This is a genomic window from Burkholderia sp. AU16741, assembly GCF_002223345.1.
GTDB classification, from domain to species: Bacteria; Pseudomonadota; Gammaproteobacteria; order Burkholderiales; family Burkholderiaceae; genus Burkholderia; species Burkholderia sola.
Genome location: NZ_NKEZ01000003.1, coordinates 281311 through 338981, shown reverse-complemented (window position 1 = coordinate 338981; position 57671 = coordinate 281311). Strand labels below are relative to the sequence as shown.

Below are 57671 nucleotides of genomic sequence, written 5' to 3'. Positions count from 1 at the left end.
GACAAACTTGACTTGCACGCCCTGCAATCGCAGATTTCGATAAAACGCTCGCTGCGCGGGGACGACCCGGGGTTGCAGATCCAGGCCGACAAACACGTCTCCTGCCGCATAGTCGATCGGCTCGTCCTGCAGATAGCCATCGTCGAATCCCATCAACCTCATCGTGAAACCACGCGCATAGCGATAGGAATCCTTGGTCGTGGCATACACCGGTTCCACCCGAAAGCCGTCGGGTGGAGAATCCAGCCATTCCCTCAGTAGATTGCGCACCACACGCTGGATCCCGCTCCTGGCATCCACCTGCACGAGCTCCGAGATATCTACCAGCAATTGCCGCTTGTTGTTGCGCGGAACGAAACTCTTCGCCACGCTCAGCGCCCATGTGCGCAACTCGTCGTCGCTTGCCGGGCCCACCCGACGCGCGATTGCGCGAGACAATACGGTCGGATTCGCGTCGGCCCGGAGATAGAATCGCTCGATGGCATCGCGATACTGCTCGGCACAGACGTCAGGTGCATGAGCGCTCAAGATAATGTCCCGTGCGCGCGCCCATTCGTTGTCGGCGCGACGGATCCGAACGCAACGTCTCCAGTGCGTCGATCAGTTGCTCGTCGGAGAACTCGTCCGGCAACATCCACACGGCCTCGAGATCCAGGTCCGCCATGCTTCCGTTTGCATTGACGATCGTTGCCTTGCCGTAATTCATGCAGTCCAGCACGGTTCCCGACGTCTCGCCACGTGACAGCGTCCGCAACTGGACGCCGACATCAACCGCCGCCAGATACCGACGGAACATCTGCGCATCGGCCCACCCGGTAATCCGGATTCTGCCTTTCTGGCCTGTTTGCCGGATGCTGCGCGCGAGTTCCTCGCCATATTCGGTCGGTTGATTCTCCCCGACAAAGACCAGATGACAAGCCGGATCACGCGCAGGGGACGATCGATTCCATGCGCGAAGCAACCGATGATTCAGCTTGGATGGCCCGAGCCCGCCGAACGCGCACACCAGGAAGTCGTTCCTGCCGATTCCCAGCGCATCGCGCGCATCGTCGCTGCTCAATACGGTAGTCGCATCGCGCATATGCGGAATGACGGTCCAGTCGACCGCATCCCCGCCGTACCAGTGGCGCGCCAATCGCAGCGAATTGGGCGAGTGAACAATCAGGCCCAAGCTCTTCTGAATCACGCCCAGGCTGCACGGATATTCCCAGACGACATCCGCGATGTCCTCTTTCAGATGCCGCGCCCTCAGACCGACATACCCGTGTGCGTCATACAGCGCCTTGGACCAGCAGTCGGAACGATTTCCGTGAACGGCCATGTGCGCGAGAATGCCCGACAGAAAGAAATCGTGCAGCACGACCACACCCGGGACGGTTTCCAGCAGCGGAAACATGTACTCGTGGAACGACGAGTTTCCGAAATGATAGAGGACACGATCGTAGGAATCCGCATGCTTGCGCAGCCACGCCGGTGTTTTCACCGAAACGTGCGCAAGCTGACCGGACGGAATTTGCCCCGCTTTATCCGTGTCAACGATGACATCGATATCGTAAAAGCGGGCCAACTCCGGCAGCAATTCCGCGCTGTAGTCGGCAATCCCCGTGCGGGCCGGCGGCAACGGCGACACGTAAGCCAGCCTGGGACGTTGCGCCTGAACCTCCGGCTCGTGCGATTCGGTCAGCCATGCCTCGCGCCTCCGCTCCATTGCATCGAGCGCGCAACGCCCGCTGCGATCCCACGAGAACTTCGCGGCCTGGCGCTTTCCCTGTTCGATCAGGGCCTGACGATAGTCCTCGTCGGTCAGACCGCGCTGCATGTGTTGCGCAATCGCTTCATCGGATCGGGGATCGAACAGCGCATCCTCCCATCCAATCACTTCCGGAACGCTCGATGTATTCGCGCCGATCACAGGCGCGCCGCAGCGCATCGCCTCCAGCACCGGCAAACCGAAACCCTCGTGCCATGAAGGAAAGACGAACAAACGGCACAAATTGTAAAGCGACAGCAGATCCTCGTCGGGCACGAACCCCGTGCACACGACATCGGCCGCGTCCAGTCCGACTTGCCGGGCCAGACGCGTCAGCGCGTCACGACTGGCCGGCTGAATCGAGCAAACGATCGCCAACTGGTACGACTTCCGCAACGCGGGTGGCAACAACGCGAATGCGCGAATCATGCCCTCGACGTTCTTGCGATGGTCGATACCGCCCGTATACAACACGAACGGCTTCGCCAGCCCGTACTTGCTCCGCAATGCCGCTTCACGCTCGGCAGCAATCTGCTCCGGACGAAACCACGCGTCGACGTCGGCGGACATGTTGACCGACCACTCGGCCGCAAGACCGAGATGTTCGATCCCCTCCGAACGCGACGATTCGGATATCGCGAGCCACAAATCTGCGCGTCGAAGATGTTCGATTTTCCCCAGGTACCAATCCTTGAATAGAGGATTCTCCAGATAAGGCTTGGCATAGAGGTATGGAATCAGGTCGTACAGCGTGACCGCGACCGGAACGCTGTTTTGAAGCGCATGAATGCTGGTAATCGAATCGTCGCCGAATCCTTCGAAGTGGCTGGCGATATAAATGAAATCCGGCCGCAGGCTCGTCAGAAACGCTTCATAGGTCAATTCGCTTGACTCGCGGCGCCAACGATTCGCTTTATCTGCATGGGCGACCGGAGCCACCGCATGCCAGACGTGAATGTCACGCTTCGGAAGTAATGCTTCAAATTCCTCACGCAGAATCCGGGCGGACTCCTCGAACGCGCCATTCAGGGCAAGTACGATTTCATGGTTACCACGATTCCGAATCATCGCCTTGACGATGGACTCAGTGTAACGGCCCACGCCGCGATTACGCGAATTGAGGCTCTGCGCCCCTTGCATGTCAACAACAATACGCATTATTCAATATCCCCAGTTTCGGGCGCGAGGACTGACTTCAAAGCCATGTACGCTTCGCGCGCGCGGGGCGTCAAACCATCATCATCGATCGGCTTCCTCTGCACCGACTGCGTAGGGGCCCCAACGACAATCCGAACGAGTCGCTGCTTCATTCCGGGCATCGCGCCCAACACTCGCACGGCCAATCGTCGCAGACGGGGATTGCGATTGACGTACGCGACGCTTCTGAACAGCACGCGCCTCATGCCGGATTTGCACACCCCTTTCGCGCTACGGGCGTACGTTACGGCACTTCGCATGGGCGCGGTGACACGCCATGACGTGCTGCCATAAACGGCCTGCAATTCCCCTGCAGTGTGCCGCGCCTCATCGGCCACCCGCTTCAAATCGCCGCTCACTTGATCCAGGTCGCCCCGGATCCGCCCCCAATCGCCCCGAATTCGCCCCAATTCATCGACGACTTGCATCAGCTCGCCGCGGGTGCGCGTCAATTCGTCATGGACCAGGCCCAGTTCGCCTTGAAGTCGCGCCACTTCGTCTTGGGTTCGTTGTGTCTGTTCGGCGATGGCTTTCTGCTCCCCGGCCCGTCCCTCCTCGAAACGAGCGGCAAGTTCGGCCAAGGACAGTCCGTAGTCGGCATCGAAGGCTTCGTCAAACAATCGAGCGTCTTCTTCACTGCAGGATGTCTGGGCAACAATGGCGTAATCCGGACTTACGCCGCCCAGCACATCAAGAAGATGAACCCGCACGCTCCCATCCTGCAACGAAGGGGGTTCCTGCAATCGAAGCCGCTTGACTCTGGCAAATCCGGCATGTTCGCCAAGGAAACTCAGCAGTTCGGAAGGAATCGGTTGTTTGTGGCTGGGGTCCAGATAGAAGTTGCAGCCTGCAACGACGATATTTTCCGGGTTCGGTGTTTCGAGAATCAACAGCCCGCCAGGCTTCAGTACGCGCAAAGCTTCGGTCACGATTCTTCGAACTTGCTCAAAGGACACGTGCTCAACGACGTGGAAAGCTGAAATAAGGGCGTGACTATTCGAATCGAGCGCGGCAAGGTACTCGATAGCGTCACCCAGAAATACTGGCAGACCGCGCCTCCGACACGCTTCGAGCATATCGGCATCGAGGTCCACACCTACCGGGGTGAACCCTGCTTCGACCATCAACTCCAACCATTCACCGCGGCCGCAACCCAGATCGAGTGTCTTCCCGCCCGGATGAAGCGTCGCCAAGGGCGCAATAAACGGCTGGTACTTCGCCAGTCGACTTTTGATCAGCCCCCTTGAGCCGCGATGCTGATCTTCGAACGCACGATAAAAGCTATCCACTACGGCAAACTCCTCACCGTCGCCTGCAGCCACGCCACACCGACGAATCTATCCATCACAGGCAAGCGGAGCCGGGGGAACCTCAGCTGCTTGACCAGGTTGACGCTATCGATGAGCGCATTCCGGGTGCGACTGACGATTTCCACGAACATGTTGCACGGCAACATGCGTGCATACAGGTGGATGCTGTACACGAAGCCGTTGTCGGCAACAAGCAACCGGGCACCCGTGCCCGCCGCGACGATCGTCGTCCGGCGAAGATGGCCCAGGCCGCGTCCGGCAGGGAATTCCAGTACCTGAGCCGGAATTCCCGCTTGACGCTTCCCACAACAAAGCCCTGAAGAATTCGAAGGACTGCCAGCCTGCCCGACGTTAAGCACGCCCGTACACATCTTCGAAGCGAACGATGTCGTCTTCTCCCAGATATTCGCCACTCTGCACCTCGATCATCACGAGGTCCAGCACGCCGGGGTTCTCGAGGCGGTGCTTGTGACCGGCAGGAATATAAGTGGATTCATTGGTGCGAACGAAGATTTCCCGATCGCCGTTGACGACCTTGGCCATCCCGCACACGACGATCCAGTGCTCGCTGCGATGATGGTGCATCTGCAGACTGAGGCTCGCGCCCGGCTTGACTTCGATGCGTTTGATCTTGAAGCGCGGCCCCTCCTCCAGCACCGTGTAGGTACCCCACGGGCGGCTCACGGTGCGATGCAGTTTGTACGCATCGTGATTCTGCTTTTTCAGGCGAGCGACAACCTGCTTCACGTCCTGCGCGCGATCGGGACTCGCGACCAGCAATGCGTCCGGCGTATCGATGATCATCAGATCGGCGACGCCGACCGCCGCCACGACACGATCCTGGCTCTGCACGTAGGTGTTCCGGCTATCGACGAAGATCGCTTCGCCAACGGCGCGGTTGCTGTCCTGATCCGGCACGGTCAGGTCTCGCACAGCGCCCCACGAGCCGATATCGCTCCAGCCGAAACTGGACGGCACCACCACAACCTTCGACGAACGCTCCATCACCGCATAGTCGATCGAGATGTCGGGCATCTTCTGGAACGACTCGGCAGGAATCTCGAGCATCTGCGCGGATTCCTTGTCCGATTGCAGCGAAGCCCAACATGCGTCGGCGGCTGTCGCGACGTCCGGAGCATGACGCGCCATCTCATCGAGAATGACGCCGGCCTTGAAGCAGAACATGCCCGAATTCCACAGATAGTTGCCCGCTGCAAGATATTCGGCAGCCTTCACCGCATCGGGTTTCTCGACGAAGCGCAGCGCAGCGCGGCCACTCCCGACCCTTTCTCCGGCCTCGATGTAGCCGAAGCCGGTATCCGGACTCGTCGGCACGATGCCGAACGTGACCACCTTGTCCTGCTTCGCCAGTTCGACCGCGCTCGCGACGGCGGCCGAGAAACCTTGCTGGTCTTGCACCAGATGATCGGCTGCGAGCACCAGCATCAGCGCATCGCGCCCGTACTTGCCAGCCACGTGATGCGCCGCCATCGCAATCGCAGGCGCGGTGTTGCGACCGGCCGGCTCGAGCATGAATACACCGGACTGCTGATTTCCGAGCGCGGCATAACCGAACTCATCCTTGCTCATGAAGTAGTAGTCGCGGTTCGTGACCGTCAACAGTTCTCCACGCTCCGATTCCGTGTTGTCACCAACTACCGCTGCTGCACGGCGGTAGGTTTTCACGAGCAGGCTCTCGCCGTCGGCAAGCTTCATGAACGGTTTGGGATGCCCTTCGCGGGAAACTGGCCAAAGTCGGGTGCCAGCACCACCGGACAGGATGACGGGGATTAACATCGCATTCACTCCAGAAATTTAGTATCCGTTGGCAAGGTCAAGGCCTTCGCCATTTGCATCAATACACCGCCGGCATCGGTGACAGCCGGGTCGCACCGGACCGGGCCGAAAGAGGAATTATAGCCGGCGAACCACCTTCCCCGGAAACGGTCGAGGCGCCCGGAACAACCTCCGGAGAGGGCCGGGACATTCGCGCGAGCGCCGACAACACGTCTCGGACGGTGTCGTGACCCCTCATTCGCTCAAGCACAGTTGCAATGCATCGCGCCAATCCGGCATCTGCAATCCGAATGCTGTCGTCAGCTTCCCCAACGCCATTCGCGAGTTGGCCGGCCGCCTTGCGGCCGTCGGATAGTCGTCCGAGGAAATCGGCACCACCCTCGGCGCACGTGAAGCCATCGCGATACCCAAGATCGCTTCGGCAAAGCCGCTCCAGGAGGTCGCTCCGGCAGACGTAAAGTGGTAGATACCGGACCGGCGCGCCCACCAGTCGGCGTCAACCGATGCAGCGCCCTGGGCGACGATGTGCGATGTCGCGGCGGCAATAGTCCTGGCCCAGGTCGGCGCGCCGATCTGATCCGCGACGACCCGCAACTCGGAGCGCTCGGCACCCAGCCGCAGCATCGTCAGCAGGAAGTTGCTGCCGCGCCGGCCATATACCCAGCTCGTTCGCAAGATCAAATGCGCACATCCGGTCGCGGCGATCGCCTGTTCCCCCTCGAGCTTCGTCGCTCCGTATACATTCAGGGGATTCGTCGGGTCGGTTTCTACATACGCTGCCGCTTTCGCACCGTCGAACACATAATCGGTCGAGTAGTGAATCAGGGCGCCGCCGCTACGCGCCGCCTCCTCGGCAAATACGCGCGGCACGTCGACATTCAAGCGTCGCGCGAGCTCGATTTCGGTCTCTGCCCTGTCCACCGCCGTATAAGCGGCCGGATTCACGATCAGGGACGGCTTCAGCTCCCGTACGAAAGCCCGCACACGATCGAGATCGGAAAGATCGAGCATTGACCGGTCACACGGCACCACTCGACCAAGCCCCTGGAGCGTCCGCAACAATTCGAAACCGATCTGGCCGGTTACCCCGGTCACGAGAATCGTCGACTGCTGCCTCGTATCCTGTCTCAAATGTAGACCTCGGCTTCGCTAAGTCGTGAGCCTGCGGCATCCTTGGCCGCCAGCAACGGTTCTACATCGACCGGCCATTCGATCCCGATCTCCGGATCGTTCCACACGATACAGCGCTCGTGCTCCGGGTACCAGTAATCGGTCGTCTTGTACAGGAATTGCGCTGCGTCGGACAGCACGACGAAGCCGTGCGCAAAACCGGGCGGAATCCATACCTGCCGATGATTCTCGGCCGACAGCACGACGCCGACCCACTTGCCGAAATTCGGTGAGTGCTTGCGGATGTCGACCGCGACGTCGAATACCTCGCCCTCCACGACGCGCACGAGCTTTCCCTGCGCGTGCCGAATCTGGTAGTGGAGGCCGCGCAGCACGCCTTTTGTCGAGCGTGAATGATTGTCCTGAGGGAATTCGACGCCCGCCGCCACGTGTTCCGCAAAGTCGCGCGCGTTGAAGCTTTCATAGAAATGGCCACGCGCATCGCCGAACACCTTCGGCTCGATAATCTTGACTTCCGGCAGCGCCGTCGCCGTTACTTGAATTGCCATGCAACCTGATCCAAAAGAACGTGTTCGAGATAGCGCCCGTAGCCGTTCTTCGCCAGCGGCACGGCAAGCTTGCGCAACTGCTCCGCGTCGATCCACTGTCTTCGATAGGCGATCTCTTCAGGACAGGCAACAACGAGCCCCTGACGCTTCTGCAACGTCGCGATGAACGTCGCTGCATCGATCAACGAATCGTGGGTGCCGGTATCGAGCCATGCATAGCCGCGCCCCATGATCTCGACGTCGAGCTTGCCGTCAGCGAGATAGCGCGAATTCACGTCAGTGATCTCGAGTTCACCGCGCGCGGATGGCTTGATATCCGCGGCGATGTCGCACACCTGATTGTCGTAGAAGTACAAGCCTGTCACCGCATAATTCGAGCGCGGCGCGGCCGGCTTTTCCTCGATCGACAGCGCATGGAATTGCTTGTCGAATTCGACGACGCCGTAGCGCTCGGGATCCTGCACGTGATACGCGAACACAGTCGCGCCCGACTCCTTCGCGTCCGCACGCTCCAGTTTTTTCGCCAGATCGTGCCCGTAGAAAATGTTGTCACCGAGAATCAGCGCCGACGGATCGTTGCCGACGAATTCCCTGCCGATGATGAACGCCTGCGCGAGCCCGTCCGGTGACGGCTGCACCGCGTAGCGGATATTCATCCCCCACTGACTACCATCGCCAAGCATCGCCTCGAAGCGCGGCGTGTCCTGCGGTGTCGAAATGATGAGTACGTCGCGGATCCCGGCCACCATCAACGTGGACAGCGGATAGTAGATCATCGGCTTGTCGTAGACCGGCAGGAGCTGCTTCGATACGACGTGCGTGATCGGATACAGTCGAGTGCCGGACCCGCCCGCGAGAATGATGCCTTTACGTGCCATCGACCATGCCCTCAAGTGCGTTGCGCGTAATTCGTCTCGACCCACTTGCGATATTCGCCAGACACGACGTCGTCAACCCAAGCCTGATTGTCGAGATACCAGCGTACGGTCTTCGCCAGCCCCGTTTCGAACGTCTCCACCGGCTTCCACCCCAGTTCTCGTTCAAGCTTGTGCGCGTCGATCGCATAGCGGCGATCGTGGCCCGGACGATCCGTCACATAGGTGATCTGGTCACGATACGAGCCAGTGGCCTTCGGACACGCGCTGTCGAGCAGGTCGCACAATGTATGCACGACGTCGAGATTCTTCTTCTCGTTCCAGCCACCGACGTTGTACGTCTCGCCCGGTACGCCGCGCGCAAGTATCTCGCGGATAGCACCGCAATGATCGCCGACGTACAGCCAGTCGCGCACATTCTGGCCGTCGCCGTAGATGGGCAGCGGCTTGCCCGCAAGCGCGTTCGCAATCATCAGCGGAATCAGCTTCTCGGGAAACTGATATGGGCCATAGTTGTTCGAGCAGTTCGTCGTCAGCGTCGGGAGGCCGTACGTATGGTGGTAGGCACGCACCAGGTGATCGGATCCGGCCTTTGTCGCCGAGTATGGGCTGTTCGGCGCGTATGGCGTCGTTTCCGAGAATTGCGGATCAGTCGGGGATAGCGAGCCGAATACCTCGTCGGTCGACACGTGCAGGAAGCGGAATCCGGCCTTGTCGGCATCACTCAGGCCACTCCAGTGCGCGCGCGCCGCATCGAGCAGCGTAAACGTGCCGACGACATTGGTCTGCACGAAATCGGCAGGACCATGGATCGAACGATCAACGTGGCTTTCGGCGGCGAAGTGCACGACGGCACGCGGCTTGTGGTCCGAAAACAGTGCGTCGAGCGCGGCGCGATCGCAGATATCGACCCGCGCAAATACGTGCTTCGGATTGTCAGTCAGCGACTGCAGCGTGCGCAGATTGCCCGCATAGGTCAGCTTGTCGACATTGAGCACGGCTTCGTCGTTGCGGTGTAGCCAGTCGAGAACAAAGTTGGCGCCGATAAAACCCGCACCGCCCGTCACCAGGATCATGAGACTCCCTCTAGAAATGTGCGGCACGCCCCGGTCGGGCGCTCGTCGCATGACATATCACGGGTGGCAACGCCCGAGCCACGTCAGGCCCGAATTTTAACCGGTCACCATGGTCGTCAATGTCACGAAGTGCTAATTTCTGCAAGAAAAAGGTAATTATAGGAAATCGCACCAAGCAAGAGTCATGCCTGTAACAAATTGATACTCCCGGGCGCCGGAAAAGTCCACCGGTTAAAGTGGTATCTAGCTCGCCCGCGATATAGCGCTCCCCCTTCTACCAGCGCGCCTTGCTTCCATCTACCTTCGCGACATTGCGGAACCCCGTCTCGTGGATTTACTACGTCCGAAAGATCCAACAGGGCGAGCATCAAAATCAAGCGCTCATCGCACCCTCACGGCGACACTGCGATGTTCTGCTCGCCATGCCGCGTAGCAGCACCATTTACCGACCCGAGTCGGCCCCGAGCGCTTGACGAAACACATCCCTCTATCGGGTGAGCGGGAATTCGCGAGGCATACACCCGCCGTCGCGTTGTGAAACACGACCAAGCGCCCCCCTGCTAAAGTCGCGCCATCCAGTTTCGATAGGCCGATGCACGCGTCAGAAAGTACGGCCCAATCGCGTAGCCCAAGGTATCAAAAACTCTTCGATGCCTTCTGTAGATGCGAATGGCGTCTTGAGGGACAATCAAACGGCGCCAGAGCCCCGGGCTTCCCTGCCACCCGTGCCGGTTCGGCGTCGCCCGCATCTTCTCGATACTGAGATGCGCCAGCCAGGGAACGACATCCTGTGCACTACCTCCCAATGCAGCGATCTGATTGCCCAGCACCACTTCCGGGTTCGCGACGGCATCTTCGTATCGAAGGCGAAGCACCTCTGGATCGTTCCACCATTGATAGGTGATCGACAGCAGATCCTCCGCTCCCATGCCGAGAGCGTACTCAAGAAATTCGGCCGAGGACGGGCTGGCGCTCGCCAATTTCCCGGGCAACTTCACATTCCCCTCAAGCCATCGGCTCGTTCCCGGTTCGTATCGAATGTAGTGCAGCGCCGACACAAGAACGTCGAGTGGATGTCTTGCTACCGTCAATACGCGAAATTGGTTCGCACGAAGCCAAGCTTGAAAGTTCGGCTCGCGATACCAATGGATCTGAAGAAAACACCTCGCCGGCAAAACGGCAGGGGCATCGAGATAATTGTGAACCGCGATCTCCTGCATGGACAGTGCGCCGGCGAGCGTTGATCTGATCCATGAATTACCGCTCCGCGGGGAACTCACCACCGCGATACGCAAAATTTCGCTAGTTGGGCAATCCTGAGCGTTGGTGGACAAACTATCTCCTGTAACTCACATATAAATTCTAGATAACGACAGGGCTCGCGCAGTGGCCTCAATCGGCGGCGTACCTTTCCATCTCATTCTGCCGCGCGACAGCGTACTGGCGGCGAAAGTCATGGCCCCACTCTCGAGAGTTGCATCGCCCCCCCACGCTCGTATCGCCTGCCCGTGTGGAATCAAACGTCCCACGGCATCCGACAATCTGCCGATAGGCCGTAGCAATTCGACTGACCAGCGATACATCTTACGGTGCGGCACCGTCAGTTCTGATATAGCGTCGCGCTTAGGGCGCAAGTCACCTCATAGTTCTGGCGCACTTGTCGCGCAGACGCACCAGCTTTGTCATGCGCACCAGCACTTGCTTGTTGGCCCCATATGTTTTCCATCAGACGCAACGACCAAGCCCGGCGCGCACTCCACGCTCCGCATGCCCTCGGCGCCACACGCAAAGCAGACATTCAGTGACGTGCGGACTCACCCTCTTCTGCGGAACAGAAAACCAGTTCAATGTCAGGATTCATGTACGACACTGCTGTCGACACATTGCTGACAATGTGGAGAAGCACATTGCAATATGCCATGGTCATCGCATCGCGAATGACTTCCCAAGCCATCCTAATGTTCCAGTTATCCGGATTTGCAGCGACCAAGTGCTGCACCTGGAAGCCTTCTGCACGACGCTCATCCGCCCCCAACTGGTCGTAGCGCGCGTCTTCGGCCTCCGTCGTTCGGCGGACATCCTCGTAGAAAAAGACCTTGTCGCCAAACTCTCCCTTGAAGACATTAATTACTCGATCCTGATCCGTCGCGAGAAATATCGCCCAGTCTGGTGAATCCTTTTTGAGCCCACGAGCATCAAGCTGACGCTTAATACCGTCTATATACGATTGGATGTGCGCGATTTTTCCACTCGGCTGCTCGATCACGTGACTCGGATGCTTGACGTGAGCCGCGATCATAAACTTCCCGGCAAATTTCTCCCGGAATTCATCCAATTCTTGCTGGTATCGAGGGCGCAAATGCACATGATCCTTGAATACCCTGTTGTATTGCGAGCGAATGCGTGAAAATTGACCGCTCTTATACAGCTTATACGCATGGACATAAGTAAGCTGCGGCTCACGCTCGTGATTGAACACCGCGACAGGAGGACGCCCCTTTGCGTACAGGAAGCTCTCGTCGTCCATGTCTGCGTCGCTGAGGCCATAGAGCGGTTCGAACAGCTTGGACCAGACATTTCCCTCATTTGGGCGCCCATAGCAAAAGCTCATGAACTGAGCCGTACCTGCGCGCTTGATCATGCGATCCACGTTCCAGTCAGGCAAGACCATATGACACCGCTTATCACGCTGATCCCACACCAAATGGCTCATGAATGCATTGAAGACGGAGAAGAAGCCGCCGTCATGAGATTGCACGACGGTGCGATCAACACCAGGAAGTGATGCTGAACGATGGCCCAGAAACCGCTCCACGGTCGCTGGCAATTCGGCCGGCAATCTGGCAAAACGCGAACCGCATTGCCGAGGCCGGAATGACCGAAGCTTGGTATCGATCAACTCACCGTAATTCAACTCCAGAGCAGTAAAACTGAACTCGGCAGCGAGTTGGCGCCGCGCGTGTACCGTCGTCGCGCTTATGCCGGACGAAACATATTCGAAAGCGTCCGTGAGCGCAGTGCCAATGTCGTCGATGTCCGCAGCAAATTGCCGACCGACTACAAGGTTATCGATTTCCGGGTAGCGTGCCGGCATCGCAATAGTAGCCGGTATAGAAAAAACGCCAGGCGCAGAAATTAGATCGTTATGACCACCGACAGCCGTTATTGCAAGCACTTTCCCTAATGCCAGGGCTTCTCGCGGTCCGATGGAATATCCTTCACCACGAGAGCAATTCACGAAAACATCACATTCCTCGATCAGTGAATTTTTTTCTTGATCAGTCAGGGGAGCACAGCTGATTACAATATTCGTTGCCTTTCTCGAGTCGACCAGTTTTTTGACGCGCTCAAAACTTGAGCCGATAGCTAGATTTGAATGTATCGTGAGCTCCACGTCCTGTCGATCACCGAAAGCACGAATGAACCCCTCGACAAGCGCCTCAACACCTTTACGCGCGTGAAATGCTGCAATCGAACAGAATTTGATCTTGCCATCGGACGATGCTCTATAGGGACGACTCAACAGTCCCTCAATGTCCAAGGCGAGTGGCAGTGTACCCACCCCTATCTCGACACCCGATCTCCGAGCCACGCCTTCCAAGTGATGGCTCATGAAGAGAGCGAAATCGAAGTGCTCGTTAAGCACTTTGACCCATTGAGACGGTAGTTCATCGGAATCGTAAGCGATATGAGCAAATCGCAACACCCCGGGCGGAACCAGGGTGTAATTCAAGTCATATGCTCCGTTCCAGAGCACGTCCGCATAGAAGACAACCTTTGCCTGCGAAAGATCAGTGCAAACGGGGATCACCGTCCCGTTCGGCAGTACGATTTCGCGCTCAGTACGGAAATGCGGCTCAGTCGGGAAAATGGAAACAGCATAAAATCGGCTCAACATCTCACACGCTGCATAAGTCACAGCGCCGATTCCAGTGCCGAAAGTACAGCGACCAATGACGCAAATCGAATTCGATACCAAAACTTGCTCCATTAATACTAGGATCGGCGACGCATCATGCGCTTTATGCATCTCATCGGGCCGGTCAATTTCCACGATGTGCTCTGGAACACCGCTTGCAGCGCGGCCGAAACACGCTCCTCTTGCAAGCGGAGCGTATCGACCATGTGTTCAAGCTCGTCGACCTTCCCCTGCAAGCGTCCCCGTTCCTGATTCACCCAAACAGCATGTCTGGATGACTCGTCGATCCTTTCCTGCAAGCGCACTCTTTCCTGGCTCAGCCAAGCAGCATGCCTGGATGACTCGAATAGTTCCTGGTAGGCGGTGTCACGCTCGACGCTGAGCGCTTGTCCGGACTTTTCACTCTCGGTCAATCGGGCGCGCAACTCGGCCAATTGGACCTGATGATTCTCGAGGTCTCCCGCACTTCCCGCAGGTCGCGCCTTGAGTTGATCGATTTCCTCGTGCGAGATCTCGGGATTCTTCATCGCGGGATCTTGGCTTGCGTCTTGCAAAACACCCTGCGACGCCTGCTCGTCATGCACCCGATCAGTCATGTGGTGATATGCACTGTTCAATCGCACCTCTAATTCTTCTCGTGCGCCCTTTTCCAAAGACCATCCGTCACGAGCCTCCTGCAGCTGCCGCTGCGACTCAACGAGTTGCTGCTCCAGATCCGTCGCACGCTGAATCATGTCGAATTCCGATGCTCGAATGAATCCGTCAAACCAGTTTGGCGGAACCATAAAGGCATGTTTCAATTCATCCATCTTTTCTGCCGACACGTAGAAGCGGTTCAATCCATCGAAATAGACGAAATGATATTCCGCTTCCTGCAAGAGACCTTCCCAGTCGTCATGGGACGGTATCTGGGAATTCGGCTCCGTGGCCTCGACCAGGATGATCCAAGGGCGAAAGGTATTGAAATCGGCACTCGCCAGCACCTCTTTTTCGTTACCTTCCACATCGATCTTGAGGAAATGGACTGGCCTCTCGCCGACATACGTTTCGCATATATCGCGCAATGTCGTGACCGCAACCGTTACCTGACTGATGTCCCAGTTCGCGTTCCTATACCCTTCGGCAAGCTTTTGAATACCCGTCGAAATCCCGTTACCGCCATCCACTGCGAAATACCGGGCGACCGTCTGCTTGTTCTCCACGGCGACTTGTAGATTGACGTCTTGAGGTCGGGCCTGGGCCAGCCTATTGAACGGCCCAGGCATCGGCTCGATATTTACGCCACGCCAGCCCCGCTCGTAGAATGCCGCCGTTACCGAATCTGCATACGGCTCGGCGGCGCCAACATCTATGTAGAATCCGCGATCGACTTTAGCGAGCGCGCGCCGGAGCATCACATCTTCATAGTTCTGCGCGTACGATACAAATTTCATCGATCAAACAACTCGAATGACCACACGTTAGAAAGATGGTGTGCAGCCTCTTTACATGCAAGCACACCAGAGGCAATACCATGCAATTACTTTCTGGCGGACGCTACATTCTTGCAATACCAGTCATAAGTAATCGCCAACGCTTCGTCGAACGAGAGTCTTGGTTTGAAACCCAACGCCGTCAGACGAGAGATATCGTATGCGCGCAATTTTTGGCCATCCGGCTTTGTCGCATCCCATTCGACGCTGCCACTGAAGCCCGAAATCTTGCAAAGCGTGTCGACCGTATGTCGAATCGTGTGCGATTGACCGGTCGCCAGATTGATTGCACCCGAGTGATTTTCGGCGATAAGGCGAAGCGCATACGCTGCGTCGCCGCTGAAGAGAAAATCCCGTTCAGCCTTCCCAGACCCCCAGACGGAGATGGGCTGCCCTAGAACAGATGCACGATAGAATTTCGACACAAGCGACGGAATGACGTGTCCGAACTTCTCGTCGAATTTATCGTGAGGACCGAAGAGATTGGTGGATACGCAAAATGCGTAGTCCATTCCGTATTGATCTTTGTAGGCCTCGAGCTGCGCAAGCATACCGCGCTTGCTGTGTGCGTACGGAGCCTCGGAATGATGCGGCGCCCCAACCCAGATTTCCTCCTCCGACATCGGGAGACGCACTTGATCAGAGTAAATAGCTGTCGAGCCCATGGCGACAAACTTCTTGCAGCCTGTTTGACGCGCAGCCTCGACTACGTTGGTATTGATTCGAACGTTGTCCAGATACGCGATGCCCCGATTGGACATATTCCCCATGATGCCGTACACCCGCGCCGCCATATGGAAAACGATAGTCGGGCGCAATTCATCGAACATTTTTTCAGTCGCATTTTGATCTCTAAGATCAACGTCACTGCTCGTGATTGCGACGACGTTCGAATACCCCGAGTCCGCCAATTCCCGCTTTAATGCATGGCCGATCACCCCACCGGCACCCGTGATCAAGACTCGCTCTTCAGATTCCGCCATTCCTAACCTCTCCAAATTTTAACCATTCACTTTCCCGTCAAACACCTCGCGACTGCATCGAGTTCAACGTTGGAAGAGCATATGGTGCAGCAAACGTTACAAACCGCAACAATTATACAGACACTACCCTACCGACTACCCTGAACCTCCGAAGGAGACGACAGCCGGTACGACAGGCCGTGGATTCCTCATCGCAATTGCTCGACGCGCTGTGGCTGGGGGCAGGAAGACGAAGTCGTCAAGCTCCCAAGAAAGATGCAAGCTGCAAGCAGGATGGTCCGCTACGAGCATAACTCAGCGCTTATGCATGTGGGCAATTTCGGGGACAGTGCGCGCCTGCCTTTCCAGGTTGTCCTCGCAGGCGCGGAGTGGACGTGCAATGATAAAGCCTCAAATTTCGCCCACAAGTTTCAATTGCCCCTCTCGGGCACGACCAACACAATTTCACGTCGTCGCACGCGACGATCAACCTCGCCTCGTCGAGCCCGCGCACTTCCTCATCAGTCGCTTTCGGATCAGCAAAAACCAGCATCACGACCCAAAAACCACAAATTACTGCGTCTTCGCGACAATGCTGTGGATGCAACGACGAATCAACTGCAGGGCGCAGCGTTGGAATGGTCAGGCTCACGAGAGATGGCACGGGCTGCGGCGGGTACCGGACACCGCAGATTCGCACCGTCTATTCGACGGCATCCAGATGCCGCGCGACCGGCAGCATCGAGCTGCTCGATGCTGCGCAATGCAATGCCGTAATCCCGCGAACCTTCAAAGCCGATATGGAGTCCGCCCAGCGCACGGCCAAGATCGCCTTCTTGCGCGGCCAGTTGCTCGCTGATCGTTGCCCGATCCAGAGTTTCGGGGACTAGTTGCTTGATCAGTGTCGGGTCTCGGTTCGAGCTCTTGCTCGGTTCAATCGTCACTTCTTCCTTGCGCGTGCGTGGCATAAAAGCGGCTCCTTGGCCGTCAGTTTATGCCTCGCACACAGAGTTTCGGATGGGCCGCGCCCCGTCTCCGCGAGCCCTTTGTGAAGTGCCCCCAAGCGGCAAAACATGCTCTGTGCATAGAAAAAACGTGAGTCCCAAGCGCATTCGAAATACGGATAGCGATGAACGCCAGACGCGTCGATCCTGTCTTCGTCAGAGCAAATAATGCGAACCTACGGCTTCGCCACAGTCGCCCCCGCGACGGTCGCGCGACAACATCGTCACGCAGTGCCGCCTTGCGGAGGACGTACATCGAATGGATGAACTGTACCGAATGAATCGGGCCACGCTGTCTGGCAACCCGCGACCGATTGTGTCGCTGGCCCATTCCACGATTCGGCGACACGCGTATCGCACTGCAATCCGCCAACGATCACTAAGTCAAAACACGCTGCATGCGCAAGATCACACACTCGGCCTCGGCACATCACGCGTCGGTTATGGCTCGGGAATCGCCGTGTGGACGGTTTGTAAAGGTGAGGCGTCGCCGCAACCTATGACGTTGCGCGCACTTCCGAAGTACATCGCTCGGATCACGAGCAATTCGCTGTTCTGAACGCAGATGTCGGGCAGCATGACCGGCCCAACACGATAAGACGCAAGCAGTCGATCGCACTCGGCCAGGAGCGATTCCGTCACGGGACATCTTTCCGCCGTGTGCTGCAAATCCCGCACGCGATCAAGCATGATCTCCTGGCCGGTCGACGCGTTCAGCCTGTTGTCGCCTCGTAAGCCGATACGATCTCTTCCGTAGGCCCGAACGCGCGCACGCGCCCATGCTCCATCCAGAGCACCTTGTTGCACACCTTGCGAATTTCCGAGTTCGAGTGCATCGCGAGTACGACTATTTCCGCCCGACTGTGCAGATCCGCCAGCCGTGCCTCCGCCTTGTGCATGAACAATGCATCTCCGACCCCCATCACTTCGTCCAGCAACAGGATTTCCGCATCCACCGCCGTTGACACCGCAAACGCAAGCCGTACTTTCATCCCGCTGGAATACGTCCGAATCGGCAGGTCCAGGCTATCCCCGAGCTCGCAGAAGTCAGCAATTTCGCGCTGCTTTGCCCGGATCTCCGCATCGGACATGCCGAGCAGTAACCCGCGGAGCCGGATGTTCTGGATACCGGTCGAATTTTCGTCCATGCCAAGGCCGATATCGAGCAACGGCACGACTTTCCCCTCCCGCGAAAGCGCGCCAGAAGTCGGAGGATAAATCCCTGCCATCGCCCGCAACAGAGTCGATTTGCCCGCGCCGTTATATCCGATCAATCCAACACGATCGCCGCGCTCGAAACGCAGATTCACGTCGTCCAGCGCGCGTACGACGATCACTCCATCGTTCCCTTCTGCGATCCTGTTGCGCCGCCCCATGCGGAGCACCTGCTTCTTAAGCGAACGCCCCTGCACGTCGAAGATCGGCAGATCAAGCGTGACATTCTTCAATTCAATATATGCCATAGCGCCTCCTCAAACCCAATACGGAATGCGCTTCAGGTAGCGCCCTGTCATGTATAGCGCGACAGGCCATCCGATTACCGCCATGCCGATCGCTACCGCCCAGCTCGTGCCGCTCGGAATCTGCCCGATCAGGGGGCTGCGCACAACGTCAATCAGGTAAGCGAGCGGATTCCATTCCACGATGAACGAGAACCGATTCAACGCATCTGGGCGGAAAATAATCGGCGTTACGTAGAACGCGACCTGGAGTAACGCGCCCACGATCTGCGGCAAGTCACGGAAGCGGGCCGACAGCAGGCCGATCACCATTGCAATCCACGTGGCATTGGCGACAAACAGCAGTAGCGCCGGAATGAACATCGGCAGCGTCTCCCAGCGCTTCACGCCGAAAATTGCCATCAGCGCGATGACTATCACGAAGTTGTGTGCGAGGACGATCAGGTTCCGCCAGACCACCTGCAGGATGTAGATCAACTTCGGAGTGGCCATCTGACGGATGTATGGCGCACTGTTGATGTACGCGACACTGCCTTCCTGGATGGTCGCTGAAAATGTCCCCCAAAGCACGAGGCTGCACGCTAGAAACGGCAGATATTCGTTGATCTTCTGCCCGAACAACGTGCCGTAGACGACGCCCAGCGACGTAATCATCACACCCATACTAATCGTCAGCCAGAACGGCCCCAACCGCGAACGCGCATAGCGTTGCCGAATTTCAAGCCAGCCGAGCAGTGTCCACAACCGCCACGCCGTTATGCTTTTCTTTAGGTCAGCCAGTGAGAGGGTAAGCATGCAAGCTTTCAAAAATGAAGAAATAGGATCACAAGACAAATATCGTCGACCATGTCAGAGCGCTCCAGCACGGTCAATGAGCCCATGCCGAACCCGCAGCCACCGCCGCAAAGGTCGGGCGAGACCACAGATGATGTGGCTCCGCGCCGGCAGTACACGGCGAGCGCCGCCTAGGCCCACTGTCACGTCAGATGTTGCGAGCGGCAACATCATCTGCTGCCACCTTAGGCCCGGCATTTTACCCGGTCACCACGCCTGCCAGAGTCATCTGATGGTAATTTTCACGGGGAAACCGGTGATTATAGAAAGCCTTCCCACGCGAAAGCTATGCTGCTAACAACTTGAAACAGCGGCGGAAACCCGCATCGATTGCGAAAAAAGCCTACGTAATCAGCCTCGTTCGGGTGAGATGGTAATCTTGAAAGCGGCCCATTTTGTCGAACTTCTTCCTACGGTACGCCCAGATTTGCGCCCCCTCGATCCCATGACCTCCCCCCCCCTCGCCATCGGCGACATCCAAGGCTGCCATTCCGCATTCCAGTCGCTGCTCGACCAGCTCGCGCCTCCCGCCGACACGCCCCTCTGGATCGCCGGCGACGTCGTCAACCGCGGCCCGGGCTCCCTCGCCGCGCTGCGCGCGGTCGTCGGCCTCGGCCCGCGCGCGACCGTCGTGCTCGGCAATCACGACGTGCACCTGCTCGCGGTCTCCGCCGGCCTGCGCACCGAACGCCCGGGCGACACCATCGGCGAGATCCTCGACGCGCCCGACGCCGACGCGCTGCTCGACTGGGTGCGCCACCGCCCGTTCGTGCATGTCGAAGACGGAAAGCTGCTCGTGCACGCGGGCGTGCTACCGCAATGGGACGCCACGCTCGCGCTCGAACTCGCCGACGAACTCCAGCGCGCACTCCGTGCCCCCGACTGGCGCGACACGTTGCAAGGCCTGTACGGCAACGAGCCGAATCAATGGAGCCCGAACCTGAAAAAACGCGACCGGATGCGCGTCGCGTTCAACGCGTTCACGCGCCTGCGCTTCTGCACGCCCGATGGCGCAATGGAATTCAAGGCGAACGGCGGCCCCGACAGCGCGCCGCTCGGCTACCTGCCGTGGTTCGACGTGCCGGGGCGCCGCACCGAGGACGTGACGGTCGTGTTCGGGCACTGGGCCGCGCTCGGCCTGATGCTGCGCGACAACGTCGTCGCGCTCGATTCGGGATGCGTATGGGGAAACCAGTTGTCGGCCGTTCGGCTGACGGCCGATCCGGCACAGCGCACGGTCACGCAGGTGCAGTGCGAGGCGTGCCGCACGCCGGGCGGCGAGTGACGACACGCTGATTCACGCGCCCCCTCGGCGCGTCAGCCCTCGCGCCCCGGCACGGGCGCATCGGTCGTCGCGTCGCCCGCCGCGTCGGCGCCGAGTTCGGTCGCCGGATACGCATGCTTCTGCAACTCGGCGAGCGACTCGGCCGTCGGCTTGCCGACCTTCTCCTGCAGCGTCGCCAGCGCGGCCACGATCGCATCGCGCGCCGCGGCGGACGTCGCCCGGCGGTCGCCGCCCGGCGCGATCGGTTCGCACACGTACAGATGCGCGACGAGCGGGCCGCCGCGCAGCACCATGTCGAGCGACTTGCCGAGCGACAAATCGCCCGTGTAGGCCGGCGCGACCGACTGCCGCCCGTACGCGTCCTCATACATCAGGCAGATCGGCTGCACCGCGCAGCCGGCCGATACCGCGGCCTGGAACAGGTTCGCATGGAACGGCAGCAGATCCTGGCCGTCGGACGTCGTCCCTTCCGGAAACACGCACATCACACCGCCGGTGCGCAGGCGCTCGGCCATCTCGTGCATGATCCGCATCGCCTCGGTACGCTTCTCGCGCTGGAGGAACACCGTGTCGAGCTTCTCGGCGAGCCAACCGACGACCGGCCACTGCCGCACCTCCGCCTTCGACACGAACGGCGTCGGCCGCCACGCATTGACCGCATAGATGTCGAGCCACGACACGTGGTTGCCCACGATGAGCGCGCTCGCGTCGAGCCGCGCGCCGTCGTTGTGGACGACGAGGCGCATCCCGCAGATGCGCAGCATCTTGACCGACCAGCGGCGTATCAGTTCGGCGCGGCGCGCGGGCGTGACGTGCGAAAAGCGCAGCGCGACGATCGCCATGCCGCGCAGCAGGTGAAAGACGAGACGCAGCTTGCGAAGAGCGGTCATGGCGAAGATCCGGCGTGGTTCAGTGGCGCTCGAACGCGACCTGCCCGGCCACGAGCGTCGCGCGCACGGTGGCCGGCAGTTCGTAGCCGAGGAACGGCGAGTTGTGGCCCTGGCTCTTCAGCGCACGCGGCTCGACGCGCCAGTGCGCGCGCGGATCGAACACGCACAAGTCGGCCGCGCCGCCTTCGGCGAGGCGCCCCGCCGGCAGTTGCAGCACGTCGGCCGGCGCGGACGTGATGCGGCGCAGCGCCTGCGCGAGCGGCGTACGCGTCTCGTCCGCCCACTTCAGCGTCAGCGACAGCAGCAGTTCGAGCCCCGTCGCGCCCGGCGTCGCTTCGCCGAACGGCAGCAGCTTCTCGTCGTCGTCGACTGGCGTGTGATCCGAGCAGATCGCGTCGATCGTGCCGTCGGCGAGCGCCACGCGGATCGCTTCGCGGTCGCGCTCGCTGCGCAGCGGCGGGTCGAGCCGGAACTGCGAATCGAAGTAGCCGATGTCGACGTCGATCAGATGGACATGGTTCACGCCGACGTCGCAGGTCACGGGCAGCCCCTCGACCTTCGCTTCACGCACGAGCGCCAGCCCGGCCGCCGACGACAGCCGCGCGAGGTGCACGCGCGCGCCCGTCACGCGCATCAGTTCGAAAATCGTGTGCAGCGCGATCGTCTCGGCCGCGACCGGCACGCCGGACAGCCCGAGCCGCGACGCGAGCGCGCCACTCGCGGCCACGCCGCCGCGGCCGATGAACGCATCGAGCGGACGCAGCCACGTCGTGTAGCCGTAGGTGCTCGCGTATTGCAGCGCGCGCAGCAGCACCTGCGTGTCGCGCACCGGCACGTTCGCATGCGTGAAGCCGACGCAGCCGGATTCGGTCAGCGCGACCATCTCGGTGATCACCTCGCCCTTGAGGCCGACCGTCAGCGCGCCGAGCGGATGCACGTTCGCCTGGTGCAGGTTGCGCGCGCGGAACTTGAGCATTTCGACGAGGCCGGGCTCGTCGAGCACGGGATCGGTGTCGGGCGGGCACACGAGGGTCGTGACGCCGCCCGCGACGGCCGCGGCCATCTCGGACGCGAGCGTCGCCTTGTGTTCGTAGCCGGGCTCGCGCAGCCGCGCGCACAGGTCGACGAGGCCGGGCGCGACGATCAGGCCCGATGCGTCGATCGTCTTGTCCGCGTTGAAACCGGCGGGCGCGCTGCCCAGCGCGGCGATCTTGCCGTCCACGACGAATACGTCGGCCTGGCGTTCGGTGCCGGCGACCGGGTCGATCAGCGTGCCGCCTTGGATATGAATCTTCATGCGCTGTCTGTGAATGCGTTGAATACGTTGAATGCCTGAACGAGGATGCGCGAAAGCGGGCTCAGTCGCTGTTGCCGGCGACGATGCCCATCACCGCCATCCGCACGGCGATGCCGAACGTGACCTGGTTGAGGATCACCGATTGCGGGCCGTCGGCGACCTGCGAATCGATCTCGACGCCGCGGTTCATCGGGCCCGGGTGCATCACGATCGCGTCGGGCGCGGCGAGCGCGAGGCGCTCGGGCGTCAGGCCCCACGTCTTGAAATACTCCTGCGCGGACGGCAGCAGCGCGCCGCTCATCCGTTCGTTCTGCAGGCGCAGCATGATGATCACGTCGACGCCCTTCAGCCCCTCGTCGAGGTTGTGGAACACCTTCACGCCCATCTGCTCCAGGCCGCCCGGCAGCAGCGTACGCGGGCCGATCGCGCGCACTTCCGGCACGCCGAGCGTGGTCAGCGCATGGATGTCGGAGCGCGCGACGCGCGAATGCAGGATGTCGCCGACGATCGCCACCCGCAGCTTCGTGAAGTCGCGCTTGTAGTGACGGATCGTGTACATGTCGAGCAGGCCCTGCGTCGGGTGCGCGTGGCGGCCGTCGCCGGCGTTGATCACGTGCACGTGCGGCGCGCAGTGCTCGGCGATCAGGTACGGCGCGCCGCTCGACGCGTGGCGCACGACGAACAGGTCGGCATGCATCGCCGACAGGTTGTTGATCGTGTCGAGCAGCGATTCGCCCTTGCTCGTCGACGACGCATTGATGTTCAGGTTCAGCACGTCGGCCGACAGGCGCGTCGCGGCGATCTCGAAGGTCGTGCGGGTGCGCGTCGAGTTCTCGAAGAACAGGTTGAACACGGACTTGCCGCGCAGCAGCGGCACCTTCTTCACTTCACGGTCCGTCACGCTGACGAACTGCTCGGCCGTATCGAGGATGTGATTGACGATCGAGCGCGGCAGGCCCTCGATCGACAGCAGGTGCTTCAGCTCGCCGTTTTTCGTGAGCTGCGGGTTGCCCTTCAGGAAACCGTAGCGAAACCGGTCGGGGCTCGCGGCCGCCGCGGGATTGCCGGTGCGGCCAGTGGTGTCGGTGGTCATGGTGTGCGTGATTCCAACTATGCAAACGGGCCGCGGTGCGAACCAGCGGCCCGGGATACGGTTCGCGTGTCGTTCAGGCGCCGTGCGACTCGCCGTGGGCCTCGATACGCAGCGTGAAGCGCGCATCGTCGCGCGCGAGCACGAGCGTCGCGTCGGGCGGCACGTCGAGCGTGCCGCCCGCGAAGCGCGCGGCGACCGGCAGCTCGCGGCCGCCGCGATCCGCGAGCACCGCGAGCTCGACCGCGGCCGGACGGCCATAGTCGAACAGCTCGTTGAGCGCCGCGCGCACGGTGCGCCCGGTGTACAGCACGTCGTCGACGAGCACGATGCGCGCGCCGTCGATCTCGAACGGCAGCGAGGTCGGGCTGGCCTGGCTGTGCAGCCCCTTCTTCGCGTAGTCGTCGCGATGCAGCGCGACGTTGACGACGCCGAATGCCGTTGCGCCGAGATCGCGCGCGAGGCGCTCGGCGAGCCACGCGCCGCCGCTGTAAATGCCGGCGAGCCGCGGGCCGCCCGGTTCGGCGAACGCCGTGCCGTACGCGGCGCGGATCTGGTCGAGCAGGACGCGGTAAAGCGCCTCGGCGTCAATGGTGCTCATGGTCGGACAATTGATCGAGATACTGTTGAAGGATGACGCGCGCGGCTTCGGCATCGAGCATGTCGGTGCGGGCGCGGCCGCGCACGTTGCGCTCGCGCAGCCCGGCCTCGGCCTCGACCGACGAATAACGCTCGTCGACCCACGTGACGGGCAGCCCGAAGCGGCCGTTCAGCTGGTTGCCGAAGCGCTTCGCCTGCTGCGTCATGTCGTGCGGCGTGCCGTCCGGATGCATCGGCAGGCCCACGACGAGCGCGTCCGGCCGCCATTCGGCCAGCAGGTCGCCGACCGCCTTGAAGCGGTGTTCGCGGTTCAGGTTCTGGATCACGAGGAGCGCACGGGCCGAGCGCGTCAGCGCATTGCCGATCGCGACGCCGATCCGTTTTTCGCCGTAGTCGAACGCCAGGAGCGTCGCATCGCGCGCGCTCGCGCCACTCATGCGTGCCCTGCTTCGCCGGACAGCATCGACGAACTGACGCCGAGCAGGCCGAGCGCGGCTTCGAAGCGCTCTTCGGCCGGCGTGTCGAACACGATGCGCGGATCGGCGGCGACCGTCAGCCAGCCGTTGCGGGAAATTTCTTCCTCGAGCTGGCCGGCGCCCCAGCCGGCATGGCCGAGCGTCAGCAGGAAGCGCTTCGGGCCGGTGCCCGTCGCGACCGCCTCGAGCACGTCCTTCGACGTCGTCATCTCGAGCCCGCCGTCGACGGACATCGACGAGTTGTAGCTCGCGCCCTCGACCGGCTCGTGCAGCACGAAGCCGCGCTCGGTCTGGACGGGGCCGCCGAAGTACACGGGAATGTGCGGCAGCGGCTCGATGTCGAGCTTCAGGTCGATGCGGTTGAACAGCGACTCGAGGTCGATATCGGTAGGACGGTTGATGACGAGGCCGAGCGCACCGCGCTCGCTGTGATCGCAAAGATAGACCACCGTTCCCGAGAACGTCGGATCGGCCATGTTCGGCATGGCGATCAGGAACTGGTTGGTGAGATTGATGCGATCGGAAGGCTTTGACATGGTTTGAATTTTAGCAAAGACGCCGCGACCTGACCGGGCCGCGATCAACAAGCAACGCCGCGCCGCGCTGGCAACGGCGCGCGCGGATTACACGGCACTCTAACACGCGCGCGGGCGCTGTCGGCAGCGTGTTGCAGGCCCGCGCGGCAAGGGCCGCCGTCGCGTGTCCGTGCCCTTGTTCGTCAGGTCCGGCCGAGGGCCGCGCCGAGTGCTTCGGACGCCGCCGTGAGATCCGGCGGCGCGACGCCGGCCGCGATCTTCAGGAGCGCCGCACGCAGCATGTCGGACGCGTGGCGGTGCGCATCGAGGCCGCCGTCGGCGAGCGGCACGCCGTGCGCCGCACGGCGCCATGCCAGGCCAAGCGTGTCGGCCAGCAGCGCCGCGTGGCCGAGCCCGAGCGCGCAGGCGGCCGTGCCGACCCGGTAGGCGGCGGCGGACGCGTGCCATGCGGCGCTGGCGTCGGCCGTGGCCGGGTTGGCGGCAAGGTCGGCCATCGACGCATCGGCGGTCTGCAGGAAATCCTCATAGGCATGCGCGTTGACGGTCACGACGCCGAGCACGCGCGTGGGCGCGGCGACGACCGCGTCGTGCTCGGCCCGCGCGGCATCGGCCTCCCACAACGCTTCGGATGCAGGGGTGCCGGCGACGTGCCAGTCGACCGTCAACCCGTAGTCGTGCAGCACGTCGACGAGCGCGACGTCCTCGGCCGCGGCGCCGAACAGCGCGAAATCGCGCCACAGCAGCGCCACCGTCTCGCGCACCAGTTCGGGCGGCGCGCTGCGCCGGCCCTGCGCGTGTTCGCCGAGCAGCAGGTTGGTCCGCGCGAGAAAGCGCTTGAGTTCGGGTGCGCCGCTTGCGCGCAGCGCGCGTACGCACGCAGCCGCGAGCCGCCAGAAATCGTAGGGCCCGTCGTCGGTGAGCGCGGCCAGCATCGCGTCGAGTTCGTCGAGCGCGGCGCCCGGCGCGCCGTGTCCGGCCCGCAGCACGCCGAGCAGCGCCTGCTCGTAGCGGGCGCGAATCCGGGCCGCGACTGCATCGGGCAGTGCGCGCAACGTGGCAGGCGGGACCGCACGGCCGACCAGCGCGAGCGCGTCGAGCGGCACGCTCGCGCGCAGGTCGGCGGCGCCTTGCGCGCGCAACGCACGGAAATGCTCGAAGAGAACGGGCGAGCACGCGAGCTCGCGCAGGTTGTGGCGCCCGACGGCCGCACGAAAATCGTGCAGCGCCGCCCGCCAGCCCGCCGAAGTCGGCTCGGTGGCGAGGAGCGGCACGGCGGCCGCCAGTTGCCCGGCGAAACGCGCGGCCGGCAGCCAGCCGGCTTCGGCCAGCACGGCAGCGGCAGCGGCAAGCGGTGCCGCTGCGTCGTCGCGCCGCTCGAATGCGTCGGCGGCCGCCGCCAGCCATGCGTCGGCCGCGCGCACGGCCCCGCCGCGCGGGTTGGGCAATGCGTCAGGGTGGGGAACGTTCGCCGGATCGGACGTCATGGACACGCGCGCCTGTCATCGTCAAGTCGCTCGCGCGAACCGCGGCGCGCGAGCGCCGGGCCGGGGCGAGGCCTGAGCAGAGTGTCCGTGGGCCAGCGGTCCGATCAGATCTGGACCATCTCGAAGTCTTCCTTGCGGGCGCCGCATTCGGGACACGTCCAGTTGATCGGGACGTCTTCCCAGCGCGTGCCCGGGGCAATGCCCTCTTCCGGCAGCCCGGCTTCTTCGTCGTAAATCCAGCCACAAATCAGGCACATCCAGCTCTTGTATTCCATCTTAAGCCGCGTCGGGGAAAAGTCGGTAAATTCGGGAGCCATGATGGTACCGTGTCGGGGCCGGACTGCCTAGCAATCGCGCTGGAGGACGACAACTACGTTGCGTTGCGCTAAAAAATCCGTCGTACCGGCCGGATTCCACCGCATAATGGTCGAAAAGTGCGGCCTGCCGGGCAACACGGGGCCGAACCAGCCCATTCGCCTCGCCGTTCGCATCTCCGTCGCTTGTCCGTTTTTCTCTTGCCCCATTTCTACATGTCCAGCAACGCCCCTCCGATCGTCCTTACCTTCGGCCTGTCCGATCCCACCGGCGGCTCCGGCCTCCAAGCCGATCTGATGACCCTGGCGAGCATGGGCTGTCACGGCGTGTCCGTCCTGACCGGCTATACCGTGCGCGACTCGGCCGCCTGCGAAGAAGTGACCGGCCTCGACCCCGACGTCGTCGCCGCACAGGCGCGCATGCTGCTCGAGGACATGCCGGTTGCCGCGTTCAAGATCGGCGCGGCGACGCGCGCGGAAGTCGTGAGCGCGATCGCCGAAGTCGTCGCCGACTACGACGGCGTGCCGCTCGTGCTCGCGCCGGACTTCACGCTCGACGACGAGCACGTGCTCGCCGCCGACGACCTGCGCGAATCGATCGCCGACCTGCTCGCGCCGCAAACCACGTTGCTGGTGGCCGACCACGCGACGCTGATCGCGCTCGCGCAGCCGGACGGCGATGCCGAGGCGCCGAATCTCGACGCGGCCGTGTCGCATCTACTGTCGCAGGGCTGCGAATACATCCTGTCGTCGGAAACGGGCTCGCACCGGCTCGTCAATACGCTGTACGGCGAGGAAGGCCAGCTTCGCGAAGACATGTGGGATCGCTCGCCGCACCGGCTGATGGGCATCACCGATACGCTCGGCGCGGCCATCGCGGCGCTGCTTGCGAACGGCCAGGAGCCGCCCGAAGCCGTGCGCGAGGCGCAGGAATATCTGTACCAGGCCGTGCGCGACGCGTTCCGGCCCGGCATGGGCGCGTACCTGCCCGACCGGTTCTTCTGGGCGCGCAGCAACGACGAGTCGGACTCGCCGCCGGCCGTGAAGGCCGACCTGGTGTCGAGGACGTCCCACCGGCATTGAGTCGCGACGCGGCGGGCAGATTCCGCCGCCATACGCCGCGCCGCCTTGGCGCGTGACGGATCCGGCCGCCCCGCGCACGCATCAAAACCGCGCGCATAAAAAAAGACCCGCATCGCTGCGGGTCTTTTCTTTTGGCTGGAACGCGCATCGCTGCGCGCTCCGGACACCGTCGACCGAAGTCGATTACATGTCCATGCCCATGCCGCCCATGCCGCCCGGCATGCCGCCCGGCATCGGTGCGTCTTCCTTCGGCAGTTCCGCGACGGCTGCGTCCGTCGTCAGCAGCAGGCCTGCGACCGAAGCTGCGTTCTGCAGTGCGGTGCGCGTGACCTTGGTCGGGTCGACGACGCCGGCTTCAACCATGTCGACGTACTCGCCCGTTGCTGCGTTGTAGCCGTAGTTGCCCTGGCCTGCAGCAACCGCCGCCACCACGACGCTGGCTTCTTCGCCGCCGTTCGTGACGATCTGGCGCAGCGGCTCTTCCATTGCGCGCAGCACGATCTTGATGCCGGCGTTCTGGTCGGCGTTCGCGCCGGTCAGGCCTGCGATCGCGGTGCGTGCGCGGATCAGCGCGACGCCGCCACCGGCCACGATGCCTTCTTCCACAGCTGCGCGCGTCGCGTGCAGTGCGTCTTCGACACGTGCCTTCTTTTCCTTCATTTCGACTTCGGTCGCAGCACCGACCTTGATCACTGCAACGCCGCCTGCCAGCTTGGCCACGCGCTCTTGCAGCTTTTCACGGTCGTAGTCCGACGTCGCTTCTTCGATTTGCGCGCGCACTTGCTTCACGCGTGCTTCGATGTTCACGGCTTCGCCTGCGCCGTCGATGATCGTCGTGTTTTCCTTGCCCACTTCGATGCGCTTCGCCTGGCCCAGTTCTGCCAGCGTTGCCTTTTCGAGCGTCAGGCCGGTTTCTTCCGCGACGACTTGACCGCCGGTCAGGATCGCGATGTCTTCCAGCATCGCCTTGCGACGATCGCCGAAGCCCGGCGCCTTGACCGCAACGGTCTTCAGGATGCCGCGGATGTTGTTGACGACCAGCGTGGCCAGTGCCTCGCCTTCGACGTCTTCAGCGATGATCAGCAGCGGACGGCCAGCCTTCGCGACTTGCTCGAGCACCGGCAGCAGATCACGGATGTTCGACACCTTCTTGTCGTGCAGCAGCACGAACGGGTTGTCGAGGACGGCGACTTGCTTGTCCGGGTTGTTGATGAAGTACGGCGACAGGTAGCCGCGGTCGAACTGCATGCCTTCGACGACGTCGAGCTCGTCGGCCAGCGACTTGCCGTCTTCGACGGTGATGACGCCTTCCTTGCCGACCTTGTCCATCGCTTCAGCGATGCGATCGCCGATCGACGAATCGCTGTTCGCCGAGATCGAGCCGACCTGTGCGATTTCCTTGTTGGTCGTGCACGGCTTGCTGATCTTCTTCAGCTCTTCGACAGCCGCTGCGACTGCCTTGTCGATGCCGCGCTTCAGGTCCATCGGGTTCATGCCCGATGCGACGTACTTCATGCCTTCGCGAACGATCGATTGCGCGAGGACGGTTGCCGTCGTCGTGCCGTCGCCTGCGTTGTCGCTGGTCTTGGAAGCGACTTCCTTGACCATTTGCGCGCCCATGTTCTGGAGCTTGTCCTTCAGCTCGATTTCCTTCGCGACCGACACACCGTCCTTGGTGACCGTCGGGCCGCCGAAGCTGCGCTCGAGCACGACGTTGCGGCCCTTCGGACCCAGCGTGACCTTGACTGCGTTGGCGAGAATGTTCACGCCTTCGACCATCTTCGAACGGGCGGAATCGCCGAATACGACGTCTTTAGCTGCCATCTTCTAACTCCTTGAATTCTTGGGAATATGTACCGTCGGAGGACGCTTACTTGGCGTTGACCACGGCCATGATGTCTTCTTCGCGCATGACCAGCAGTTCCTGGCCGTCGACCTTCACGGTCTGACCTGCGTACTTGCCGAACAGGACACGATCGCCGACCTTCACGTCGAGCGCGATCGGGGCGCCCTTGTCGTCGCGCTTGCCCGGGCCGATCGCCAGGACTTCGCCCTGATCCGGCTTTTCAGCAGCGGCGTCGGGGATCACGATGCCCGAGGCGGTCTTGGTTTCCTGATCCAGGCGCTTGACGATCACGCGATCGTGCAAAGGACGAAGGTTCATATTCACTCCTCTCTTGACTGAGATTGAAGAACGCTTAGGGAATCTGCCCGGCTGGGTGCCCGGCAGAGAATTGTTAGCACTCTCGTGCAGCGAGTGCTAATTATATGGACGGGTTTTGACAAATTCAAGAAGGAGAACCGGAGGAATTTTCGGGGAGGCGACGCGGCGGGAAAAACACGCAAAAACAACAAAAACTCCTTTTTAAACAAAGACATGTGGCATTCATCCAACCCGAACGGCGGCGCCGTGCGGCCCGCCGAACCCATCCAGCCCCGTTTGGACACCGCGTAAGCCCGGAGTTCCTGAGACCGGCGACATCACATCAAAAAAACCGTGCGGGCGCCGATTTCGTCCGCCACGACGTGCTCGCTCGCCGGCGTGGCCCGGCCGATTTCACGCGTCGGCGCAGTCCGCGCCGGACAGCGGCCGGAAGGTCCGGCCGTCCGTTTCGACGGTCGCGCCCAGCCGGCGCGCGAGCCCCTTCGCGCCTTCGCGCATCACGACGTCGTGATTCCATCGGAACAGCGGCCGCGCGAGCGGCTCCAGCCAGTTCATCCAGCCGTGCGTGCGGATGTGCCAGTCGTAGCGCACGACGGTGCGCGCGCCGTCGGCGGCGAACGACCAGCGGCCGTCGCCCTCGATCGCGCCGCTCGCATGGCCTTCGAGCGCGTGCGGCCGCTCGACGCGCCGCACGCGCATGTCGAAGGTCAGCCGGTACGGCAGCGCGCCCTTCCAGGTATACCGGTGCAATGCGCCGACGCCGCGCGCGTCGCCGGGCTCGAGCTCGACGGTGCGCACGGCGCCCTTCCACCAGTCGGGCCAGCGATCGGCCTGGTAGATCGCGTCCCAGACCGCCGCGAGCGGCGCATCCACCCGCCAGGTCGTCGAAAACCGGTACTCCGCCATGCAGCCTCCGGCATGCGCGTTCAGGAACACGGCGCGCCGTCAGGGCGCGAAGAAACGCTCGGGAAACGCGACGTCGATTTCCACGTCGTCGAGCGTCACGGTTTCGAGCGGCACGTCGTCGTCGCCGGCATAGCTGACGACTTTCAGCGGAAAACCGTCCGCGGCGTCGAGCCACAACCGGTAGCGATGCACGCCGTCGACCGCGTGCGCGGGCGCGCCCGTGACCAGCACGCGTTGCGCGGTCCGGCCGCCGACGGCCTCCTCGCCTTCGGTCACCGTCGCGCCGCCCTGCTGCAGCGCATGGACGTTGCGCAGCAGTTCGCCGACGTCGGAGCGGTCGACCCGGTGGCCGGCGCGGTCGCGCACGAGCGGATTGGACGGCGACAGCGTCAGCGCGGGCGGCGCATGCGTGCCGAACGGGCGCAGCGTGACCTTGCCGTCGCCGGGATCGTATGCGAGCACCGCGCCGCGATGCGGCGACACGAAATCCATCCGGACGAAGCCGGGTTTCAGGTACGCGTAGCGGATTTCGGTGTGCTCGCCGTCGCGCGCCGACGAGCGGATCGTCGCGCGGTACGAGCGGACGTGGTCGAAATGCGCCTGCGCGGCGGTCACGGGATCGGCTGTCATGCTCGCTCCTATCAGGCTCGCGGCCAGCAACGCGGCGATCACGGCGCCGCCTCGACTTCGAGCACGCCTTCCATCCCGCGCTCGCGATGGCTTCTGAAAAACAGCAGCCGGTGCGTGCAATAGTAGGCGAATCGCCCGGGCTGCACCGGCGTGAAATGGAACGTCTTCGGCGTCGTATCGAGTTCGGTGCGTACCGCGATGCCGGCCTGCGGCGCGTCGATTTCGAAACTGTGCGGCACCACGCCGGGCTCGGCCGATACCGTGAGCTCGACCGGCGCGTGCGCGCGGACGATCACATGATTCGGCCGGAAGAAATAGCTGCCGCCGACGATCGTCACGCGCTGCACGCCATCGGCATCAACCGGCACGCGCACGGGCGGGTCGCCGTCCGCGTGCGCAAGCATCGTGCCCGCGAGGCACGCCGTCAGCACGAGCCCCTTCATCATCGCCATCTTCATCGCCTGCTCCCCGCGGGCGCCGCGCGTCACCCCTTCCACGCATCGGTCGGCCCGCCCAGCGCACCGCATGCGTCGATCGCCAGCTCGCGCAGACGCCGTTCGTCGCCACGGCCGGACAGCGCATAACCCATGCCGCGATCCGACCAGAAATACGTGTAGCGGCCGTCGGCCGACAGCGCCTGCGGCGCGAGACGCCGCGCGTCGTATGCGGTCATGTACAGCGTCACGCGCGCGCCGTCCGCACGCTGGTACATGAGCTGCGCGGCCGGCCCCGCGTCGCCGGGCAGCAACCGGCCGCCCAGCAGCGCGTAGCCGTATTCGTCGAGCGACGGTGCGCGCACCGGCCGACCGACGCGCGCGGACAACCACGCGGCGAGACGCCCGGGATCGGCCGCGCCGACTTCCACCGGATGTTCGCGGTCGGCCGCGTACACCGCGTACGCGACATCGGCGCGCGCGGCGAACGCCGGTTCGCGGCCGAACGCCGCCCAGCCCGCATGCAGCGCGACACCGATCAGCAGCCCGGCCGCCAGCCCCGCGCACGCATGCGCGACGGCGCGCCAGCGCGGCGCGCGGCGCTGCACGAACAACGCGGGCGCCGCGCCTGGCAACGGGAACAGCGCCTTCAGCGCATCGCGCTGTGCGCGGTAATGCGCGAATCGTTCGGCTTCCTGCGGATCGACCTGCAGGCGCGCGAGGACCTCGCGCCGCTCATGCCCGGACAGTTCGCCGTCCAGCAGCGCGGACAGCAGTTGCGCCGACGCATCGTCTTCCTGCTCGTTCGAAGGCTTGCGCGGATCGTCCATCATGGCTTCCCGATCACCCGTAACGTGGCCGCGCCGTGCGTCGACGGCGCGTCCGACAGCAGCGCGCGCATCTGGGCGCGCGCCCGCGCGAGCCGCGACATCACCGTGCCCACCGGCACGCCGAGCACCTGCGCGGCATCGCGGTAGCTCAACTCCTCGAGCGCGACCAGCAGCAGCACCTCGCGCTGTTCGACCGGCAGCCGGTACAGCGCGCGCTGCACGTCGCGCAACTCCAGCCCGCCGACCTCGCCGGACGGCGCGGCCATCGTCTGCCAGGGCGCCGTGGCGTCGTCGACCGCGATCTCGTGCCGCGCGCGCAACTGGTCGATGAATCGGTGCCGCAACAGCGTCAGCAGCCATGCGCGCAGGTTACTGCCGTCGCGCGGCGGCCGGTTCAGCGCACGCTCGAGCGTGTCCTGCACGAGATCGTCGGCCCACGCGCGCTCGCCCGTCAGCGCGCGCGCATAGCGCGTGAGATGCGGAAGCCACACCAGCAGGTCCGATTCATAGCTCATCGGGGCGCCTCGCGCGTCGTCGCGCACTCACGGTCACGGCCGCGCGACGTGCCACATGCCGCCGATTCCGTCGCCGCCCGCGTCGCCGGCCTGGTGGTCCATCTTCCAGCGATACAGCGGACGGCCGCGGTATGCCCATTGCTTTTTGCCGTCGTCGCGGGCGACGAGGCTCAGCGCGCCCGACGCCTTGTCGTACGCGTCGGCGAGCGCGGGCGGCCAGTTGGCCGCGCACGTGCCGTCGCACGTGCTCTTGCCCGGCGCATCGCGATCGAACACGTACAGCGTCATGTGGGCTTCGTCGACCAGTTTCCCGTCGCCGACCTGGGGCGGTTCCGCGGCCGCCGGCCGCACGATCGCCGCCGTCAACGCGGCAGCGAAGAGCATCCGTTTCATTCCCGTTCTCCTTGGCGTCGTGTCGCGGCACGCTGCCGCCGGGCGGGACGATCGGCTTCGTCGCGATCATTATCCCGCCGGGCGGCCGTGCCGGAACTCGGTATGTAAACGGACGGCGGTGGCCGGTTATTCCATGCGGCGGCGCGACGAGCGGCGACGCATCATTCATACGACGCAAGCACGCGGGAAGCCGGAAATGACAAAGCGTCGTGCGGTTGCTGCCGGTTACCTCGGCAATGCGCCGGTCGGCGACCGGAGCAGCGTCGTCACCGGTGCGAGCGGGCTCCCTGCGCCGCCGACGTTGCCAAACGTGCCGGTGACCTGGTTCACGACGTCCTGCGCGTGCCGGCGGCCAAAACCGCATCTGCGCGCCCCAAGTTCAGCCGAAACGTGCAGGCCGATACGGATGGGGATCGATATAAGTCGGCGCGCCCGTCATCATTTCGGCGAGCAGGCGGCCGGTGGCGGGCCCAAGCGTGAGCCCGTGATGGCAGTGGCCGAACGCGAACCACAAATGACGGTGGCGCGGCGCCGGCCCGATCACCGGACGCATGTCGGGCGTGCACGGTCGCATCCCGAGCCACGGTTCCGGATCGAGCCGCTCGCCGATGCCGAACGCGTCGCGCGCCAGCGGTTCGGCGCGCGCGAGCTGCACGCCGGTCGGCGGCGCGTCGCGCGGCGCGATCTCGACGCCCGTCGTGAGCCGCAGGCGGCCACCCTCCATCGGCGCGACGACGAAGCCTGCCTCGGTATCGCACACGGGCACGTTCAGCGGCGCGCGTGTCGGCCGGTAATGCATGTGATAGCCGCGCTTCGCGCGCAGCGGGATCCGGTAGCCGAGCGGCGCGAACACCTGATCGGACCACGGCCCGAGCGCGATCACGGCCGAGCGCGCCGAGATCGGCCCGTGTTCGGACCGGACCTGCCAGCCGTCGTCCACCTGCACGAGCGTCGTCGCGTCGCCGTGCACGAACGTGCCGCCGTCGCGCTCGAACAGCCGCGCATAGGCCTGGGTCAGCCCGCCCGGGCTCGACACGGTCTTCGGATCCTGCCAGTGGAATGCGCCGCAGAATGCGTCGCCGATACCGGGCTCGCGCGCACGCAACGCATGCGCGTCGAGCACGGTCATCCGCAGCCCGTGCGCGGCGGCAACCTGCTGCTGCACGCGCGCTTGCGCGTCGAACAGCGCGGGCGAACGGAACGCCTCGATCCATCCGCCGTCGTGCACGAGCGGCTGCGCGTCGGTGCGCGCGAGCAGCGCATCGTGCTCGACGACGCTCGCCGCGACGAGCGGCAGCAGGTCGCGCGCGGCGGCCGCGAGCCGCTGGGGCGACGATTCGCGCCAGAAGCGCGCGAGCCAGCCCGCATACGCAGGCAGCGCGCGGTAATCCCAATAGAGATCGACCGAACGGTTGCGCGCGTAGCGCAGCAGCGTGCCGAGCCGGCGCGGAAACGCATACGGCACGACCGACGAGCGCTCGATCAGCCCCGCGTTGCCGTGGCTGGTTTCCTCGCCGGGCGCGCGCCGGTCGACGAGCGCGACGCGCAGCCCGCGATCCTGCAGATGCAGCGCCGACGACACGCCGACGATGCCGGCCCCCAGAACGATGACGTCGAAATCCATGGTCCCCCGCACTGCGTCGAGATGGGATGCGCGGTGCGCCGGCCCGCGGCCGGCACGCGGCGGCGCTTACTTCGCGATGATGTCGCGCTTGAAGTACTTCTGCGACAGCGCGCTCAGCGTGCCGTCCTGCTTCAGCGCATCGAGCGCGCCGACGATCTTCGCCTGCAGCGCCTTGTCGTTCTTGCGCATCCCGAAGCCGGTACCTTCGCCGAGCGTCGCAGGATCCTTCAGCGGCTCGCCGACGATCTGGTAGTCGCGACCGGCCGGCTTGTCGAGGAACCCGTCCTGCGCGGTCTGCGCTTCCTGCACGGCCGCGTCGAGACGGCCCGCGACGAGATCGGCGTAGATCTGGTCCTGATCCGGATACGACACGACGGCCACGCCCGCATTCGCCCAGTGCGCCTTCAGGAAATCCTCCTGCGACGAGCCCTGCAGCACGCCGACGTGCTTGCCGCGCAGGCTCGCGACGTCGGGCTTCAGCGGCGAGCCGCGCTTCGCGACCATCACGATCGGCACCACGTAGATCGCCGGCGTGAAGTCGATGCTTTGCTTGCGCTTCGCGGTGATGTTCATCGCCGAATTGATCGCGTCGAACTTGCGCGCCTGCAGCGCCGGGATCAAACCGTCGAACGCATTCTCGACCCACACGCACTTCATGTTCAGCTTCGCGCATACCGCGTTGCCGACATCGACGTCGAACCCCTGCAGTTGACCGGCCGGCGTCTTGCTCTCGAACGGCGGATAGGCGGCTTCGATCCCGAAGCGCAACGTGGTCTGTTCGGCATGGGCCGTGACGGCCGCGCACGCGAGCGCGAGCGCCGCGGCGGCGCAGAGGGAAAGTTTCCAGTTCATGACGGTCCTTCTGTTCTGGAGTGAGGCGATGAAGATCGGTCGCGCGCCGGGTCGGCATTCGACGCAGGCCGCCGCCGCACGGCGACGTGTCGGGTCCTGCACGCGAAATATAGATTAAAAGTCTACTATAGACTATAGGGGATACGAGGAGATCACTACGTTGCTCGACGTCGAAATTTCGTTGTCCGCTCGTAAATGCCGTTGATTCCATGGCGTTTTTCACGAGTTCGGCACGGCCACGACGTCTCGAAAAGAAAAATCATCCCGATTTTGTTTGTCTATATTAGACTTTCTGGTCCATAAAATCCGCCGGACACCGTCTTTCGAGACTTTCTGTCCAGCCCGCACCGGAGATGTCCCGATGACGCAAACCGTCCCCACCCTGCCGCTGACCGTCGACGAAGCCGCGGTGCGCGCGGCGCTGCCGTCGCTCGACGTGCTCGGCACGCTGCGCCGCATGTTCGCGTCGCTCGCCGCGGCGCGCGCGGTGCAGCCGCCGCAGACGCTCACGCTGTTTCCCGACCAGGCCGGCGACTTCATCACGTATCTCGGCGCGCTCGCCGACGAGCAGGTGTTCGGCGCGAAGCTGTCGCCGTATGTCGTGACGGGCGGCAAAACCGGCGGGAAACCGATCGTCACCGCATGGACCGCACTGATGTCGATGCAAACCGGCCAGCCGCTGATGTGGTGCGACGCGGGGCTGCTGACCGTCGAACGCACGGCCGGCACGACGGCGCTCGCGGTCGACTGCCTCGCGCCGCGCGACGCGCGCCATCTGGCGATCGTCGGCGCGGGCGCGGTCGGCCTCGCGCACCTGCGGCACACGGCGGCGCTGCGCGACTGGGCCACGATCCGCGTGTACTCGCCCGCGCTGGCCGGCGATGCGGCGCTGCAGGCAAGCCTCCCCGCGCTCGACCCGCGCGCACGCGCAGCGGCGAGCGTCGAGGCGTGCGTGCGCGACGCGGACGTGGTGATGCTGTGCACGTCGTCGGGCACACCGGTGCTGGGCGACGGGATGCTCACGCGCCCCGCGCTCGTCACGTCGATCAGCACGAACGTCGCCCGTGCGCACGAAATCCCGCCCGCATGGCTGCCGGACATGGACGTCTACTGCGACTACCGGCACACGACGCCCGCGAGCGCCGGCGAGATGCGGATCGCGGCGGCCGAGCACGGCTGGGATGCCGGCCGGATCGTCGGCGACCTGCCCGCGCTCGTCGCCGGCACCTGCGCGGCGCCGTCGCGCACGCGTCACGCACTGTTCCGCTCGATCGGCCTCGGGCTGGAGGACATCGCGATCGCGCAAGCGCTGTACATGCATCTGACGCGCGGATGAGCGCCCCGCGTGCGCGGGGCCGATACAATGGCGCAACCGCCGCGGCGGCCGCGCGCGGGCGCACGGGCATGCCGGCCGACGATGCGCCGGCCCGCCGGCCCGACACGCTGCCCGGCTCCCGCCCACCCGAGATCGCGACACCGATGCGCAAGAAGAAATCTCCCGTCAAAGACCTGCTGCTCACCCGCTATGCGCCGATCGCCGACGGTATCGCCGCGCTGTTCTTCCCGTACGCGGAAGTCGTGATCCACGACCTGCACGACCAGACCGTGCTGTATCTGGCGAACAACCTGTCCAAGCGCGAGGTCGGCGACGATTCCGCGCTCGAGGAAATCGATCATTCGGCGCGCGAGCGCGTGATCGGCCCGTACGAGAAGCTGAACTGGGACGGCCGGCGCATGCGCTGCGTCAGCAACGTGTTGTTCGACGACGAAGGCCGCCCGGCCGGGATGATGTGCATCAACTTCAACATCGCGGTGTTCGACGAGGTGCGCGCGACGCTGGACCTGTTCATCAAGGGCGCGGGCGTCGTCGCGCAGCCCGACGAGCTGTTCCGCGACGACTGGCAGGAGCGCATCAACACGTTCCTGCACGGCTGGCTGCGCGAACGGCAGGTCGGGTTGAACGGGCTCACGCGCGAGCACCGCCGCGAACTCGTCGAGGCGCTGTACGCGGAAGGCGCGTTTCGCGGCAAAAGCGCGGCGAACTACGTCGCGAACGTGCTCGGGATGGGGCGCGCAACGGTCTACAAGCATCTGAAGCACCTGAAGGAAACGCAGGGCGAAGTTTGAACGCGATGCCGGGGGCGTCATGACGGCCGAGCCTGACCATCGGTGCCGGGCGGCCGTTTCCGCGTCCAGGCTCGCGATACGCGGGCGCGGCTGCATGCCGCACGGACCAGCGGACGACGGAGCCTGGAAGCATAAAGTGATATAGTCGCAGTTACACTTTTTTTGCCGCCCCGCACCGCCCATGACGACCGCTCCCACTCCGACCGCCCACCCGACCCTCACCGTCGAAATCTGGTCCGACCTGATCTGCCCGTGGTGCTGGATCGGCCAGCGCCGCTTCGACGAGGCGCTGGCCGCGTTCGCGCACGCCGAGCGCGTCGACGTCGCGCTGCGCGCATACCGGCTGATGCCCGGCCAGCCCGTCGAGCCGGTCGAGGCGATGCTCGCGGGCAAATACCGGATGGCGCCCGCGCAGGTCGACCAGATGCTGGGCCAGGTGACCGAGGCGGCCGCGAGCGTCGGGCTGCGCTACGACCTGCCCGGCACGCTGGTCGGCGACACGCTCGACGGCCACCGGCTCGTGAAGCTCGCGCAAGCGTCGGGCCGCGCGCATGCGCTGACCGAGCGCCTGTATCGCGCGTATTTCTGCGAGCACGGCTCGCTGTTCGATCATGCCGCGCTGACCGCATTCGCGGTCGAAGCCGGGCTCGAGCGCTCGGCCGTCGAAGCGGTGCTGCGCAGCGACGCGTACCGCGACGAAGTCGACGCCGACATCGCGCGCGCCGCACGGATCGGTGGGCGCGGCGTGCCGCTGTTCGTGTTCGGCGGCCGCTACGCGGTATCGGGCGCGCAGCCGGCCGACGCGTTCGCGCAAGCACTCGACCAGGCGTGGCGCGACGGCGTCGTCGAACTGGGCGGCGACGACGCGGCCGCCTGCGGCCCCGACGGCTGCGACCTGCCGGCGCGCGCGTAACGCGCATCCCGCTTCACGCGCGCCGGGGCCAAATGCGCCACTGCGCGCCACTACGCGACGCTCCTGCCATGAACCGACAGGAAGCCCGCGCCGGCGGCGTCTACAATGCATCCTTCCCTATAACGACGAGAAGGCTGCGCGCCCATGACCCACGGGATTCACGGCAAGAAGCGCTGGTACGCGCTGATCGTGCTCTGCCTCGGCGTGCTGATGATCGTGCTCGACAGCACGATCGTGAACGTTGCGCTGCCGTCGATCCGCACCGACCTCCACTTCACCGAAACCGCCCTCGTGTGGGTCGTCAATGCCTACCTGCTGACGTTCGGCGGCTGCCTGCTGCTCGGCGGCCGGCTCGGCGACCTGTACGGCCAGCGGCGCATGTTCCTCGCGGGCCTCGTCGTGTTCACGCTCGCGTCGTTCGCCTGCGGGCTCGCGCAATCGCAGGCGATGCTGATCGCCGCGCGCGCGGTGCAGGGGCTCGGCGGCGCGGTCGTGTCGGCCGTCTCGCTGTCGCTGATCATGAACCTGTTCACCGAGCCCGGCGAACGCGCGCGCGCGATGGGCGTCTACGGCTTCGTGTGCGCGGGCGGCGGCAGCATCGGCGTGCTGCTCGGCGGGCTGCTGACGAGCTCGCTGTCGTGGCACTGGATCTTCCTCGTCAACCTGCCGATCGGCGTCGCGGTCTACGCGATGTGCGCCGCGCTGCTGCCGCGCGTGCGCGCGCCGGCCGGCGCCGCGCGGCTCGACGTCGCCGGCGCGATCACGGTGACGGCCTCGCTGATGCTGGCCGTCTACGGGATCGTCGGCGGCAACGAGGCCGGCTGGCTGTCGACGCAGACCGTCGCGCTGATCGGCGCGGCCGTCGTGCTGCTCGCGCTGTTCATCGCGATCGAGTCACGCGCCGCGCATCCGCTGATGCCGCTCACGCTGTTCGCCGCGCGCAACGTCGCGCTCGCGAACGCGATCGCCGTGCTGTGGGCGGCCGCGATGTTCGCGTGGTTCTTCCTGTCCGCGCTGTACATGCAGCGCGTGCTCGGCTACGGGCCGCTGCAGGTCGGCCTCGCGTTCCTGCCGGCGAACCTGATCATGGCCGCGTTCTCGCTCGGGCTGTCGGCGCGGATCGTGATGCGCTTCGGCATCCGCGGCCCGATCGCCGCCGGCCTGCTGATCGCGGCGTGCGGCCTCGCGCTGTTCTCGCGCGCACCGGTCGACGGCGGTTTCGCGTGGCACGTGCTGCCCGGCATGACGCTGCTCGGCATCGGTGCAGGCGTCGCGTTCAATCCGGTGCTGCTCGCCGCGATGAACGACGTCGACCCGGCCGATTCCGGGCTCGCGTCGGGCATCGTCAACACCGCGTTCATGATGGGCGGCGCGCTCGGGCTCGCGGTCCTCGCGAGTCTCGCCGGCGCCCGTACCGACGCGCTCGCGGCGGCACGAGCGACGCCGCTCGACGCGCTGAACGGCGGCTACCATGCGGCCTTCGCGTTCGGCGCGGCGTTTGCGGCCGTGGCGGCGCTGGCCGGTTTGGCGCTGCGCATCCGGCCGCCACGCGCGGTCGAAGGCGCCGGGCCCGCGATGCACTGACCGTCGACGGGCAGGCCGGGAACCGGCATCGAGCGAGGGCGCGCATTGTCGCGCCCTTTTTTATGCGCGCCGGATACGCGTCATCTGCCCCCGATTCTCCATCGCTTTCAGGTCGATCACCCACGTCGGCCGCGCTCGTGTTCAAACGTCCGTTTCATGTCCCGTCGGCCGTATGCGGTGCGGATCTCCCGGCGATTTTTAACGCAGTCGTACATTGACGCGCCACTTTTGCGACAATGGCGGACTTTGACGCGCGCAGCGCCGCCGCCGCGCGCCGCCGCCGAACGCCATATAACCGCCTGCCTCCGATGTCGCTTCCCCATATCGATCTGCTGTACTCGCTGTCCGGCCTGTTCGTCGGCATTCTCGTCGGCCTGACGGGCGTCGGCGGCGGTTCGTTGATGACGCCGATCCTCGTGCTGCTGTTCGGCGTCCACCCGGCGACGGCGGTGGGCACGGACCTGCTGTACGCGGCCGCGACCAAGGCCACCGGCACGCTCGTCCACGGCCTGAAAGGCTCGGTCGACTGGCGCATCACGGGCCGGCTCGCGGCGGGCAGCGTACCGGCCGCGACGCTCACGCTGTGGTGGCTGCACACGCACGGGATGAACACGCCCGGCACCGCGCGGATGATCCAGCTCGTGCTCGGAGTCGCGCTGCTGCTCACGTCGCTCGCGCTGATCTTTCGCCCTCAGCTCACGGCGTTCGCCGCGCGCAACCCGCTCGCGCCGAGCCCCGCGCGCACGCTGTGGTCGACCGTGCTGACGGGCGCCGTGCTCGGCGTGCTCGTGTCGATGACGTCGGTCGGCGCCGGCGCGATCGGCGTGACCGTGCTTCTGCTGCTGTATCCGCTGCTCGCGACGACCCGCATCGTCGGTTCCGACATCGCGCATGCGGTGCCGCTCACGCTGGTCGCGGGCATGGGCCACTGGCTGCTCGGCTCCGTCGACTGGTCGATGCTGCTGTCGCTGCTGCTCGGTTCGCTGCCCGGCATCGTGATCGGCAGCCTGCTGTCGGCGCGCGCGCCCGAACGGCTGCTGCGCAACCTGCTCGCGTCGACCCTGGTCGCGGTCGGCGTGCGGCTCGTGCTGGCGTGAGCGGGCGCCTCGCGCCTGATGACAAACGCCGCCGTCGGCGCATGCCCATCCTCGATAGAGGGATTTCCATCCCTGTTTTGAGGATTAGGGAAGCCGTTACCTGCGACCTCCGGGGCGACGCCCCCTCCGGCACAAAAAAATGCCCCCGGGAGTCCATGACTCCCGAGGGCATCTCGAGGAACGACAGCGCCGCCATCGACGCACACGACGCGCAGCGCCGGGACGCACGCGCGAGTGCATTTTTTCGTCGCGGCGGCCGGCGGGCGGCGTGACCGCCCTCGCCGCTTACTGCCCCTGCTGCCGCAGCTTCTGCTGCTTCATCTGCTGCGTGCGCGCCTGCAGCTTCAGCACGCGTTGCAGTGCGGTGCGATTCGCGAGGATGCCGTCGTAGAAGTTGGCGAGATCGCCCTTCAGCGCGGTCCGCGACGCGTCGTTCAGGTAGATCATGTGGCCCGACGGGTAGTTCTTGATCGTCAGGTTCTGCGCCTTCAGCGTCGGATCGAGCGGCATCTGCGCGAGCGTCAGCTCCGTCTGGTGGAACGGCGTGACGGCGTCGAAATAGCCGTTCGCCGACAGCACCTTCAGATCCGGGTTCACGCTCATCGTCGACGCCAGGTCGCCGGCCGTGTACAGCGTGTTGCCGCCGCCCTTGTTCGCGCCGGTCGGGTCCGTGTGGCTGAAGTCCCAGTTGTTGAAGACCTGGTCGTTCAGGTCCACGAACGACGACGTCGACGTGTACTTGAGGTCGGTGTTGATGTAGCTGTTCCACAGCACCGTGTACGCGCCGCCGACGTTCGTGATCGACGGATCGTTGCTGCCCGAGTTCGGCAGGATATACGGCGCGATGCCCTTGCCCGTAAAGTTCGCGCGACCGTCGTACTGGCCGATCTGCGTGCCCGGCACGAGCGTCAGGAAGAACGTGTACGGCGGGTTGTCGTCCGAGGACGGCACGTTGCCGAGCGCGGCCGGGTTGCCGAAGGTCTGGATCAGCGACGTCGGGTCCGTGCCGATGTACGCGCCCATCTGCTGCGCGGTCTGCAGGTTCAGGTTCAGCCGCACGTTCACGAAGCCGCCGTCCTGCGGGTTCGGCTTCTGCGCGAGCGGCGCGAGCGTATTGTCCGCGTAGTTGCGGGCCTGCACCATGTACGCATCGAGATCGGTCGGCGTCGGGTTGAGCGTCGTCTTCTTCCAGTAGAACGCGTCGGCCGCGAGCGTCGGGAACGTGCCCGGTGCGGACAGCGCGTTCGCGTAGTCGAGGATCGACGACTGCAGCGTGATCCCGTTCAGGTCGATGCCGTCCTCGTGCAGCACCCACGACACGACCGCGCTGCGCGCGGTGCCGTACGACTCGCCGTACAGGAACTTCGGCGAATTCCAGCGCGAGTACTTGGTCAGGTAGCGCTGGATGAAGCGGTCGATCGAGCGTGCGTCCTGGTCGGTGCCCCAGAAGTCCTTGTTCTTCGCCGGCGCGATCGCGGTCGAGTAACCGGTGCCGACCGGGTTGATGAACACGAGGTCGGTGCGGTCGAGCAGGCTGTCCGGGTTGTCGAGCAGCTTGTACGGCGCGGGCGGCGTGAAGTTCGGGAACGACGACTGCAGGCGCTTCGGCCCGTACGAGCCCAGCAGCAGGTAGACCGACGACGAGCCCGGGCCGCCGTTGTAGAAGAACGTGACCGGGCGCGGCTTCGACGGGTCGGGATTGTCCTGCGTGTACGCGACGTAGAACATCTTCGCGTTCGGCGCCGACGTGACCGGATCGATCGTCGTCAGGTGGCCGGTGGTGGCCGTGTACTTGATCGTCTTGCCGCCGATCGTGACCTGGCGGTGCACGACCGCCGCGCCTTCCGTCGAATCCGTGACCGCATCGTTCGGCCCGGTGCCGTACACGTCGGTGTCGACGTACGGCTGGTCGGCCGCGGTGGCGGCCGTTGCGTCGGTGCTGGCCGACGTGCTGCCGCTGGACGTCGCGGCCGCGGTGGCGGCCGACGCCGTCGGGCTCGGCCCGTCGTCGCCGCCGCACCCCGTGACGAGCAGCGCCGCGGCCGCTGCGGCGGCGAGCGGTACGCTCAAGGTCGTTCCGAATAGCGCGAAACCGTCTTTCAAGGACTTCCGTGTCGTCATTATTGCCTCTCGAACAGAACGATAAATACCGCCGGTCGCAAAGGATCATTTGCGCCGACGCTCCGCACCGGGAATGCATTCGTTATGCGACGCATTCCGAGTTTTTTACCGAATCGGCGAATACCGATCGGCACGATTTACCCCACCCATGTTTTTTGCAACCGCACAATGGCATCAATTCCATTGCCAACGACAATTCAACGATCCGCCGCAATACGGATTCATTCCCGCGGATTTGCCGGCACGGCAAAAGCGACGGACAAAAGAACGCCTCGCAAAGCCCGACCGGCAAAGCGCCTTCACTTCGAACAGACGAACGATCCCCGTCGGCGAGATATCGATTAATCGCGAAGCGGCGATCAATCGCGACTCGAGCCGATTGAATAAAATCGAAAGGATCGGTTAACTAAATGGAAAGAAATATTCTCGTAATCTGATTTATTAAATTAAGTGAAAATACCGGCGCATAATAAGTTCCGGATTTATCGCCGTAAAGTAAGAATTTGTTACAGCACTCGCCATTCGGATAAAAGGCAGTCCGGGACCGATTCCAGAGACGCGCATAAAAAAGCCGGACGGCTGTCCGGCTCGTGGGAGGCGGGTGACGGCCGTCGTCAGAGCGGCACGTCGATCGTGCCGGCGCCGACGGAAATCGCGTTCGCGCCCGGCACGCCCGAGATCGGCGGCAGGTTCGCGCTCGTCAGCGCGGGCGCGGCGCCCGGCGTGCCGCCGCGCGGCACCGTGCGGATCACCTGCGACGGCGGCAGCGGCGCGCCGTTCTTCAGGTGCCGCCACATCAGGTTCAGCGCCTGCACGTTGTAGTAGTGAACCGGCACGAAGCGCGTATCGAAGCCCGGAACCGACAGGAACGCGTCGAAGTGCTGGCCGTTCGTCACTTCGTAGAACACCAGCTGGCTGCGCCCGGCTTCGCTGATGCCGTTCTGCGCGACGTACGCGCGCGACGCGTGGTTCACGGGCACGAGCGCGTCGCTGCGGCCCTGCACGATGATCGCCGGCTTGCCGTGCAGGTTCGCGTTCACGCGCACCGCGTCGACGTTCGCGGGCATGCCGAGCATCCCGTTCGTCCACAGCTGGCGCAGGCACAGCGCGCCCGCGAAGCTTGCATCGGGCGTCGCGAGCCGGTGGTCGACGCCCGCGCCGTTGTTGAACACGAGATTGATGCCGGCCGTCGGCGGTACGCCGTTGCCGACGCCGAATACGGCCGGCATCGGCGACGCGGCGGGCGCCGCGACCGCGCCCGCCGCGTTCGTGGTCGCGAAGCTGAAGTTGCACAGGTTGTCGGTGACGCGCGAGCGCGTGTACGCGTTCGCATAGGTGACCGCGATCGCGGGAATCGCCTGCGAATCCCACATCGGCGCCTGCAGCAGGTCGGAATCGGCCAGATAGCCGGCCGCGTGGAGCTGCGCGAGCGCGTCGGCCGCCTGGCTCTGCGTGTCGGCGCCCGCCACCAGCCCGGCCGCGGCGAGCGTCGCGCAGCGCTGCGTGCGGATCGACTGCGTGGTCGCGGCCGGCAGCGCGCTCAGGTACGGCGCGCCGGCGAGCGACGCCGACGCGGCCGCGCACGGTTCCAGCAGGTTCGCGAGCGTCGCGTAATCGGCCAGCGGCCGGCCGAACGACGGCGCCGGCTGGCCGCCCGCGCGGACGACCGCATTCGGCGCCATCCGCACGTTGATCTGCGGCTCGCCGACCACGACCGCGGTAATCCACCCGCGGTTGTCCTGCTCGGCCGCCGCGAGCGACGCGCCGCCGCCGTTGCTGACCGACGCGGCGATCGTCGTGATGTCGCCCGCGCGATAGCGCACGCCGTGATGCGTGCCGTCGATCAGCGGGCCGAACTGCTCGTTGAGCGCCCAGTACGCGAATTCGACCGCCTGCAGCGTCATGCGCCCCCAGTCCTGCTCGGGATTCTGTTGCGAATGCGCGTGCTTGAACGCATAGCGGTTCGGGAAGCGGCTGTTGAACGCGGCGAGATCGCCGCTCGTCACGTTCGCGGTGAACAGGCTCGCGGCGCCGGCCAGCACCGCGTCGGCGAGCGTGCCGTCGATCAGCGTGACGGTGTCGGAGCCGAGCTCGTGCGCGCCGTTGCCGCCGCCCTTGTCGTTGTAGGCCACCGCGCAGCCGCGCTTGAGCGCCCATTCGCCGGCCGCGGAAATCGCGCCGTACACGCCGCGCGAGCCGGACGACGTTGCCGTGACGATGCAGGGCTGCGCGGGATTGAAGCCGGCAGGCACCTGTACGAGCAGCGTCACGTTCTTGCTGCCGCTGCCGTCATCGGAATACGCAAGATATTCGGTGCCGGGGATCTTGCCTTCGCCGAGCGTGTCGTTGCCGTCGAGATCGACGTTCGGCCCCCAGAAGCGGCCGTAGCCGCCGTTCGCGCTCATGTCGACGAGCGCGCGGTAATTCGACCAGATGGCGAGGCGGCGCAATTCGGCGCTGGTCGGCCGCGACGGATTCGCGAAGCCCGGCGCGCTCGCCGCCGCAAGGCCCGTCTTGCCGAGGCCGGCCGTCAGCAGATCGTCGCTCGCGCCGTCGTAGGCCGTCGTGCGCACGCTGCCGGACACGAAGCCGGGCAACCGGTTGCGCTCGGCCGACTCGTCGCCGTTGCAGGCGCCGAGCATCGCGACCGCGGCCAGCGCCGCGCCCCCCACCACCCGCCTGCCCCACCCGAACTTCGTCATCGCCGCCCCCTCGATATCGTTATCGGCCCGCCGCCGCGCCGCGCGCGGTTGTCGGCCTCTGAAGCGCAAACGGGCCCCGGCATGCCGGGGCCCGCCTGGAAACGGGCGCGCGCGGCGCTCGCGCGCCGCCGCCCGGCGTTACTGCTGCTGAACCGTCAGCTTGTTCGTGACCGACGTCACGCCCTTCACGCTCTTGGCTGCCTCTTCCGCCTTGTCGATCTGTGCCTGATCGGGCACCGTGCCCTCCAGCGAGATCGCGCCGCCCTTCGAACGCACGGTGATGTTCGCCACGTCGATGCCGCCTGCCTTCGTAATGGCCTTGCGCACCGCGTAGCCGAGCTTGCGGTTCGCCTTCTTCGCGGTTTTCGCGGCGGCCTTCGGCGCGCTCGTCGCGGCCGCCGGCGCTTCCGTCGCCGCTGCGTCGCTCGACTGCGCATATACGCTGCCCGACAGACAGGCCGCCACGGCGGCGACACCCAACGCTCTCAACACGATCGACTTCATGCTATCTCCTTATCACTCCGGAACGGCCGTGCACAGTACGGCCGGATACCCCCAAAAACAGCCGGCCCGCGCGCGAACGGGCGGGACAGCCGGTGTTTTCCACGGCGATACGAGAGAGGCGTCACGGGCCGGCGGCCGGCGCACGCGAAAGCGGGCCGGCCGGGCCGGGCAGCCGCCGGCCGGACGCGCCCGGTCTGATGACGTGCCGGGTCGCGCGCGAATCGGGCGCGGCTGCGTCGCACAATGTAATCCAGCGCCCGCGGAAGCGCAAAGCTTTTGACGCGCCGGCGCCCGCCGCCGTCGCCGCGCCGCCGCGCGAGCCCGCCGGATTCGCGCATGCGCGGCGAAACCGGGTACCATCGCCGCGAGAATCCGCGTCGTCCCGCGACGACCGTCATCGATGCGTCACGCCAGCGCCATCCGCCGATCCCATGAAGCCTGCCCGCCCTCGCCCGCCGCGCCGCATCCTCGCCCGCTTCGTCGCCGTCTCGTGGCGCGACCTCGCGCTGTCGATCGGCCCGACCGTGCTGCTCGCCGGCGCGGCCGTCTGGCTCGCGGTCAAGCTGATCCAGCCGGCCCCGCCGTCCACGCTCGTGATCTCGGCCGGCCCGCCCGGCAGCACGTACTGGAACGCCGCGCAGAAATACAAGACGATCCTCGCGAAAAACGGCGTCACGCTCGACGTTCAATCGTCCGAGGGTTCCGCGCAGAACCTCGCGCGGCTGTCGAACCCGAACGCGCCGGTCGACGTCGGCTTCGTGCAGAGCGGCATCGGCCCGAAGGCGCGCGACGAGCACCTGGTGTCGCTCGGCAGCATCGGCTACGTGCCGCTCGCGATCATGTACCGCGGCCCGGTCGTCGCGCGCCTGTCCGACTTCAAGGGCAAGCGGCTCGCGCTCGGCGCCGAAGGCAGCGGCGCGCGCGAATTGAGCCTCGCGTTGCTGAAGATGAACGGCATCGTGCCGGGCGGCCCGACCGAGCTCCTGCCGACCGCCGGCGAGGACGCCGCGACCGCGCTGCTCGACGGCAAGATCGACGCCGCCTTCCTGTCCGGCGACTCGACGCAGATCCCGGTGATGGCGAAGCTGTTCCGCGCGCCCGGCGTGCACGTGTATTCGTTCACGCAGGCCGAGGCGTACGCGCGGCGCTTTCCGTACCTGACCGCGATCACGCTGCCGATGGGCGTCTACGATCTCGGCCGCAACCTGCCGCCCGCCGACATCCACACGGTCGCGCCGACGATCGAACTCGTCGCGCGCGACTCGCTGCACCCGGCGCTGTCCGACCTGCTGATCGAGGCCGCGCGCGAAGTGCACGGCCACGCGACGATCCTGCAGCACGCGGGCGAATTCCCGTCGTCCGTCACGCGCGGCTTTCCGCTGTCCGACGACGCCGCGCGCTACTACAAATCCGGCAAGAGCTTCCTGTACCGGCGGCTGCCGTTCTGGGTCGCGAGCCTCGTCGACCGGTTGCTGGTGGTGGTCGTGCCGCTGATCGTCGTACTGATCCCCGGGCTGCGGCTCGTGCCGTCGCTGTACGGCTGGCGCGTGCGCTCGCGCATCTACCGCTGGTACGGCGCGCTGATCGCGCTCGAGCGCAGCGCGCTCGGCGAGCATACGGCCGAGGAGCGCGTGCAGTTGCTCGACCAGCTCGACGACATCGAGGAGGCCGTGAACCGGATGAAGATGCCGCTCGCGTACGCCGGGCAGTTCTACGTGCTGCGCGAGCACATCGGCTTCGTGCGCGAGCGGCTCACGTCGCACGACCCGGATGCGCCGGCGGCCCCGCCCGGCGCCGGCAACCCGCCGGCGCGCGCGGAAACCGGCCCGCCGCCGGCCGGCGACGCCCCCCGGGCGACTCCCGGTTCCGCGTGAGCGAACGATCCGCGATCATTGCTGCATGCGCGCGCTGCCGCGTAACATGGAGGCCGCCGCCAGGCGCCGCACGCCCCACCCTCTGGAGAACGACATGACAACCGGCCTCGATACCGCCCAACCCGCCTGGTTCTTCGACTTCGTGTCGCCGTTCTCGTATCTGCTGCTCGAGCAGCACGACAAATGGCCCGACGTGCCGTTCCAGCCCGTGGCCGTGTCGCTGACCGACCTCCAGCGCCACTGGGGCCAGCGCGCGACCGCCGACGTGCCGGCCAAGCGTGTATTCACGTACCGTCACGCGCTGTTCCGCGCGGAACAGCTCGGCATCCGCTTCAAGATGCCGCCCGCGCACCCGTTCGATTCCGACAAGGTGCTGCGCCTCGCGATCGCGCTGCGCGCCGATATCGCGACGGTGCTGGAAATGTTCCGCTTCATCTGGCGCGAAGGCAACGATCCGTCGACGCCGGAAGGCTTCGCGGCGCTGTGCGAACGCGTCGGCGTGAGCCACGGCGACGAGCTGATCGAATTCGAGGAAACCGCCGCGCAGCTGGCGCGCAACACGGCCGACGCGATCGCGCTCGGCGTGTTCGGCGTGCCGACGTTCTGGATGAACCAGCAACTGTTCTGGGGCGAGGACGCGCTGCCGATGGTGCTGTACTGCGCGCGCACGCCGAACTGGCTCGAATCGCGCGAGGTCAAGCGGATCAGCACGCTGCCGAAGGGCCGCGCGTGATGGCGTGCGTGATGGCCGGTATCACGCACGGCAACGCACGGCTGCGGTAAGGTTACGCGTCACTGGAATCACCCCCCATCGATGGAAGACGACGACCGTACCGCCTCGCTCGACATCTGGCTCGTGCGCGTGCTGCGCACGCTGCTGCTCGAGCGCAGCGTCACGCAGGCCGCGCTGCGGCTGAACCAGACCCAGCCCGCGATCAGCACCGCGCTGCGCAAGCTGCGCGAGACGCTGAACGATCCGATCCTCGTGCGCGGCAAATCCGGCATGGTGCCGACCGAATACGGCGCGTCGCTGCTCGAAGCCGCGTCGCGCGCGCTGCGCGAGGTCGACTTCATCGCGACGCCGCACGGCGACTTCGATCCGTCGTCCGCGCGGCGCACGTTCCGCGTCGCCGCGCCCGACTACCTGAACGATTTCTTCATGCCGACGCTGATCGAGCGCTTTCGCGACGCCGCGCCGCATGCGCGTCTGGAAATCGATTCGCTGAATCCCGCGCTCGATCACGCGGGCGCGCTCGAATCGGGCGCGCTCGATCTCGTGATCGGCAACTGGCCGAAGCCCGACCCGCAGTTCGCGCGCCAGGACCTGTTCTCCGACACGATCGTGTGCCTGATGCGCGACGCGCATCCGCTCGCCCGCGAGCCGCTCACGCGCGACGCGTATGCGGCGGCCGCGCACGTCGCGCCGACGCCGTACACCGGCGACAAGCGCAACGCGATCGAGATCGGCCTGGCACGTGCGCGCCTCACGCGGCGCATCGTGACGACGCTGCCGTACTTCGGCATCGTGCCGCAGGTGCTGCTGCAGTCGGACCTGATCTTCACGACGACGCGCCGCTTCGCGACGCACTATGCGCAACTGTTGCCGCTCGTCGTCGTCACGCCGCCCGTGCCGTTCCCGCGCATCAAGAGCTACCTGCTCACCCATCCGCAACCCGATCGGCCGACCGACATCGCGTGGCTGTGCGCGCTGATGCAGAGCGTGTCCGACGAGCTGACGGTCGCCCGCACCCGCAAGCGCTGACGCGCGGCCAAAGCGTCGCGCGACTGGTCAGGCAACGCGGCCGCTCAGGCCGTGCAGAAGGTTTCCTGCAGATGGGCCCAGCGCACGACGCCCGCCGCGTCGCGCGCGAACACGGCGGTCGCGCGACGCGCCGGCAGTTCGCCCGATGTCGCGTGCTGTGCTTCGAGATAGGTGATCACCGCATGCGTCGCGTCGGCCGCGCGCACGCGGATCTCCGACAGCGTGATGCGCAGCCCCGGCTTCGAGCCGGCCAGCTTCGCGAACAGCGCGCGCATGCCGTCACGGTCGACCATGCGGCCGTCGGTCAGGATCATCGTGAAGTCGGCGGAAAACGCGGCAAGCAGCGCATCGAGCGCCGCCGGCACGGTATCGACGCCGGACAGCCAGCGCTCGATGGCGACGAGGCTCGCATCGAGCGCGTCGAGATAGACGGAGTGATCGGACATGGGTGCGTGCGCGGTGACATGAAGCGCGGCCCGCTGCCGCGCGTTGTCGTGCAGTGTAGGCAAAAACGCGCGGCCGTGCGCCGGCCGCGCGGCATGACCGTTTTGCCGCGGCTTTATCGCACGCAGGACACGTCGTCGCGGGCGCGCCCGGCCGCGGCCGCCTTCGCATCGGCCACCGGCATGCCCGAGCGGGCCTGCAGCAGCTCCGCGCAGACAGCCACCGCGATCGCGCCCGGCGCCTTGTCGACGATGCCCGCGACGCCGATCGGGCACACCATCTCGACGAGCCGCGCCGGATCGACGCCGCGCGCGGCGAGCCGGCGCTCGAACTTCACGCGTTTCGTGCGCGAGCCGATCATCCCGAAGTACGCGTAGTCGCGCCGCCGCATGATCTGCGCGGCGAGCGCGAAGTCGAGCGCGTGGTTGTGCGTCATCACGAGGAAGTACGTGCCGGGCGGCGCCGCGTCGACGACGGCCTCCGGCGTGTCGGTCGGCTCCGGCTGCACGTTCGGCGGACATTCGTCGGGGAACAGCTCGTCGCGCGTGTCGACCCACTGCACGACGCACGGCAGCGCGCCGAGCAGCGTGACGAGCGCGTGGCCGACGTGCCCGGCGCCGAACAGCACGACGTGCATCGGCCGCGGTGCCGCGGTCGCGCGGTTGCGCTGGCCGGTGCCCGGCGCGAACGGTTGCGGCTGCGACGGCGTGCTGCCGCACGCACCGTCGTATCCGGCGGCGGGCGTGGGCGACGCGGCACGCGGCGAACGAGCGGGGCCGTTCATGCGCGCCTCCACCGGGCCGTCCCGACGACGCTGACCGCCCCGTCAGGGCCGGCGCACGACGCGAGCGTGGAGCGGCGGTTCATCTCAGCCCGCCCGCGCGGCGCTCGCCGCACGCACCGCATTCACCGCGCGCAGGATCGACTCGCCGGTGGCCGGTGCGTCGAGCGGCGGGTTCACCTGATAGTCGCCGACCGCGGCCACCGCGTCGCGCACCGCGAAGAACACCGAGAACGGCAGCAGCAGCGGCGGCTCGCCGACGGCCTTCGAACGGTGGATGCTGTCCTCCACGTTGCGGTTCCGGAACAGCCGCACGTTGAACTCGGGCGGCGTGTCGTTCACCGTCGGAATCTTGTACGTGGACGGCGCATGCGTCATCAGCTTGCCGCCCGCGTTCCACCACAGCTCCTCGGTGGTGAGCCAGCCCATCCCCTGGATGAACGCGCCTTCGACCTGGCCGATGTCGAGCGCCGGGTTCAGCGACGCGCCGACGTCGTGCAGCGCATCGACGCGCAGCGTACGCATCTCGCCCGTCAGCGTGTCGATCACGACTTCCGACACGGCCGCGCCGTACGAGTAGTAGTAGAACGGCCGGCCCTGCAGCTTCGATTGATCCCAGTGCAGCTTCGGCGTCGCATAGAAGCCGTCGGACCACAGCTGCACCCGCGCGAGATACGCCTTCGCGACCACTTCGCCGAACGGCACGCCATGGCCGCCGACCCACACGACGTCGTTGCCGAACTTCACGTCGGCCGCATCGACCTTGCCGTCGCCGAACTGCTTCGCCGCGAACGCCGCGAGCCGCTCGCGCAACTGGCGCGCCGCATCCTGCGCGGCCTTGCCGTTCAGGTCGGAGCCCGTCGACGCGGCGGTCGCGGACGTGTTCGCGACCTTGCTCGTGTCGGTCGCCGTCACGCGGATCCGGCCGAAACGGATGCCGAGCTCGTGCGCGACGACCTGCGCGACTTTCGTGTTGAGCCCCTGCCCCATCTCCGTGCCGCCGTGGTTCACGAGCACCGAGCCGTCGGTGTAGATGTGCACCAGCGCGCCGGCCTGGTTGAAGTGCGTGACGTTGAACGCGATGCCGAATTTCACCGGCGTGAGCGCGATGCCTTTCTTCAGCACCGTATTGCGTGCGTTGAACGCGCGCACGCCCGCGCGCCGCGCGCGGTAGTCGCTCGTGGTCTCGAGTTCGCCGAGCAGTTCCCGCAGCACGTTGTCCTCGACGGTCTGTCCGTACGGCGTCACGTTGCGTTCGGTCTTGCCGTACAGGTTCGCGTAGCGGACGTCGAGCGGATCGCGGCCGAGCGAACGCGCGATGTCGTCGAGGATGTATTCGATCGCGAATGCGCCCTGTGGGCCGCCGAAGCCGCGGAACGCGGTGTTCGACTGCGTGTTGGTCTTGCCGCAGTAGCCGGCGATGTCGACGTCGCCAAGCCAGTACGCGTTGTCGAAGTGGCACACCGCGCGCGTCATCACCGGGCCCGACAGGTCGGCCGAGAAGCCGCAGCGCGACGTCATGTCGAGCGCGACGCCGTCGATGCGGCCGTCGTCGTCGTAGCCGACGTCGAAGCGGTAATGGAAGTCGTGCCGCTTGCCGGTGATCATCATGTCGTCGTCACGGTCCGGCCGCAGCTTCACCGGGCACAGCAGCTTCCATGCGGCGAGCGCCGCACAGCATGCGAACAGGCCCGACTGCGATTCCTTGCCGCCGAAGCCGCCGCCCATCCGGCGGCATTCGACCAGCACGTTGTGCGACGCGACGCCGAGCACGTGCGCGACCAGGTGCTGCATCTCGCTCGGGTGCTGCGTCGAGCAGTACACGTGCATCCCGTCGTCGTCCTTCGGCACCGCGTACGCGATCTGCCCTTCCAGGTAGAACTGCTCCTGCCCGCCGAGCAGCATCTCGCCCGACTCGCGGTGCGGCGCGACGGCGAGCCGCGCGGCCGCGTCGCCACGCGCGAGCTTCAGCGGCGGGATCACGTAGGTTTCGGCCTTGCGCGCGTCCTGCGCGGTCAGGATCGCGGGCAGTTCCTCGTAGTCGACCTGCGCGCGGCGCGCGGCAAGCCGCGCGGTTTCATGCGACGTCGCGACGACGATGAACATCGGCTGGCCGACGAACTGCACGATGCCTTTGGCCAGGACCGGATCGTCGTGGATGATCGGGCCGCAATCGTTGACGCCGGGAATATCGTCGGCCGTGAACACGGCGACCACGCCCGGCGTCGCGCGCACCGCGTCGAAATTCATCGACACGATCTTCGCGTGCGGCTTCGCCGACAGCCCGAGCGCCGCGTGCAGCGTGCCGGCGACGAGCGGAATGTCGTCGGTGTAGGTGGCGCGGCCGCTCACGTGCAGGTGGGCGGATTCGTGCGCGCGCGACACGTGCACCTGCGCGGCGTCGGCCTGCGGGTCGAGGGTGCTGAGGAACGGTTCTGCTTGCTGGTTCATGTTCGGTGTTCTCCGTCGTCAGACGCGCGCCGCGTCGTCGGCAACTTCGGCGCCTGCTTCGGCGGCCACTTCGCGCACGTTCAGCGCCTGCGGCGGCAGCGGGTCGTGCGCACGCGTCTCCAGCCAGAATCGGAACATCAGGTTCTTCGCGGTATCGAGGCGATACGCGCTGGTTGCGCGCATGTCGGACAGCGGCTGGTAGTCGCGCTCGAGCGCCCGCATCGCGGCCTGCGCGGTGGCTTCGTGCCACTGTGCGCCGTCGAGCACGGCTTCCGTATGGGCAGCGCGCTTCGGCGTCGCGGCCATCCCGCCGAATGCGATGCGCGGCTCGCGGATCGTGTCGCCGTCCGCGATGAACGCGAACGCGGCGCACACGGCCGAGATGTCCGAATCGAACCGCTTCGACAGCTTGTACGTGCGGAATTGCAGTTTTTCGCGCGCGCCGGTGCGGGTCGGCACCTTCACGCCGACGACGAATTCGTGCGGCGCCATGTCCTTTTGCTGATAGCCGGTGTACAGCGCCTCGAGCGGCAGCTCGCGCACCGTGTCGCCGCCGCGCAGCACGACGCGCGCGCCGAGCGCGATCAGGCCCGGCATCGAATCGCCGATCGGGGAGCCGTTCGCGACGTTGCCGCCGAGCGTGCCCGCGTTGCGGATCGGCAGCGACGCGAAGCGCTTCCACATCTCGGTCAGCTCGGGATACGTGCCGGCCAGCGCCGCATAGGCCTTCTCGACCGTCACGCCCGCGCCGATCGCGATCCAGTCGTCGCCGTGCACGACCTGCTGCAGTTCGGCGATCTGGCCGACGTAGATCAGGTCGTCGAGGCGGCGCATCTGCTTGGTGACCCACAGGCCGATGTCGGTGCTGCCCGCAAGGATGCGCGCGTCGGGACGCTCGGCCTTCAGCGCGGCCAGCGCGTCGAGCGTGCGCGGCGCCGCGAAGCGCGCGCCGTTGACCGTCGTGTAGTCGAACGTGTCGTCGCGCTTGAGCGACGCGAGCGTGCGGGCGAGCGCGGCCGTGTCGACCGGCGAGGCCGGGTGCGGCGCGGATTCTCCGGCCGCGCCTTCGCCGGTCGCATCGAACATCCGCACCGCCGCATCGACGATCGGACGATAGCCGGTGCAGCGGCACAGGTTGCCCGTCAGCGCATCGGCGATCTCGGTGCGCGTCGGCACGTCCTTCGCCTTCGCGCACGCGTTGCCGCAGCCTTCGTGGCCGTGCTTCTCGTACAGCGCCCACATCGACATCACGAAACCCGGCGTGCAGAACCCGCATTGCGAACCGTGGCAATCGACCATCGCCTGCTGCACCGGGTGCAGCGAGCCGTCCGGCCGGCGCAGGTCCTCGACCGTGAGCAGCGCCTTGCCGTCGAGCGTCGGCAGGAACTGGATGCATGCGTTGACGGCCTTGAATTCGACCGCGCCGGCGTCGGTCAGCTCGCCGACGACGACCGTGCACGCGCCGCAGTCGCCTTCCGCGCAGCCTTCCTTGGTGCCGGTGCAATGCGCGTCCTCGCGCAGGTATTGCAGCACGGTGCGGGTCACGTCCGCGCCGCTGACTTCGCGGATCGCGTGACGATGGTAGAAGCGGATCGGCTCACTCATGTCTCGGTGTTTCTTCAAATTTGGGGGCAAGGCGGCTGGCGCGGAGCGCTCGACCGACGTTTTTCTGACAGTTTGCACGCTATCACCGTCAAATTCCGCAACCCATAGCCCATCACGCATGCGGCTCATATAACTGCAGCGATATGCGCGCCCGACCGGCCGAGGCCCTTGCGGCACGGGCCGCTCCGTCCGTTCCAGGCCCCGTGACCCATCGATCCGCCTCACGAACGGGGCGCGTTTAACTAAATGGTACCTGCGGGAAAACCGGTTCCATGGGAAAATCCCGATTCCCTTTTCTGCCGTTTTCCGTTCGCTCCGTCATTCGTTCCGACCCCATGTCATCCGATTCCGCCACACCGCCGCGCAGCGGGTTTGCGCTCACGCTGCAAATCGTGTCCGTCGTCTGCTTCACGTTCATCTGCTACCTGACCATCGGCCTGCCGCTCGCAGTGCTGCCGGGCTTCGTCCACGACGACCTCGGCTTTTCCGCGATCGTCGCGGGCGGCGCGATCAGCGTCCAGTATTTCGCGACGCTCGCGTCGCGGCCGCTCGCCGGTCGCCTCGCCGATACGCTCGGGCCGAAGCAGACGGTGCTGCGCGGGCTGGTCGGCTGCGGCGTGTCGGGCGTGCTGCTGCTCGTCGCGCTGCTGCTCGCGCACTGGCCGGTCGCGAGCCTCGTGCTGCTGGTCGCGAGCCGGCTCGTGCTCGGCGTCGGCGAAAGCCTGTGCGGCACCGGCGCGATCCTGTGGGGCATCGGCCGGGTCGGCGTCGCGCACAACGCGAAGGTGATCTCGTGGAACGGCATCGCGACCTACGGCGCGCTCGCGCTCGGCGCGCCGGTCGGCGTCGCGATCGCGCATACGCTGAATCCGGCGCTGATCGGCGTGATCGTGATCGCGCTCGCCGCGCTCGGCTTCTACCTCGCCCGCCTGATCGCGCCGGTGCCGCTCGTGCACGGCGAACGGATG

At 65.2% G+C, this 57671-nt stretch carries 52 protein-coding genes and 1 pseudogene (2 of these 53 only partly in view); 13 read left to right on the top strand and 40 right to left on the bottom strand.

The genetic code is table 11. From position 1 onward, the window contains the following. The 13 genes and pseudogenes from CFB89_RS35230 to CFB89_RS35635 form a co-directional block, all read right to left on the bottom strand. Positions 1–528 carry the start of a glycosyltransferase family 1 protein gene (locus CFB89_RS35230; RefSeq protein ID WP_256979572.1) on the bottom strand. It extends 816 nt beyond the left edge of the window, so 528 of the gene's 1344 nt are visible here — the first part of the coding sequence; it begins with the start codon at positions 526–528; the stop codon falls past the left edge of the window. Then, positions 509–2908: a glycosyltransferase gene (locus CFB89_RS35225; protein WP_256979569.1), complete on the bottom strand. Its 2400-nt coding sequence runs from the start codon at positions 2906–2908 to the stop codon at positions 509–511. Before CFB89_RS35225 ends, CFB89_RS35230 begins: the two co-directional genes overlap by 20 nt. Then, positions 2908–4236, bottom strand: coding sequence for a methyltransferase domain-containing protein (locus tag CFB89_RS03930; RefSeq protein WP_089466815.1), 1329 nt, complete (start codon positions 4234–4236; stop codon positions 2908–2910). The genes CFB89_RS35225 and CFB89_RS03930 overlap by 1 nt, the downstream gene beginning before the upstream one ends. Positions 4237–4608: 372 nt before the next feature. Further along, positions 4609–6054 carry a mannose-1-phosphate guanylyltransferase/mannose-6-phosphate isomerase gene (locus tag CFB89_RS03920; protein ID WP_089466813.1) on the bottom strand — a complete coding sequence of 482 codons (1446 nt, stop codon included), beginning with the start codon at positions 6052–6054 and terminating at the stop codon, positions 4609–4611. Between the two features lie 234 nt (positions 6055–6288). Then, complete coding sequence (gene rfbD, locus CFB89_RS03915; RefSeq protein ID WP_089466812.1) at positions 6289–7185, bottom strand: dTDP-4-dehydrorhamnose reductase; 897 nt, start codon at positions 7183–7185, stop codon at positions 6289–6291. Next, positions 7182–7733 carry a dTDP-4-dehydrorhamnose 3,5-epimerase gene (gene rfbC / locus CFB89_RS03910; protein ID WP_089466811.1) on the bottom strand — a complete coding sequence of 184 codons (552 nt, stop codon included), beginning with the start codon at positions 7731–7733 and terminating at the stop codon, positions 7182–7184. The genes rfbD and rfbC overlap by 4 nt, the downstream gene beginning before the upstream one ends. Further along, entirely contained in the window at positions 7718–8611 is an 894-nt protein-coding gene (rfbA, locus tag CFB89_RS03905; RefSeq protein ID WP_089466810.1) for a glucose-1-phosphate thymidylyltransferase RfbA, read from the bottom strand. Before rfbA ends, rfbC begins: the two co-directional genes overlap by 16 nt. 11 nt (positions 8612–8622) lie before the next feature. Continuing rightward, positions 8623–9684 carry a dTDP-glucose 4,6-dehydratase gene (gene rfbB / locus CFB89_RS03900; protein WP_089466809.1) on the bottom strand — a complete coding sequence of 354 codons (1062 nt, stop codon included), beginning with the start codon at positions 9682–9684 and terminating at the stop codon, positions 8623–8625. Positions 9685–10244: 560 nt separating this feature from the next. Then, positions 10245–11018, bottom strand: coding sequence for a sulfotransferase domain-containing protein (locus CFB89_RS33965; RefSeq protein ID WP_144030056.1), 774 nt, complete (start codon positions 11016–11018; stop codon positions 10245–10247). 464 nt (positions 11019–11482) lie between these two features. After that, positions 11483–13738, bottom strand: a complete 2256-nt coding sequence (locus CFB89_RS03890) for a glycosyltransferase (protein ID WP_256979568.1) — start codon at positions 13736–13738, stop codon at positions 11483–11485. After that, positions 13681–15036 (bottom strand): FkbM family methyltransferase, encoded by a 1356-nt coding sequence (locus tag CFB89_RS03885; RefSeq protein ID WP_089466807.1) that lies wholly within the window; start codon positions 15034–15036, stop codon positions 13681–13683. Before CFB89_RS03885 ends, CFB89_RS03890 begins: the two co-directional genes overlap by 58 nt. 86 nt (positions 15037–15122) lie before the next feature. Next, on the bottom strand, positions 15123–16058 hold the full coding sequence (locus CFB89_RS03880) for a GDP-L-fucose synthase (protein ID WP_089466806.1): 936 nt from the start codon (positions 16056–16058) through the stop codon (positions 15123–15125). A gap of 767 nt (positions 16059–16825) precedes the next feature. Continuing rightward, positions 16826–17005 (bottom strand): annotated as a pseudogene (locus CFB89_RS35635) (IS256 family transposase); the annotation flags it as partial. Positions 17006–17300: 295 nt separating this feature from the next. Here CFB89_RS35635 and CFB89_RS34755 point away from each other — a divergent pair. Next, positions 17301–17600, top strand: a complete 300-nt coding sequence (locus CFB89_RS34755; protein WP_179233373.1) for a hypothetical protein — start codon at positions 17301–17303, stop codon at positions 17598–17600. Between the two features lie 154 nt (positions 17601–17754). Here the strand turns inward: CFB89_RS34755 and CFB89_RS03870 are convergent, their stop codons facing one another. Continuing rightward, positions 17755–18504 (bottom strand): ABC transporter ATP-binding protein, encoded by a 750-nt coding sequence (locus CFB89_RS03870; RefSeq protein ID WP_089466805.1) that lies wholly within the window; start codon positions 18502–18504, stop codon positions 17755–17757. Positions 18505–18513: 9 nt separating this feature from the next. Next, positions 18514–19296, bottom strand: coding sequence for an ABC transporter permease (locus CFB89_RS03865; protein WP_069621198.1), 783 nt, complete (start codon positions 19294–19296; stop codon positions 18514–18516). Positions 19297–19780: 484 nt separating this feature from the next. On the opposite strand from CFB89_RS03865, the gene CFB89_RS03860 reads away from it, so the two are divergent. Beyond that, positions 19781–20620: a symmetrical bis(5'-nucleosyl)-tetraphosphatase gene (locus tag CFB89_RS03860; RefSeq protein ID WP_089466804.1), complete on the top strand. Its 840-nt coding sequence runs from the start codon at positions 19781–19783 to the stop codon at positions 20618–20620. 32 nt (positions 20621–20652) lie between these two features. Here CFB89_RS03860 and CFB89_RS03855 read toward each other — a convergent pair whose 3' ends face one another. The 8 genes from CFB89_RS03855 to CFB89_RS03820 form a co-directional block, all read right to left on the bottom strand. Beyond that, positions 20653–21510, bottom strand: a complete 858-nt coding sequence (locus tag CFB89_RS03855) for a 1-acyl-sn-glycerol-3-phosphate acyltransferase (RefSeq protein WP_089466803.1) — start codon at positions 21508–21510, stop codon at positions 20653–20655. A gap of 19 nt (positions 21511–21529) precedes the next feature. After that, the gene (locus tag CFB89_RS03850) at positions 21530–22807 is read right to left on the bottom strand and encodes a dihydroorotase (protein WP_089466802.1); all 1278 of its coding nucleotides are present in this window, start codon (positions 22805–22807) and stop codon (positions 21530–21532) included. Between the two features lie 61 nt (positions 22808–22868). After that, positions 22869–23900: an aspartate carbamoyltransferase catalytic subunit gene (locus tag CFB89_RS03845; protein WP_006476735.1), complete on the bottom strand. Its 1032-nt coding sequence runs from the start codon at positions 23898–23900 to the stop codon at positions 22869–22871. Between the two features lie 73 nt (positions 23901–23973). After that, positions 23974–24498: a bifunctional pyr operon transcriptional regulator/uracil phosphoribosyltransferase PyrR gene (pyrR, locus tag CFB89_RS03840; RefSeq protein ID WP_089466801.1), complete on the bottom strand. Its 525-nt coding sequence runs from the start codon at positions 24496–24498 to the stop codon at positions 23974–23976. Beyond that, positions 24485–24934: a Holliday junction resolvase RuvX gene (gene ruvX / locus CFB89_RS03835; protein ID WP_027783702.1), complete on the bottom strand. Its 450-nt coding sequence runs from the start codon at positions 24932–24934 to the stop codon at positions 24485–24487. The genes pyrR and ruvX overlap by 14 nt, the downstream gene beginning before the upstream one ends. Beyond that, the gene (locus CFB89_RS03830; RefSeq protein WP_089466800.1) at positions 24931–25509 is read right to left on the bottom strand and encodes a YqgE/AlgH family protein; all 579 of its coding nucleotides are present in this window, start codon (positions 25507–25509) and stop codon (positions 24931–24933) included. Before CFB89_RS03830 ends, ruvX begins: the two co-directional genes overlap by 4 nt. A 182-nt stretch (positions 25510–25691) precedes the next feature. Further along, positions 25692–26993 (bottom strand): hypothetical protein, encoded by a 1302-nt coding sequence (locus tag CFB89_RS03825; protein ID WP_089466799.1) that lies wholly within the window; start codon positions 26991–26993, stop codon positions 25692–25694. 104 nt (positions 26994–27097) lie between these two features. After that, the gene (locus CFB89_RS03820; RefSeq protein WP_004186709.1) at positions 27098–27268 is read right to left on the bottom strand and encodes a rubredoxin; all 171 of its coding nucleotides are present in this window, start codon (positions 27266–27268) and stop codon (positions 27098–27100) included. Positions 27269–27523: 255 nt separating this feature from the next. Between CFB89_RS03820 and CFB89_RS03815 the strand changes: the two genes are divergently transcribed. Beyond that, on the top strand, positions 27524–28390 hold the full coding sequence (locus CFB89_RS03815; RefSeq protein WP_089466798.1) for a hydroxymethylpyrimidine/phosphomethylpyrimidine kinase: 867 nt from the start codon (positions 27524–27526) through the stop codon (positions 28388–28390). A 183-nt stretch (positions 28391–28573) separates the two neighbouring features. On the opposite strand, the gene groL is transcribed toward CFB89_RS03815, so the two are convergent. The 10 genes from groL to CFB89_RS03765 all read right to left on the bottom strand — a co-directional run bounded on the left by groL (position 28574) and on the right by CFB89_RS03765 (position 36738). Further along, the gene (gene groL, locus CFB89_RS03810) at positions 28574–30214 is read right to left on the bottom strand and encodes a chaperonin GroEL (RefSeq protein ID WP_012328020.1); all 1641 of its coding nucleotides are present in this window, start codon (positions 30212–30214) and stop codon (positions 28574–28576) included. A gap of 46 nt (positions 30215–30260) precedes the next feature. Then, positions 30261–30554 (bottom strand): co-chaperone GroES, encoded by a 294-nt coding sequence (gene groES, locus CFB89_RS03805; protein WP_004186661.1) that lies wholly within the window; start codon positions 30552–30554, stop codon positions 30261–30263. A 393-nt stretch (positions 30555–30947) separates the two neighbouring features. After that, a complete protein-coding gene (locus CFB89_RS03800; RefSeq protein WP_089467900.1) occupies positions 30948–31460 on the bottom strand; it encodes an SRPBCC family protein in 513 nt (170 codons plus the stop codon). Positions 31461–31499: 39 nt separating this feature from the next. Further along, complete coding sequence (locus CFB89_RS03795) at positions 31500–32132, bottom strand: DUF1571 domain-containing protein (protein ID WP_089466797.1); 633 nt, start codon at positions 32130–32132, stop codon at positions 31500–31502. Continuing rightward, positions 32129–32548 (bottom strand): quinol oxidase, encoded by a 420-nt coding sequence (locus CFB89_RS03790; RefSeq protein ID WP_089467899.1) that lies wholly within the window; start codon positions 32546–32548, stop codon positions 32129–32131. The genes CFB89_RS03795 and CFB89_RS03790 overlap by 4 nt, the downstream gene beginning before the upstream one ends. A 26-nt stretch (positions 32549–32574) precedes the next feature. Continuing rightward, positions 32575–33357 (bottom strand): anti-sigma factor, encoded by a 783-nt coding sequence (locus CFB89_RS03785; RefSeq protein ID WP_089466796.1) that lies wholly within the window; start codon positions 33355–33357, stop codon positions 32575–32577. Next, positions 33354–33869 (bottom strand): sigma-70 family RNA polymerase sigma factor, encoded by a 516-nt coding sequence (locus CFB89_RS03780; RefSeq protein ID WP_089467898.1) that lies wholly within the window; start codon positions 33867–33869, stop codon positions 33354–33356. The genes CFB89_RS03785 and CFB89_RS03780 overlap by 4 nt, the downstream gene beginning before the upstream one ends. 33 nt (positions 33870–33902) lie before the next feature. After that, positions 33903–34262, bottom strand: a complete 360-nt coding sequence (locus CFB89_RS03775) for a hypothetical protein (RefSeq protein ID WP_089466795.1) — start codon at positions 34260–34262, stop codon at positions 33903–33905. A gap of 379 nt (positions 34263–34641) precedes the next feature. Then, the gene (locus CFB89_RS03770) at positions 34642–35886 is read right to left on the bottom strand and encodes an FAD-binding oxidoreductase (protein WP_089466794.1); all 1245 of its coding nucleotides are present in this window, start codon (positions 35884–35886) and stop codon (positions 34642–34644) included. Positions 35887–35952: 66 nt separating this feature from the next. Further along, positions 35953–36738, bottom strand: coding sequence for an ABC transporter substrate-binding protein (locus CFB89_RS03765; RefSeq protein WP_089466793.1), 786 nt, complete (start codon positions 36736–36738; stop codon positions 35953–35955). Positions 36739–37099: 361 nt separating this feature from the next. Between CFB89_RS03765 and CFB89_RS03760 the strand changes: the two genes are divergently transcribed. From CFB89_RS03760 to CFB89_RS03740, 5 genes are all read left to right on the top strand, one after another. Next, complete coding sequence (locus CFB89_RS03760) at positions 37100–38074, top strand: ornithine cyclodeaminase family protein (protein ID WP_089466792.1); 975 nt, start codon at positions 37100–37102, stop codon at positions 38072–38074. After that, a complete protein-coding gene (locus CFB89_RS03755) occupies positions 38071–38865 on the top strand; it encodes a transcriptional regulator (RefSeq protein ID WP_089466791.1) in 795 nt (264 codons plus the stop codon). The genes CFB89_RS03760 and CFB89_RS03755 overlap by 4 nt, the downstream gene beginning before the upstream one ends. Before the next feature lie 181 nt (positions 38866–39046). After that, entirely contained in the window at positions 39047–39778 is a 732-nt protein-coding gene (locus CFB89_RS03750; RefSeq protein ID WP_089466790.1) for a DsbA family oxidoreductase, read from the top strand. 144 nt (positions 39779–39922) lie between these two features. Beyond that, positions 39923–41362 carry a DHA2 family efflux MFS transporter permease subunit gene (locus CFB89_RS03745; RefSeq protein WP_089466789.1) on the top strand — a complete coding sequence of 480 codons (1440 nt, stop codon included), beginning with the start codon at positions 39923–39925 and terminating at the stop codon, positions 41360–41362. A 308-nt stretch (positions 41363–41670) separates the two neighbouring features. After that, positions 41671–42459 (top strand): sulfite exporter TauE/SafE family protein, encoded by a 789-nt coding sequence (locus tag CFB89_RS03740; RefSeq protein ID WP_089467897.1) that lies wholly within the window; start codon positions 41671–41673, stop codon positions 42457–42459. A gap of 285 nt (positions 42460–42744) precedes the next feature. On the opposite strand, the gene CFB89_RS03735 is transcribed toward CFB89_RS03740, so the two are convergent. Beyond that, positions 42745–44580, bottom strand: a complete 1836-nt coding sequence (locus tag CFB89_RS03735) for a S10 family peptidase (RefSeq protein ID WP_089466788.1) — start codon at positions 44578–44580, stop codon at positions 42745–42747. Positions 44581–44728: 148 nt separating this feature from the next. On the opposite strand from CFB89_RS03735, the gene CFB89_RS03730 reads away from it, so the two are divergent. Beyond that, the gene (locus tag CFB89_RS03730; protein ID WP_256979566.1) at positions 44729–44986 is read left to right on the top strand and encodes a hypothetical protein; all 258 of its coding nucleotides are present in this window, start codon (positions 44729–44731) and stop codon (positions 44984–44986) included. A gap of 208 nt (positions 44987–45194) precedes the next feature. Here CFB89_RS03730 and CFB89_RS03725 read toward each other — a convergent pair whose 3' ends face one another. Both CFB89_RS03725 and CFB89_RS03720 read right to left on the bottom strand, forming a co-directional pair. Next, the gene (locus tag CFB89_RS03725; protein WP_089466787.1) at positions 45195–47282 is read right to left on the bottom strand and encodes a D-(-)-3-hydroxybutyrate oligomer hydrolase; all 2088 of its coding nucleotides are present in this window, start codon (positions 47280–47282) and stop codon (positions 45195–45197) included. 138 nt (positions 47283–47420) lie between these two features. Next, on the bottom strand, positions 47421–47786 hold the full coding sequence (locus tag CFB89_RS03720; protein WP_089466786.1) for a BON domain-containing protein: 366 nt from the start codon (positions 47784–47786) through the stop codon (positions 47421–47423). Positions 47787–48217: 431 nt separating this feature from the next. Here CFB89_RS03720 and CFB89_RS03715 point away from each other — a divergent pair, with 431 nt between their 5' ends. From CFB89_RS03715 to CFB89_RS03705, 3 genes are all read left to right on the top strand, one after another. Next, on the top strand, positions 48218–49660 hold the full coding sequence (locus CFB89_RS03715) for a TAXI family TRAP transporter solute-binding subunit (RefSeq protein WP_089466785.1): 1443 nt from the start codon (positions 48218–48220) through the stop codon (positions 49658–49660). Between the two features lie 94 nt (positions 49661–49754). Next, positions 49755–50393, top strand: coding sequence for a DsbA family protein (locus CFB89_RS03710; RefSeq protein WP_089466784.1), 639 nt, complete (start codon positions 49755–49757; stop codon positions 50391–50393). Positions 50394–50474: 81 nt separating this feature from the next. Further along, complete coding sequence (locus CFB89_RS03705; RefSeq protein ID WP_089466783.1) at positions 50475–51422, top strand: LysR family transcriptional regulator; 948 nt, start codon at positions 50475–50477, stop codon at positions 51420–51422. Positions 51423–51466: 44 nt separating this feature from the next. Here CFB89_RS03705 and CFB89_RS03700 read toward each other — a convergent pair whose 3' ends face one another. From CFB89_RS03700 to xdhA, 4 genes are all read right to left on the bottom strand, one after another. Further along, on the bottom strand, positions 51467–51868 hold the full coding sequence (locus CFB89_RS03700) for a nuclear transport factor 2 family protein (protein ID WP_089466782.1): 402 nt from the start codon (positions 51866–51868) through the stop codon (positions 51467–51469). Positions 51869–51981: 113 nt separating this feature from the next. After that, positions 51982–52650, bottom strand: coding sequence for a xanthine dehydrogenase accessory protein XdhC (gene xdhC, locus CFB89_RS03695; RefSeq protein ID WP_089466781.1), 669 nt, complete (start codon positions 52648–52650; stop codon positions 51982–51984). An 84-nt stretch (positions 52651–52734) separates the two neighbouring features. Continuing rightward, entirely contained in the window at positions 52735–55098 is a 2364-nt protein-coding gene (gene xdhB, locus CFB89_RS03690) for a xanthine dehydrogenase molybdopterin binding subunit (RefSeq protein ID WP_089466780.1), read from the bottom strand. 18 nt (positions 55099–55116) lie between these two features. After that, entirely contained in the window at positions 55117–56703 is a 1587-nt protein-coding gene (gene xdhA / locus CFB89_RS03685) for a xanthine dehydrogenase small subunit (RefSeq protein WP_089466779.1), read from the bottom strand. A gap of 335 nt (positions 56704–57038) precedes the next feature. Between xdhA and CFB89_RS03680 the strand changes: the two genes are divergently transcribed. Then, positions 57039–57671, top strand: partial view of an MFS transporter gene (locus tag CFB89_RS03680; RefSeq protein WP_089466778.1) — the 5' portion only. 582 nt of this gene lie beyond the right edge of the window; the window shows 633 of its 1215 coding nt (coding positions 1–633); its start codon is at positions 57039–57041; the stop codon falls past the right edge of the window.

Bases quoted from the DNA above. Each gene is read 5' to 3' on its own strand.
- CFB89_RS03715 (WP_089466785.1), top strand. From the start codon at position 48,218: ATGAAGCCTGCCCGCCCTCGCCCGCCGCGCCGCATCCTCGCCCGCTTC.
- CFB89_RS03775 (WP_089466795.1), bottom strand. From the start codon at position 34,262: ATGAAACGGATGCTCTTCGCTGCCGCGTTGACGGCGGCGATCGTGCGG.
- rfbC (WP_089466811.1), bottom strand. From the start codon at position 7,733: ATGGCAATTCAAGTAACGGCGACGGCGCTGCCGGAAGTCAAGATTATC.
- CFB89_RS03920 (WP_089466813.1), bottom strand. From the start codon at position 6,054: ATGTTAATCCCCGTCATCCTGTCCGGTGGTGCTGGCACCCGACTTTGG.
- CFB89_RS03730 (WP_256979566.1), top strand. From the start codon at position 44,729: ATGTTTTTTGCAACCGCACAATGGCATCAATTCCATTGCCAACGACAA.
- CFB89_RS03760 (WP_089466792.1), top strand. From the start codon at position 37,100: ATGACGCAAACCGTCCCCACCCTGCCGCTGACCGTCGACGAAGCCGCG.
- CFB89_RS03830 (WP_089466800.1), bottom strand. From the start codon at position 25,509: ATGTCAAAGCCTTCCGATCGCATCAATCTCACCAACCAGTTCCTGATC.
- rfbA (WP_089466810.1), bottom strand. From the start codon at position 8,611: ATGGCACGTAAAGGCATCATTCTCGCGGGCGGGTCCGGCACTCGACTG.
- CFB89_RS03845 (WP_006476735.1), bottom strand. From the start codon at position 23,900: ATGACCACCGACACCACTGGCCGCACCGGCAATCCCGCGGCGGCCGCG.
- CFB89_RS03790 (WP_089467899.1), bottom strand. From the start codon at position 32,548: ATGAAGATGGCGATGATGAAGGGGCTCGTGCTGACGGCGTGCCTCGCG.
- CFB89_RS35225 (WP_256979569.1), bottom strand. From the start codon at position 2,908: ATGCGTATTGTTGTTGACATGCAAGGGGCGCAGAGCCTCAATTCGCGT.
- CFB89_RS03750 (WP_089466790.1), top strand. From the start codon at position 39,047: ATGACGACCGCTCCCACTCCGACCGCCCACCCGACCCTCACCGTCGAA.
- groES (WP_004186661.1), bottom strand. From the start codon at position 30,554: ATGAACCTTCGTCCTTTGCACGATCGCGTGATCGTCAAGCGCCTGGAT.
- xdhB (WP_089466780.1), bottom strand. From the start codon at position 55,098: ATGAACCAGCAAGCAGAACCGTTCCTCAGCACCCTCGACCCGCAGGCC.
- CFB89_RS03705 (WP_089466783.1), top strand. From the start codon at position 50,475: ATGGAAGACGACGACCGTACCGCCTCGCTCGACATCTGGCTCGTGCGC.
- groL (WP_012328020.1), bottom strand. From the start codon at position 30,214: ATGGCAGCTAAAGACGTCGTATTCGGCGATTCCGCCCGTTCGAAGATG.
- CFB89_RS03740 (WP_089467897.1), top strand. From the start codon at position 41,671: ATGTCGCTTCCCCATATCGATCTGCTGTACTCGCTGTCCGGCCTGTTC.
- CFB89_RS03765 (WP_089466793.1), bottom strand. From the start codon at position 36,738: ATGAACTGGAAACTTTCCCTCTGCGCCGCCGCGGCGCTCGCGCTCGCG.
- CFB89_RS03700 (WP_089466782.1), bottom strand. From the start codon at position 51,868: ATGTCCGATCACTCCGTCTATCTCGACGCGCTCGATGCGAGCCTCGTC.
- CFB89_RS03860 (WP_089466804.1), top strand. From the start codon at position 19,781: ATGACCTCCCCCCCCCTCGCCATCGGCGACATCCAAGGCTGCCATTCC.
- CFB89_RS03725 (WP_089466787.1), bottom strand. From the start codon at position 47,282: ATGACGAAGTTCGGGTGGGGCAGGCGGGTGGTGGGGGGCGCGGCGCTG.
- CFB89_RS03735 (WP_089466788.1), bottom strand. From the start codon at position 44,580: ATGACGACACGGAAGTCCTTGAAAGACGGTTTCGCGCTATTCGGAACG.
- CFB89_RS03825 (WP_089466799.1), bottom strand. From the start codon at position 26,993: ATGACGTCCGATCCGGCGAACGTTCCCCACCCTGACGCATTGCCCAAC.
- CFB89_RS03855 (WP_089466803.1), bottom strand. From the start codon at position 21,510: ATGACCGCTCTTCGCAAGCTGCGTCTCGTCTTTCACCTGCTGCGCGGC.
- CFB89_RS03865 (WP_069621198.1), bottom strand. From the start codon at position 19,296: ATGCTTACCCTCTCACTGGCTGACCTAAAGAAAAGCATAACGGCGTGG.
- ruvX (WP_027783702.1), bottom strand. From the start codon at position 24,934: ATGAGTGGCGCGAGCGCGCGCGATGCGACGCTCCTGGCGTTCGACTAC.
- xdhA (WP_089466779.1), bottom strand. From the start codon at position 56,703: ATGAGTGAGCCGATCCGCTTCTACCATCGTCACGCGATCCGCGAAGTC.
- CFB89_RS03885 (WP_089466807.1), bottom strand. From the start codon at position 15,036: ATGAAATTTGTATCGTACGCGCAGAACTATGAAGATGTGATGCTCCGG.
- CFB89_RS03880 (WP_089466806.1), bottom strand. From the start codon at position 16,058: ATGGCGGAATCTGAAGAGCGAGTCTTGATCACGGGTGCCGGTGGGGTG.
- xdhC (WP_089466781.1), bottom strand. From the start codon at position 52,650: ATGAACGGCCCCGCTCGTTCGCCGCGTGCCGCGTCGCCCACGCCCGCC.
- CFB89_RS03815 (WP_089466798.1), top strand. From the start codon at position 27,524: ATGTCCAGCAACGCCCCTCCGATCGTCCTTACCTTCGGCCTGTCCGAT.
- CFB89_RS03800 (WP_089467900.1), bottom strand. From the start codon at position 31,460: ATGGCGGAGTACCGGTTTTCGACGACCTGGCGGGTGGATGCGCCGCTC.
- CFB89_RS03755 (WP_089466791.1), top strand. From the start codon at position 38,071: ATGAGCGCCCCGCGTGCGCGGGGCCGATACAATGGCGCAACCGCCGCG.
- CFB89_RS03780 (WP_089467898.1), bottom strand. From the start codon at position 33,869: ATGAGCTATGAATCGGACCTGCTGGTGTGGCTTCCGCATCTCACGCGC.
- CFB89_RS03785 (WP_089466796.1), bottom strand. From the start codon at position 33,357: ATGATGGACGATCCGCGCAAGCCTTCGAACGAGCAGGAAGACGATGCG.
- CFB89_RS34755 (WP_179233373.1), top strand. From the start codon at position 17,301: ATGGATGAACTGTACCGAATGAATCGGGCCACGCTGTCTGGCAACCCG.
- CFB89_RS03745 (WP_089466789.1), top strand. From the start codon at position 39,923: ATGACCCACGGGATTCACGGCAAGAAGCGCTGGTACGCGCTGATCGTG.
- CFB89_RS03850 (WP_089466802.1), bottom strand. From the start codon at position 22,807: ATGAAGATTCATATCCAAGGCGGCACGCTGATCGACCCGGTCGCCGGC.
- CFB89_RS03770 (WP_089466794.1), bottom strand. From the start codon at position 35,886: ATGGATTTCGACGTCATCGTTCTGGGGGCCGGCATCGTCGGCGTGTCG.
- pyrR (WP_089466801.1), bottom strand. From the start codon at position 24,498: ATGAGCACCATTGACGCCGAGGCGCTTTACCGCGTCCTGCTCGACCAG.
- rfbB (WP_089466809.1), bottom strand. From the start codon at position 9,684: ATGATCCTGGTGACGGGCGGTGCGGGTTTTATCGGCGCCAACTTTGTT.
- CFB89_RS03870 (WP_089466805.1), bottom strand. From the start codon at position 18,504: ATGGCATATATTGAATTGAAGAATGTCACGCTTGATCTGCCGATCTTC.
- CFB89_RS03720 (WP_089466786.1), bottom strand. From the start codon at position 47,786: ATGAAGTCGATCGTGTTGAGAGCGTTGGGTGTCGCCGCCGTGGCGGCC.
- CFB89_RS03820 (WP_004186709.1), bottom strand. From the start codon at position 27,268: ATGGAATACAAGAGCTGGATGTGCCTGATTTGTGGCTGGATTTACGAC.
- CFB89_RS03710 (WP_089466784.1), top strand. From the start codon at position 49,755: ATGACAACCGGCCTCGATACCGCCCAACCCGCCTGGTTCTTCGACTTC.